Here is a 57,671-nt window from a genome sequence, read left to right as displayed (position 1 = left end):
TTCAATTGCTTATTCAACATAATGGCAGTGTAGTTTAAAAAGAAAACGATTTATTGGAATTAAATGGAATAAATAGTTAGTGTAACTACCATGGGAGTACGATATAAACTTCCATTCACTGTTGTGAATCTGAGGATTCATGGATGGCTAACGCTCTGCTCGCTTACATAAGGATTGAATTAGAATGAAAGAATGTAAAAAATTATTTAAGGGGAGTTAAACTTGAAAAAATCGATTTATATTATTTCTTTATCATTATCACTAACACTTGTTGGCTGTGGCTTACAAAACGTTTCTAAGGAAAACCAAATACCTGTGTCTGGAAAAATCATTGTTGATAATAATGAGTACGAAATGAAGGTAGGACGTTATAATTGGGAAGGAGAAAATACTAAAATAAAGCGAGTCGAAAATTTTTCGCCAATAAAAATAGCTAAGGGCTTTGAAACCTTAAAATTAGAAAAGAACGAGAAAATTAAACTCGTTATTGAAGATAATCCTGACTTAACTGTTTACCTATGGAGTGATGACGGGAAATCTAAAGGAGTTAATTTAAAGCAAAATTACATCACTGTTCCGTCAAAGAGTGGTTACTTCATTTACGAAGTGGTCGGAAAATGGTTGGATGGAGAAGCCTCTTATATTTTTGATGTAGAAATTAAATAAGATTCAAATAGTCTGGTTCTTGTGCAACTAACTAATGCTTTAGTTGCATAAGAAAAAGCAAAAACCACATTTTGTGGTCTTATTTTGTTAAAAAATCAACAACTACTATAACAGATCCTCGATTTATAGAACTTTATTAATACCCTTTTATTAGAAAACCAAAAAGGCTGTCGATTTTTCGACAGCCTGGAATCTGAATCAGTTTCGGTTCAGATTTTATTATTTATTAAAATGCTTGATGATCGCTTCAACAATTCGTCGAGATGCTTCTCCATCTCCGTATGGGTTTGAAGCTTTTGCCATTTTTGCGTGAGCTTCTTCATTTGATAGTAATTCGTCAGCTAGTGAGAAGATAACTTCTTCATCTGTACCTGCAAGTTTTAATGTACCTGCTTCAATGCCTTCTGGGCGTTCAGTTGTGTCGCGTAATACTAATACAGGTACCCCTAATGAAGGTGCTTCTTCTTGAACACCACCAGAATCAGTAAGGATTAAGTGAGATCTAGAAGCGAAGTTATGGAAGTCAATAACATCTAGTGGTTCGATTAAGTGAATACGTTTGTCATCGCCTAAAATTTCATTTGCAATCTCACGAACGACTGGATTCATGTGAACAGGGTAAACAACTTGAATATCATTATGTTTTTCTACTAGTCGTTTAATCGCTTTAAACATATTGCGCATTGGTTCACCTAAGTTTTCACGACGGTGAGCTGTCATTAATACTAATCTGTCATTTCCAACCGTTTCAAGTACTGGGTGTGTGTACTCATCTTTAACAGTTGTTTTTAATGCGTCAATCGCTGTATTTCCTGTAATGAAAATTGTTTCTTCTTTTTTATTTTCTGTTATTAAGTTTTGTGCAGATTTAGTAGTTGGTGCAAAATGTAAATCAGCCATTACACCAGTTAATTGACGATTCATTTCTTCTGGGTAAGGAGAGTACTTATCCCATGTACGTAAGCCAGCTTCAACATGGCCAATTGCAATTTGGTTATAAAAAGCTGCAAGGCTTGCAATAAACGTAGTCGTTGTGTCACCGTGTACTAAAACGATATCAGGCTTAACATCTTGCATAATTTTATTTAAACCTTCTAAGCCACGAGTTGTTACGTCAATTAATGTTTGACGGTCTTTCATTATATTTAAATCATAGTCAGGTGTAATTTCAAATATTTCTAATACTTGATCAAGCATTTGTCTATGTTGTGCAGTAACTGTAACAATTGATTCAATTTGCTCTGGGTATTTTGCTAATTCAAGAACAAGTGGAGCCATCTTAATAGCCTCTGGTCTTGTCCCAAAAATTGTCATTACTTTAACTGTCATTTTTAAAAAACTCCTTTGAATGTAATAATCTATTCCAATTATTAATAATATATTACTTTTATATGTTTACCTAGTATTTACTAAATTTAAATTTTAAGTATAAATGAGATAATCTTGTTCTAACATTTTTTCAACTGATAATCTAAGTGCCTCAACTAGATTTGTATCATGAATATTGATGCTAATGCAAGTACCATCAGCAATGGAATAATCATACCCTAATAACGTTTGTGTATCATCATTGTTTATAGATCGAAGTATTGCATAATCCATACCATGTATGTTGCTGAAATCTTCTATTACTTTTTCAATCGTTAAACTCGATTTAGTTTCTAGATCTTCTTCATTAGGAATTCCATCAGAAGTCGTATTTATAGTAAGAATAAACTTTTTCACACTAAATTCGACCATTGTTTCTAACAACGTATTGATTGCCGATACATTAGTTTGATCATTTTTAATAGTATGTTCAGGTGATTCCCCTACTAAACTAGTAGAAGCGACATGCAATACAGCATCAATCGATTTTTCTGAAAAAATTTCTTGTAATAATTCACGATCCTCAAAATTTCCTTCTATAAATCGAGCTCGAAAATCAACCGCTACCCGATTTCCCGTCGATAAATTATCCAAAACAAGTACTTCAAAACTTTGATCTAATAATTCCTTTACAATCTGGCTACCAATATAGCCTGCCCCACCCACTACTAGTATCATTTTTCTCCTCTTTTCTACATATGTCGATCATTTTCCAGGAAATATTCCAACTTTTTTCTTCATTATTATTGTTATCAAACAGTAGGATTCATTATTTCCTCTCTTGGACTTTCTTTCACCACGGGATGAATGGAGAGCTTCGCGGCATTTCAATGATCTTGTTAATGATTTTTTTACTTTATAAAAAAATACGTTCATACTTGAACGTATTCTGGTTAATTTTTCATATAATCGCGTTCTACTATTTCACTCATTAATTTTAATAAATCTATGCGGAGTTCTTCATTCTTTAAAGCTATTTCGATTGTCGTTTTAATAAATCCAAATTTGTCTCCAACATCATATCGCTTTCCTTCAAACTCATATGCAAATACACGTTGTATTTTATTTAAAGATTGAATCGCATCAGTTAATTGAATTTCATTATTCGCACCACGTTTTTGCTCATCTAGAAACATAAAAATTTCTGGCGTTAATATATAGCGACCCAATATCGCTAAATTAGAAGGAGCAGTACCAATTTCTGGTTTCTCTACAAAATCAGTTACTCCGTATCTTCTTCCTTCACTTGAGAATGGCGCAATGATCCCGTATCGATTCGTTTCATCTTCAGGCACCTTTTGTACACCGATTACAGAAGAATATGTCGCTTCATATTCATCCATTAATTGACGTAAACCTGGTTTTCCATTTTCGTTTTGAACGATATCGTCACCTAATAATACAGCAAAAGGCTCATCGCCAATGAACTTCCTTGCACACCAAACAGCGTGTCCAAGTCCTAATGGTTCTTTTTGTCTTATATAGTGAATAGCTACTTGAGAAGGCGCTTGCACTTCTTTTAAAATATCAAACTTATTCTTTTCGATTAAATTTTTTTCCAATTCATAAGCATGATCGAAATGATCTTCAATCGCTCGTTTTCCTTTTCCTGTTACAATAATAATATCCTCTATTCCTGATTCAATTGCCTCTTCAACTATGTATTGAATTGTAGGTTTATCAACAATAGGGAGCATTTCCTTTGGTAATGCTTTCGTAGCAGGTAAAAAACGCGTTCCTAAACCTGCAGCTGGAATAATTGCTTTTCTAACTTTTTTCATTGTTACCTCCTGGCATTTTTAAAATTAGAATTTTAATTATTAAGAGATAAAAAGAACGTTAAAATTGAGTATTTTAGGAAATTCAAATTCAATCTATTTTTCTAAAATAATATATAACATTATAACACCTTTTAATTCACAAGTTAATTCTTGATAAAGAATTTTATTACAAATGTTCTAAATTTAATATAATTTACATTTTGATAAACTTCTGTAAATAAGGCCTTATTACATAGATTTCATTTAACCAGTCAGTGACATTTGAAATAATTGCTTGAAGATACCTTTTAATAGAAAAAAAGACTCTCCTTTTAAAATTTTAAGGACAGTCTCCACCATTCTTGTATTGTAATAGATAATTTTTTAATAGTTTAACACTCACGATTTATTTTTTAGTATTAAAATCCAATCGATTATCAGTAATAATTTGTTCCCACCACCATTTATTATCTACATACCATTTTATCGTTTGACGAATACCCGTCTCAAAATTGTATTTTGGTTGCCATCCTAATTGCTCTAGTTTCGTTGCATCAATGGCGTATCGCTTGTCGTGGCCAAGACGATCTGTCACAAATTCAATTAATTCCTCGGATTTGCCTAATGTACTAATAATCGCTTTAACAACTTCTAAATTCGTTTTTTCATTATGCCCGCCGACATTGTATACTTCTCCATTAATCCCTTTGTGTAAAACTAAATCGATTGCTGCACAATGATCATATACATGTAACCAGTCACGAATATTCTCACCGGTTCCATAAACAGGAATCTTTTGATCCGTTAAAACACTCGAAATAGTTAAAGGAATTAACTTCTCCGGGAAGTGATATGGTCCGTAGTTATTTGAGCAGCGAGTGATATTCATTGGAAATCCGAACGTTTCATAATACGCCCGAACTAATAAATCAGAGGATGCTTTACTTGCTGAGTATGGACTATTCGGTTTTAATGGTGTTTCTTCTGTAAAGAATGTAGTAGGATCAAAATCTAGCTCGCCGTACACTTCATCTGTCGATACATGGACAAATTTCTTAATGTTTATCGCTTTTGACGCGTCTAGCAATACTTGAGTTCCTAATACATTTGTTTTGACGAATATTTCTGGTTCTGCTATTGAGCGATCCACATGACTTTCTGCTGCAAAATGAACGACATAGTCGAATTTTTCTTTCTTAAATAACGCCATGATGTCTTCACGATTTGAAATATCAACTTTTACAAAGTGATAATTTTCATTGCTTTCGATATGTTTATGCTTTGTTAAATCACCTGCATAAGTTAATAAGTCTAGATTGTAAATAATATAAGAAGGGTATTTATTTAGCATATATTGAACAAAGTTGCCACCAATAAATCCGGCACCGCCTGTAACCGCTACTTTCATTTTATTACTGTACCTCGTCTCTAGTTTGAATTGAACTCAAATTTAGTTGAACTAAATATCTAGCTAATGCGTCCTGCCACGTAGGTAGTGGGGTAAATCCATTTTCAACTAGCTTTTGTTTCGATAATCTCGAATTCTTTGGTCGGACTGCCCGAGTAGGATATTCTTCAGTTGAAATCGAATTGATTAAAATTTTACGATTGGTTTGATTAAAAATTTCGTACGCAAATTCTGCCCAACTAGTAAAGCCTTCATTCGTCGCATGATATATTCCATATTTGTTCGTTTTGATTATCTCTACTATTAATCTAGCTAAATCAACCGTATAAGTTGGTGAGCCAATTTGATCTCCTACTATATTTAACTCATTTCTAGATTCTGATAGTTTTAGCATTGTTTTAATAAAGTTATTTCCATTGATACCGAATACCCATGAAACTCGCACGATGAAATACTGTTCAATTAAAGATTGAACAACTTTTTCACCTTCATTCTTTGTTAAACCATAATAGCCGATTGGATCTGGTTGATCATCCTCATTAAACGGATTTTCACCATTCCCATTAAATACATAGTCCGTACTAACATAAACGAATTTTGCATTTTGCTTTTTGGCAGCTTCAACTAAATACCTCGTTCCTTCTACATTCACATTCCAGCAATTCTCTTTGTCATCTTCGGCCTTGTCTACCGCTGTGTAGGCAGCACAATGAATAATTGCATCTGGTTTATATGAATCTATTAAAGAAAACACAGAGTCTCTCTTAGTAATATCAAGCTCATTTCGACCGCAGCCTTTAACAGTTAAACCATGTCGCTCACATTCTTGAACAACATCGTAGCCTAGCTGCCCACCGTAACCAGTTACTAAAATCTTCATTTTATTACTCCTTATAAATAAAATTATTTTCAGCATCTTTTAATAGCGGTGCAGCTTCGTCTTTTGCTGATAATAATGGAGAAATATCGATTGGCCATTTCACCTTTATTTGTGGATCATTCCAATGAATCCCCCTATCACATTCAGGTGAATATAGCTCATCTACTTTATACTGGACTTCCACATCATCTGTTAACGTCATAAAACCATGAGCAAATCCTTTTGGAATGAATAACTGTTTTTTATTATCTGCACTTAGTTCAATCCCAAACCATTTTCCGTAAGTCGGACTCCCTTTCCGAATATCGACCGCTACATCAAAAATCGAACCCCTTGTACAACGCACTAATTTCGTTTGTGCTTTAGGAGATAATTGATAATGCAAGCCACGCAAAGTCCCCTTCATTGCAGAAAATGATTGATTATCTTGAACAAATGTCAAACCCATTCCAAAATCCTTCATTTTAGAATCATTATATGTTTCCATAAACCAACCGCGGTGATCACCAAAAACAGTCGGTTCAATCACTACAATTCCTTTTATAAAAGTTTCTGTTATGTTCATTAATAATGACCCCTCAAGCTTTACTTAATATTTGATCTCGCCATTAGCGACTTTACGTAAATATTTCCCATAACTTGTTTTAGTAAGCGATTCGCTTAAACGTAATAATTGCTCTTTATCGATCCAACCATTTATATATGCAACTTCTTCTGGAGCAGAAATTTTTATTCCTTGATGCTCTTCAATTGTTTTTACAAAATTCGTTGCCGAAACTAAGCTTTCATGTGTTCCAGTATCTAACCACGTATAACCACGACCTAATAGCTCCACTTCTAATTCACCTAAATTTAAATAAGCTTCATTTATAGAAGTAATCTCTAATTCTCCACGACTTGATGGCTTTACATTCTTAGCAATTTCAACGACACGATTATCATAAAAATACAATCCAGTAACAGCATAATTTGATTTTGGTGTTACTGGCTTTTCTTCAATACTTAAAACTTTACCAGTCTCATCAAATTCAACAACACCAAATCGCTCTGGATCCTGTACATGATAACCGAACACAGTTGCTCCGTTTTCTTTAACCGCTGCTTTCTTCAACATACTACGCAAACCGCTTCCGTAATAAATATTGTCACCTAATATCATCGCAACAGAATCGTTTCCAATAAATTCTTCACCAATCATAAATGCTTGAGCCAAACCATCTGGACTAGGCTGTACTTTATATTTCAAAGAAATGCCAAACTGAGAACCATCACCTAACAATGCCTCAAAGCGAGGTAAATCCTCTGGAGTCGATATAATTAAAATCTCTCTAATACCAGCAAGCATTAAAGTAGATAATGGATAGTAAATCATTGGTTTATCATACACAGGTAATAGCTGCTTACTAGTCACCATTGTTAATGGATAAAGTCGCGTACCGCTGCCACCTGCAAGTATAATGCCTTTTATTGTTAAGACCTCCTAAATATGTTTAATCTTGATTTTAGGAATATATATATTATTATGATGACAAGTAAGGGGATGTGTAGGTTAAATTCTTAAGTGGTTGGAATGTGTTGAGGATTGAGGCGAAGTATGAGTGGAAGCCTAGAGATGAATTAGGACATAAAAAAATAACCACCGTTTAAAAGTTTATCTTTTAACAGTGGTTATGAAATATAACTTATTTTGTTTCCAAAGGTAATTCTAAATGCTGACGAAGATCATTTGATATAGTATCTTGTTCTTCTTTCGATACAATTACATACCAGATTCCATCAATTTTCTTACTTTCACCTTTAACTTGGGTTTCAGTAATATTCTTCGCAGCCACACGATAATCTTTCTGAATTGAAATCATATCGCTTAAATTGATATTCGTCACAATATTTTTTTGAACGGCTTGTAACATGGATTGATAGTTAGTTAAAGAGGAGATCGATGCTCCTTTTTTCACAACCGCTTCAAGAACTTGTCTTTGTCGAAGCTGACGTCCGAAGTCACCTCGTGTGTCTAATTTACGCATACGAGAAAATACTAAAGCTTCGTCACCATCTAGATGGATATTTCCTTTTGCGAAGTGAATACCTCCATCAGTAAAGTCTAAGTCATTATTCACATCAACTCCACCTACTGCATCAACGATATCTTTAAAACCTTCCATATTCACTTCAAGATAATAATCAATTGGAATGTTCAAGAAATTTTCTACTGTATCAACGGACATTTGGATTCCACCAAACGCATATGCATGGTTAATTTTATCTACTTTCCCTTTACCAACGATTTCTGTTCTTGTATCACGCGGAATACTAACCATTTTTGTAGTATTTGTATTCGGATTAACTGTTAACACAATCATTGTATCCGAACGCCCTTTATCACCAGGTCGGTGGTCAACACCTAATAGTAAAATAGAAAAAGGTTCTTTCTTTTCAACACTTACTTCTTCTTTTCGTTTATCTGTTTTCTTTATGTCTTTATAGATTGCGTCAGATGTTTTATTTACGTTATGGTAAATTGAATATGCATAACCGCCTATGCCTAAGCCAATTACAACTAATAGACTAACTAGTATTAATAGTAATTTTTTTGTTGTGGACATTTTTTTAGTATTGCGTTTTTCTGATCTGGACAAGATTATTCTCCTTTAATTAGGAATTTAATTTGTAAAATTTAGCATTACTAATTTCTATCTTACTTGATTGAACAACTTTTTGCATTTTTTTTAAAAGTTGTTTCATAAAATTCTAATAATAAACAACAACAAGACTTCATATACTAAAGTCTTGTTAAGTTTCGTTCACAATTTATTATTTCTTAAATCCATTCGGATTATTTTGATGCCAATTCCAAGCCGTTTTAATTATTTGCTCTAAAGAAAATTTTGTCTCCCAGCCTAATTCATCATAGATTTTTTGCGATGAAGCAATTAGTTGAGCCGGATCACCTTCGCGACGGTCAGTAAAGATTATATTTGCATTTTTTTCTGCGATTCGTTCACATGTTTGTATAATCTCTTTTACAGAAAATCCTTTTCCATTCCCTAAATTGTATGTCTTATTAAGGTCCCCATTTTCTAGTAAGCTTGCTAGTGCTAAAATATGTGCTGATGCCAAGTCTGTAATATGAATGTAATCACGTATACATGTACCATCTGGAGTTGAATAGTCACTTCCAAATACGCTGATTGATTCACGTTGACCAAGTAAATGCTGTAGTACAAGTGGAATTAAGTGTGTTTCAGGTGTGTGATCCTCACCAATTAATCCCGTTTCATGTGCTCCAGCAGCATTAAAGTAACGTAGTACAACATAACCTAAACCATATGCTTTATGGAAATCAGCTAGTATTTTTTCAATCATTAATTTAGATTGCCCATATGGATTGATGGGATTTGTAACTGTTTCTTCTGTAATGATATCAACTTCAGGAATACCATATGTTGCTGCAGTAGAAGAAAAAATAAATTTCTTCACATTGTACTTCATCATATTTTCTAATAATGCTAGTGTTGCCCCAACATTGTTTTGATAATATTTTAATGGATTAGTGACTGATTCTCCTACTAAGCTATAAGCAGCAAAATGCATTACGGCATCAATTTTATAAGTAGAAAAAATATGCTCTAAAACAGTTGTATCACCTAAATCACCTTCAACAAAGATTGCTCGCTCATCTACTGCATCTCGGTGACCAGTTGTTAGATTATCTAATACAACTACTTCATAATTTTGCTCGACTAGTTCCTTAACTGTATGACTACCTATGTATCCCGCTCCACCAACAACTAGAATCATGATAACCTCTCCTTTTTTAGTTTCTTCTATTATATAATCTAATCATCTTCCCTAATTTCAAGTCAAAATAATAAAAAAGCACAGGATCTTCTTTTAAGATTCACCTGTGCATCAATTCTTTTATTTGTCAAAACGACTTAATAAATCTTTTTTAATAGTTTCTAATTTTTCACTGCTATTTTCTAAAGAATTTCCTTTTACGCCGAAATAGAATTTAATTTTCGGCTCAGTACCTGATGGTCGTAATGCGCACCATGATTCATCAGATAAAATGTATTTTAGAACATTTGATTTTGGCAGATTAATTTCAACTGTAGTACCATTTTCAAGATTTGTTTTAGTACTTTCCTTATAGTCTTCAATTACTGATACTCCAAGACCAGCAAATTCTTTCGGTGGGTTCATACGAAACTCATTCATCATTTGTTGAATTTGCTCAGCTCCATCTTTCCCCTTCAATGTCATAGAAACCAAGTCTTCTTTAAAGAAACCATACTTTTCAAAGATTTCTAGTAACCCATCATATAATGTTTTACCTTGAGACTTATAGTATGCAGATACTTCACAAGCTAAAATAACAGATTGAACTGCATCTTTATCACGTACAAAATCACGAATTAGATAACCATAGCTTTCTTCATAGCCAAATTGGAACTTGTACTCACCTGATTGTTCATATTCTTTAATTTTCTCACCAATAAACTTAAACCCTGTAAGTGTATCAATCGTCTCAATGCCATAGTTTTGTGCAATCACTCTTCCAATTTCAGATGTAACGATTGTTTTTAAAACTACACCATTTTCAGGTAAATTTCCAAGTGATTTCTTTTGAGATATTAAATACTCAAGCATTAACGCACCGGTTTGGTTACCTGTTAAAATAATAAACTCACCTTCAGAGTTGCGCACAGCAACACCTAAACGGTCTGCATCCGGATCAGTTGTAATTAATACATCTGCATTTACTTGCTCACCATATTGAATACTTAATTCAAACGCCACATGTTCTTCTGGATTCGGAGATTTTACAGTTGTAAAGTTTGTATCTGGAAGCTCCTGTTCTTTAACTACAGTAACATTCGAATAACCTAACATACTTAATCCATTACGTACAGGAATATTAGATGTCCCGTGTAATGGTGAGAAGACAATATTTAAATCCTTCGCATGCTTTTCTACAATTTCAGCATTTACAACTACTGTTTTTAACTCTTTTAAATAAGCTGAGTCTACTTTTTCACCGATTATTTCCAGTAAACCATTAGTTAGTAGATCTTCTTTTGAAGCTACTTCTACTGATAATTCATCTTCAACCTGATCTACGAAGCTAATTAATTCATCTGCTTCTGCAGGAGGTAATTGACCACCATCAGGACCATATACTTTGTATCCGTTGTATTCAGGTGGATTATGACTTGCAGTAAGGACGATTCCACTGAAAGCACCTAAATAACGAACCGCAAAAGATAAGACTGGAGTTGGACGTAAGCTTTCGAATACATATGTTTTGATACCATGTGCTCCAAGAGTTGTTGCAGCTTCCATTGCAAATTCAGGAGATTTGTGGCGAGAGTCGTAAGCAATTACTACACCTTGAATTTTTGCTTCTTCACCTTGGTTCTCGATGAAGCGTGCTAGTCCTTCTGATGCTTTTCGTACTGTGTAAATGTTAAGACGGTTTGTTCCTGCGCCAAGTTCTCCTCGCATTCCGCCTGTTCCGAATTCTAGGTTTTTGTAGAAGCTTTCTTCTATTAGTTTTTCGTTTGATTTCATTTGTTCTAGTTGTGCTTTTAATTCAACATCTAGTAGTGAATGATCATGCCATTTTTTGAATTGATTTTTATAATACATCTGTAATTACCCCTTAATTTTATAAAAAAAAAATCAATTGCCAATTTATTAATAAACCGACAATTGATTTTTTTATATTTTAGGTTTAATGATTCTACCTATTTATTGACAAGATAACAAATGAATATTGTATTTCTAATTATTTACTTCCGTATTGTTTTTCAAAATATTGCTTGTATTCGCCTGAGATAATCGTTTCCCACCATTCCTTGTTATCTAAATACCATTGAACAGTTTGTGCAACACCAGTATCAAAATTATATGTTGGTTTCCATCCTAGTTTTTCTAACTTAGTTGGATCGATAGCATATCGTTTATCATGACCTAAACGATCTTGTACAAACTCAATTAAGTCTTCAGATTTGCCTAATGTAGAAATGATTGTTTTAACAACCTCTAAGTTAGTACGTTCGTTATGTCCACCTACATTATATACTTCACCATTTTCACCTTCATGCAATACTAAATCAATCGCAGAGCAGTGATCAATTACATGTAACCAGTCACGAATATTTTCACCAGTACCATAAACAGGAACTTTTTGTTCATTTAAAACTCGTGAAATTGTTAATGGAATTAACTTTTCTGGGAAGTGATATGGTCCATAGTTATTTGAACAACGAGTGATATTCATTGGTAACTTGAACGTTTCATGATATGCACGAACTAATAAATCAGATGATGCTTTACTGGCTGAGTACGGACTATTTGGTTGTAATGGCGTATCTTCTGTGAAGAATGTCGTTGGATCAAAATCTAATTCACCATATACTTCATCAGTTGAAACGTGAACAAATTTCTTAACATTAATCGCTTTTGAAGCCTCTAATAAAACTTGAGTTCCTAAAACATTTGTTTTTACAAAAATTTCAGGCTCAGTGATTGAACGGTCAACATGGCTTTCTGCTGCAAAATGCACGACATAATCAAATTTTTCCTTATTAAATAATTCATCAATCTCTTCACGATTCGAAATATCAACTTTTACAAATTGATAGTTTTCATTGTTTTCGATTTCTTTATGTTTTGTTAAATCACCTGCATATGTTAAAACATCTAGATTGAAAATATCATATGAAGGATATTTATTTACCATAAACTGAACAAAGTTCCCACCGATGAACCCGGCACCACCTGTAACAGCTACTTTCATTTTACTCACCTGACTTCACCTCTTGGTTTAATTGTACTAAATATCTGCTTAATGCATCTTGCCATGAAGGTAATGGTTTAAATCCATTCTCCACTAGCTTTTGTTTTGATAGTCTAGAATTTTTTGGTCGAACTGCACGAGTTGGATAATCTTCAGTTGAGATTGAATGTACTAACACATCTTTTCCCGCCTGTTTGAATATTTCTTTCGCAAATTCTGACCAACTAGTGAACCCTTCATTTGTGGCATGATATATTCCGTATTTATCTGACTGTACTAAAACTACTAAAAGCTTGGCTAAATCAAATGTATATGTTGGTGAACCTATTTGGTCTCCTACTACATTTAATTCGTTTCTAGTTTCTGATAAACGTAGCATTGTTTTAATAAAGTTATTACCATTAATTCCGAACACCCAAGAAATACGAACAATAAAATATTTTTCAATTAACGATTGGACAGCTTTTTCACCTTCATACTTTGTTAGGCCGTAATAACCGATTGGATTTGCTTGATCATCTTCATTAAACGGCATTTCACCTTTGCCTTCAAATACATAATCCGTACTAATATAAACGAATTTTGCATTGCGTTTCTTTGCCGCTTCAACTAAATATTTAGTACCCTCAACATTTACATTCCAGCAATTCTCCCTGTCATCCTCAGCTTTATCAACAGCCGTGTAGGCAGCACAGTGAATAATTGCATCAGGTTTAAATGAATCTACTAAAGAAAAAACAGCTTCTTTCTCTGTAATATCAAGTTCATTACGTCCGACACCTTTTACATCCAAGCCATGAATTTCGCATTCACGGACAACATCATAGCCTAACTGTCCACTATAACCTGTTACTAAAATTTTCATTTAATTACTCCCCGTAAGTAAAGTTATTTTCAGCATCCTTTAATAATGGTGCAGCTTCGTCTTTTCCTGATAATACAGGCGTAACATCCATTGGCCATTCCACATTAATTTCAGGGTCATTCCATCGAATTCCTCTGTCACATTCTGGCGCATAAAGCTCGTCTACTTTATATTGCACTTCTACGTCATCTGTTAATGTCATAAAACCATGCGCAAACCCTTTTGGTACTAATAATTGCTTTTTATTTTCAGCAGTAAGTTCGATTCCAAACCATTTTCCAAAAGTAGGACTACCTTTACGAATATCAACAGCAACATCAAAAATAGAACCACGTGTACAGCGAACTAATTTAGTTTGTGCTTTTGGGGCTAATTGATAATGTAATCCACGTAAAGTATCTTTTGTTGCAGAAAAAGAATGATTATCTTGAACAAATTGTAATTTTTGTCCAAATTCTTTCATTTTTGATTCACTATATGTTTCCATAAACCAACCACGATGATCACCAAAAACAGCTGGTTCAATAACTAAGACACCTTCTAAAAAAGTTTCAGTAATTTTCATTATAAAATCACACCTCGAAACGTATTATTAATATTTAATCTCGCCATTTGCAACTTTTAGTAAATATTTACCGTAGCTCGTTTTGCTTAAAAGCTCACTTGATTCAATCAGCTTTGCTTTATTAATCCATCCATTAATATAAGCAATTTCTTCCGGAGCTGAGATTTTAATTCCTTGATGCTCTTCAACCGTTTTAACAAAGTTCGTAGCAGAAACTAAACTCTCATGAGTCCCAGTATCTAACCAAGTATAACCACGACCTAAAAGTTCAACATCTAATTCGCCCATATTTAAGTAAGCTTCATTAACTGTAGTAATTTCTAATTCTCCACGATGCGATGGTTTTACATTTTTCGCAATTTCCACAACTCGGTTATCATAAAAATACAATCCAGTAATCGCATAGTTTGATTTCGGAACAGCAGGCTTTTCTTCGACGCTTAATACTTTTCCGCTTTCGTCAAATTCTACAACACCAAATCGTTCAGGATCCTGAACATGATAGCCAAATACTGTCGCACCTTTTTCTTTAGACGCTGCATTTTTCAATATGTTACGCATTCCACTACCGTAATAAATATTGTCACCTAAAATCATTGCAACTGAATCGCTTCCAATGAACTCTTCACCAATAATAAATGCTTGTGCTAATCCATCTGGACTAGGCTGAACTTTATATTGTAAAGAAATTCCAAACTGAGAACCGTCACCTAATAAAGCCTCAAATCGAGGTAAATCCTCTGGAGTTGATATAATTAAAATCTCTCTAATACCAGCCAGCATTAAAGTAGATAATGGGTAATAAATCATTGGTTTATCATATACAGGCAAAAGCTGTTTACTTGTAACCATTGTTAATGGATAAAGGCGGGTACCACTACCTCCTGCAAGAATAATTCCCTTCATTTTTAAGTCCCCCTGAAACTTTTTGTAAGTTAATTTGTTATAAATTAAGTAAGTAAAAGGATTAGGTAAAATTTTTTTATCACGTAATCCAATACAATATTGTTCTTTATACCTTCTACCAATTTCATATAAAGTAATTATTAAAAACTATCGTTATTAAAAAGTTTAATTCCACGCGATTTATTCATAAAAAGATATAAGTAATCATATTACACTTATAATATTAAATGCGTCGTACTCTGGTCAGTTCACATTTTGAAATAAAAGAAACACTGTTAAGAAATTACATTAACAGTGTTTCTTCTAAATTTCATTTTAATGTACCTTATATAATACTTTGTTTCTATAGTTAATTCCAAATGCTGACGTAAGTCCTTAGAAATATAATTTTGTTCTTCTTCCGATACAATTACATACCAGATTCCATCAATTTTCTTACTTTCACCAGTAACTTGTGTCTCTGAAATACTTTTCGTAGCCTCACGATAGTCTTTTTGAATCGAAATCATATCTTCTAAACTTATATTCGTCACTACATTTTTTTGAATCGCTTGTAAAATGGATTGATAGTTTGTTAAAGATGAGAAAGTAGCTCCTTTTTTAATTACCTCTTCAATTATTTGCCTTTGTCGAAGCTCACGTCCAAAGTCACCTCGTGGGTCAATTTACGCATACGAGAATACTTTTATGCATCGACACCATTTAAATGATGTGATCCTTTCTTAAAATGTACTCCTTCATTAATAAAATCTAAGTCATTTACGACATCAACTTCACCAACAGCTTCTAAAATATCTTAAACCCTTCCATATTTACCTCAAGAAAATAGTCAATTGGAATATTCAAGAAGTTTTCGACTGTATCGACTGACATTTGGATCCCACCAAACCCATATGCATGGTTAATTTTATCTTGTTTACCTTTTCCAACAATTTCAGTTCTTGTATTGCGTGGAATACTTACCATTTTTGTTGTATTTGTATTCGGATTAACCGTCAACACAATCATTGAATCCGAACGACCTTTATCACCAGGTCGATGGTCAACACCTAATAGTAAAATTGAAAAAGGTTCTTTCTTTTCAACACTTACTTCTTCTTTTCGTTTTTCTGTTTTCTTTATGTCTTTATAAATTGCGCCTGATGTCTTATTTACATTATGGTAAATTGAATACGCATAACTATCTATTCCTAAACCAATGACAACTAATACACTAACAGGATTAATAGTACTTTTTTTGCTATGGACACTTTTTTAGTAGAGTGTTTTTCTTTTCTAGACAAAATAATTCTCCTTCAATTATGAACTTAATTTTCAAATATAAAAAATCAGAATTACTTACATTCTATCTTACTTGATAAAATATCCATTTGCATTTTTTTGTAAGATAATTATTTAATAACTTGAATAAAGAAATTAGCAGGACCTCTTCTTAATGAGGACCTGCTAATTTCCGTTCATAATTTATTATCTCTTAAATTCATTCGGATTATTTTGATGCCAATTCCAGGCTGTTTTATTATCTGATCTAAAGAATATTTCGTCTCCCAGCCTAACTCTTCATATATTTTTTGTGATGAAGCGATTAGTTGAGCTGGGTCACCATCACGACGATTAGTTATGATAACATTTGCATTTTTTTCTGTAATTCGTTCACATGTTTCAATAATCTCTTTTACAGAAAATTCTTTTCCATTACCTAAATTGTATGTTTTATGAAGATTTCCAGTTTCTAGTAAGCTTGCTAGAGCTAAAATATGCGCTGATGCTAGTTCCGTATTATGGATATAATCGCGAATACAAGTACCATCTGGAGTTGGGTAATCACTTCCAAATACACTAGTTGAGATACGTTGACCTTGTAAATGATGTAATACTAACGGAATTAAGTGTGTTTCAGGATTGTGATCATCTCCAATTAATCCCATTTCATGTGCTCCTGCTGCATTAAAGTAACGTAATACAACATAAGCTAAGCCATATACTTTGTAGAAGTCATCAAGTATTTTTTCAATCATTAACTTTGATTAGCCATATGGATTGATTGGATTTGTCACCGTTTCTTCTTTAATAATATCTACCTCAAGAATACCGTATGTTGTTGCAGTAGAAGAGAAAATAAATTTCTTACATCATACTTCATCATGTTTTCTAATAAAGTTAATGTCGCACCAACATTATTTTGGTAAGAACAGAAATTGATAAAAGTATAACGAGTAAATTTAATTTTCGAAGAATTTTTGTCTCCCTTACTGACTTCATTCAAATATATTTACAATTACTATACTACTGCAATAATAAGAACTAAAACAATGTAAAATTTGTGCCCTTCGTATTTTTTAATTTACTCAGTTATTCACTACCTACCGTTAAAGCTCGGTATCTAAACGAAGCATTATCTGAAAAAATATATTTTGAACATTTGATTTTGGTGAGTGTATTTCATTTTTAGAGCCATCCGCTAGAATTCAATCTCTACTAAACAAATCCCTTGTGTAAACCTTTTCTTCTACGTCTTGTAAATTTCCTGACAATCGATTAGCCACAATCACATCTGATAACATCTTAAATTCATCTAAGTCATTAATTATTTTAGAATTAAAGAATTTCTCCTCGTGAAGAGTTGGCTCATATACAACAACTTCAACACCTTTAGCTTTAATACGCTTCATAACACCTTGTATGGCTGACTGTCTAAAGTTATCTGATTCCATTTTCATGGTAAGTCTATAGATACCTACAACCTTAGGATTCCTTTTTATAATCATATCAGCAATATGATCTTTTCTTGTTCGATTTGCATCAACAATTGCTGTCATTATATTATTAGGAACATCATCATAATTAGCTAATAACTGTTTCGTATCTTTAGGTAAGCAGTAGCCTCCATACCCAAAGGAAGGATTATTATAGTGATTTCCTATTCTAGGATCGAGTCCAACACCATCAATAATTTGCTTAGTATCTAAGCCCCTTACCTCTGCATATGAGTCTAGTTCATTAAAAAAGGCAACTCTCATCGCAAGGTAAGTGTTAGCAAATAATTTAATTGCCTCAGCTTCTGTAGAATTCGTAAACAAAACATCTATATTTTCTTTTAAAGCACCTTCTACAAGTAACTCAGCAAATACTCTAGCTCTATCAGATTGTTCACCAACAACAATTCTTGTAGGATACAAGTTATCATATAGCGCTTTTCCTTCTCTTAAAAACTCCGGTGAGAATATAATATTATCTGTTTCAAACTTCTCCCTTATTTTCTCTGTATAACCTACAGGGATCGTTGATTTAATCACCATTATAGCTTCTGGATTAATAGATAATACATTGGCAATAACAGCTTCAACAGATCTGGTATTAAAATAGTTCTTTTCTGGATCATAGTTCGTTGGTGTCGAAATGATGACATAATCAGCATCTTTGTAAGCTAGATAATTATCGGTTGTCGCCGTTAAATTTAGCTCTTTTGTCGCTAAAAAATCTTCAATTTCATTATCAATTATAGGAGATCTTTTATTATTAATCATAGCTACTTTTTCTTGAATAATATCAACAGCTATTACTTCATGATGTTGGGCTAGTAGGATTGCATTTGATAATCCAACATAACCTGTTCCTGCGATTGTAATTTTCATGTTTTCTCCCCCAAACAATATTTAGGCATTATATAATTTGATTTCATATAGATGAGTAAAATTAATTCTGTTTTAAGAATATGTACACAGATTTCTACCCCACATACTCTTTCAGCCCCTAATAAAATAATTCAAAAGAACAGTCTTTTAAACTATTTTATTAAAGTTAAAATTTAGACTGAGATTGGATATTTTCCCATTGTCATTAGTGATATAATATACAAGCTATGAATGTATATTCTTCGCAATAATTACACTTGCAATATATTTTTAAACAGTACGAAACGTCCCATTTTTCGCCATGGGACGAGTGACTGTATTTTTACTTTCACACTACGCTACTTAGCCATTTTTTAAGTAGCTCTTGATTACTATAAAATAATTTACAATAACAATCTATGTCCACTTTTTAATCTAACTCATTAACTTCACATTTATATATATCATAAAGCTATATTAGCGTAAGGAAAATTATAAATCTTTATCAAAAAATACTTTTCCTAAAATTAAAAATTTCAGCCTATCAGACTAAATTTATGTGAATTGCATAATCATTTTATCAACTGATATGAAATATAGGGAACCATAGAAATTGACATCTACTTTGACAATATCTAATGAAAAAAAATTCAGATACAGTGTAATTATGAGTGTTTAATCTTGCCCACTTTTTTAAAAAGATACTTATTTATTTTTATTTATTAATAATGTATCATAACGGTTTTAATTTATATCTCCTATTTTATTAGTTACGCCATTCAATATTTTCCCTAATCTTTTTCGCTGGGTTTCCAGCAATAATAATTTTTTCGTCATTGAATTTTTTACTTACCAATGATGAAGCACCAACAATGGTGCCATGTGAAATTCTGCTGCCTTTTAATATTGTTGAGTTAGCTGATATCCATACCTTATCACCAATAACAATAGATTCATCAGAATTAATTCTAGTATTGTTGTTTGCATCAAATATTTTATGAAAATCTGTATCCATTATTAATACATTCCATGAAATCAAATTATCATTTCCAAAAGCTATTTCTTTTGAACAAATAATATTAGATTCTGCAGTCACAGTAAAGTTATCCCCTATTATTAAATTTCCATTTTTATTACAATTAATTTTTGTACCGTGTCCAATAAAAGCACGACCTTTAAATACTATTTTTCCATAGATTATTACTATTGATTTAGATTTCCTTTTATCAAAAATCCCTACATCTCCTACACCAATTTTTATCATAAAAGGTCTTAACCACTCACTATTTATTTTGAGACAGCCCTTTTTACATTTTATTCTTGTATTATAGGTAATAAAAATTGGTAGTTTGAGCGCTTCATTAAATGGTAAAATTCGAAAATTTATATATATTGATTTAATGATCGAAAAAAATAGAATTATTAATTTAGGCAAAACTTATTCTCCCCCAAAGTTACTAAATAACTATAAAATGCTGACTATCCCTTCAATATATAAAACATATCCTGTAATAATTAATAATAAGATTATATTTGAAACCAGAAAATATTTTTTAGAGATATTTATTTCCATACAAAGTTTGAAATCATTAATTAAAAATGTGACAAAATTAACAAATACATTGATTAGTATAATATATATTAATGAATTCATCTCTTTTATTAACAACATCAATATTAAACCAATAGAAATCCATATTGAATTAATCAAAATAATATTTTTTTGTTTACCGATCCTCTTAGAAAAATTTGAAATACATATTACAGAAAGTAAATTCATTGAAACTATTGGTACCATTGCTAAAAATATCGGGATTGATTCCCTATATTCAATAAAAAAATAATATAATATATACTTTGCTATTAATGCAGAAATAAATACTGGCAATGTTAATGAAATTATTAATAATTTCAATTTTTTATAATAAACGTTAAGCTCCTCTAACTTCTTTCTAGCCAATGTAGGATATAGTACAGAGCTTAATGAATTTATAACTATCGCATACATTGAAACTACCGTATATGCAAAAGAATAAATTCCAAAATCTTTTCTTGTAAAGTTGAGATTAATAAAAATTCTATCTAATCCTAATATACTTAAGGTAGTTAAATTACCTATCATTATAATTAAACCCTTCTTAGTGTAAAAATAAAAAGTTTTTAAAATCTCTTTATCTAAAAAAATTCTTCCGAGAAAAATTTTTTTAAACTTATATAAGTAATAAGATAAAATAATAAAGTTAATTATTGTATATAAATACATAAAATAAAAATAATATCTAGCATTTAGAACTAGTAATATAATTACACCCAACACATAAACTAATTTTTGGCCAAATAAAATTTTAGAATATAAAACAAAATTTTGATCTGCTTGTATTACAAACGATATAAATGTATTTAGATTTACTAATATAATATTAATTAACAAAAAAATACTTAATACTTTAATATTTTGATCGCCAATAATAAACATACAGCTAAATAGTATCAAACTTAGGGTACCTACTAAAATTAAAAGTAATACCATAAAAGATCGAATCTTAATATTATCGTGTTCATTAATTTTTTTATTTGCTATATTAATAAAAAAACCATCAGAAAAACCCAAATGAAAAAAACCTGCATAACTTAAATATAATTCAAATGTTTTCAATGAACTAAATTGTTCTGGTTTTAATAATAAAGGAATTATCAATACTGCTATAGTGGATAAGATAAAATTACCTAAGTTTGCACTTATTGTATAAAATAAACTTTTCAATCGAATTACCTCAAAGACAATATTTTCTTAATTAATAATTTTATAGGGCGAAATAAATTAACATATATTTTATAGGAAATTTTTGCAATAATTAGTTCAAATGTATTTGACTTAACATACTCTTTAAAATAATAATAATGTGAGTTAAAATTAATATTCTCAATTAGTATGCTTGATTGTTTTTTAGTCGTCCCCCCGTGTTCATGTAATATTTCTGAATATGGAAAATATACAACTTTTTGTTTAAATTTCCTAACTTTATCACAAATAATAGGTTCTTCAGCAAAAAGAAATGTATTTTGGTCAAACCCATTAACCATATTAAATACTTCTTTTCTAACAATAAAAAAAGCACCAGATACCCAATCAACCTCAATAGGCATAGTGTCTAAAGAATCTAAACTATATTTGTCATTAATAATTCTATTTGTTAGTCTTGCATTTAAAAATAAATTAAATAGATTTGGTATAATTAATTTTCTCCAAATATTTGTGTTTTTCCTTGGATTTTGGTTCACACCTTTTAAATCTAATTGTTTTATTCCAAGGATAGCAGTATGAATATTATTTTTAAAATATACTTTAATTTTAGTTAAATCTAGATTCTTAATTACAATATCATTATTAGAAAAAATATAATAATCAAATTCAAAGTGTTCTTCAGCAACTTTGGCACCATAATTATTCCCTTTGGCATAACCTAGATTTTCCTCTGGATCTACCATAATAACTTCAATATTTTTAGTTTTAATAAAATAATTATTAGTATTTAACTTTTTGGATTTCGCAAAATTATTTTCCAGTGCTCTAATAAGATTGATAAAATTTTTTTTGTTATTAGAATTATCTATTACAACTGCCTTTATTAAAAAATTATTATCAAAATAGTTATCTAAATGTTTTAAATATTCACAAGTTCGTTCAAAAGAATAATAGTCAATAATTATGAAACAGAATGCATTCATTATTAATACCTCTTAGAAAAATTTCATATTAAACTAATACTTATTTCAGATATAATCCAATATTATTAAATAAAATGTAGTGATTATCTTCAAAGAATTTTTAAAGTGTTTGTTTTTAGATCAAAAAATAAGATTGTTTAATTGTTTAAACTACTTTAGAGCCCATTTGTTATATTTTTTCTATTTAAATACCAAGCAATAAATTTTCTAATTCCTTCATTAAAACTTACAGTTGGATTATAGCCAATAAGTTCTTTTGCTTTTGTTATATCTGCAAAAGTTTTCTCTACATCACCTGGTTGTAAAGGTAATCTATTTAATTTCGCTTCAATGCCTAGCTCTTTTTCAATAGTATTAACCATTTGCAATAAAGAAATTGTTTGTGACTCACCTAAATTTAAAATCTCATAAATATCATTATGATTTATTATAAAGTCAATAGATTTTATAATCCCTTCAATAATATCATCTATATAAGTATAATCTCTTTGAGTTTCTCCATTTCCATAGAACGGTATTTCTTTACCATTTTTTATTAAATTAGTAAATTTGTGAATAGCCAAATCTGGTCTTTGTCTTGGCCCATACACTGTGAAAAATCTTAACATCATAATATCTATTTTATATAAATGATGGTATACATGCCCCATTATTTCACATGATTTTTTTGTTGCTGCATAAGGGGAAATTGAATTGTCAACAGTATCTGTTTCTCTAAAAGGAACGGTTTTATTATTACCATAAACTGATGATGAAGAAGCACAAATAAACTTTTTCACTCCATATTTTTTGCACAATTCTAGTAAATGAGTGGTCCCCTTTACATTTACTTCCTCATATAATAATGGATTATCAATTGAAGGTCGAACTCCCGCCATAGCTGCTAGATGAATCACTATATCTATTTTATGATCTTTAAAAATACTATCCATTGTATTTAAATTTAAAATATCTGTTTCAATAAGTTTATAGTTAGGCTTATCTAAGTTATGCAATACATTATTTTTCTTAATTTTAACATCATAATAGTTATTAAAATTATCTATATTAAGTACTTTATCACCTCGTTCTACTAAAAAATCGCATAAATGTGAACCTATAAACCCTGCGCCGCCTGTTACTAAAATATTCAAACATTCTCACCCAATCTTTATTTTGATAGCAAATTAAGCCATTTCTTTTGAAAATTATCTTTATTAAATCTTAAAGAAGATTTAATTATTTCATCTATATCTACTTTTTTTCTACTTTCATAATAGGTAATAAAATCACTCAATAATTTATAATTTTCTCTATAATAACTATTTACATTATCAATTCTGAAATGTTTTATACCTTCTATATCTTTCGCTAGGAATGGGATTCCACATGCATTTGCCTCTAAAAAAGTTAATCCAAATGATTCAAATTGACTATAAGACCAGTAAATAGAAGCTTTTGAGTAATAGTTTATCAACTTCTCATTAGGTACATTTCCTAAAAAAATAATATCATCTGATAAATTAAATTCCTTAATCTTTTTTTGCAATTCTTGCTTATAAGGCCCATCACCAATTATCCACCATTTATAATTAAATTTCTTATCACGTAGCTCTTTAAAATCATCCAACATTAGTGAGTAACCTTTTTCTTTAATAATTCTTCCGACCGAAAGTAATATTTTATCTTCATAACCTGTTTGATACTTTTTATAAAATTTTTTATGGTCTATAAAATTAGGTATACATATAAAATTGCCGTATATATTTTTTTTTGTAAATTTATTCATTAAAAACTCACTACAAAAAACAACATACTTGCTTTTTCTTAATATTGAAAAATAATTTTTATAAAAACTTCGTTTTATTAGCTCATTTTTACTGTTAAAGTTTTCTAATTCAGTTCCATGTATATAAACAATACATTTAGCCCATAGAGATCGAGGTATACATAACGAACCAATTATTGTTGATGGAAAACCATTTAAAATAATGTAGTTGTATTTATCTAAATCTATTTTTTTCAAGTGAAAATAATATGGTAAAAAAAATAACTTTGGAATATAACTAATTCTTGTAATATTGGTTAACTCTGTAATACTTTTATGTTTTCTAGTAATTAGATTAACATTAATATTCTTTTGATTTATCAATATTTCAAATAAATACTTCGCCATTGAACCAACACCTCCAATTTGGGGTGGAAATTCATGGCTAATTATTAAAACATCTAATTTTTTCATTTTTCAACATCACTTTCATGTAGAAATTTTGATATTTTTCACTCATAGATTCGGAACTAAAATTTTTAATTATATATTCTCTAATATTTTCTTTCTCAATTATTTCTAAAGATATAGAAGATAATTTTTCAGATAAATCATCCGTATCATACAATTTATGAAATTTACCAAACTTACCCTCACCAAAAGTCTCTCTATGCTGAGGAATGTCAGAAAGAATACATGGTAACCCTGTTGACATTGCCTCTAATACCGCATTAGGTAAGCCCTCAGATGAACTACTTGAAACGAATACATCTGAAATTTGTAAATACTCATGAATATTACTCTTTTTTCCAAGGAAAAGTACATTATTTTTCTCTTTATACTCATCTTTCAAATTTATTAATTGACCCTCACCTAAAAGTAACAATTTATAATTATTATTGTTTGAAAATTTTTTCAGAAAAGCTTCGATAGTAGTTTTTGGATCCTTTCTAAGCAGCAGTCCGCCAGTATTAATAAAAATAAAATCTTGATTATTAAATCCCAATTTAGTTCTTAGATTCTTCTTATCTTCATCATTAATCAAGTAATATCTTTTCGTACTAACTGAATTTTGTATTGATGTAGTAATAATATTTTCTCTTTCTAGGTATATTTCCTTTAAACTATTTGAACATGTAATTCTATGTTCAATTCTATTTATTAAATTTAGATAGATTTTTGCAATTACCCATCCTTTTATTCCATAATTCCCAACAAAATCTTCATATGGATAATTTCTTAAAGTTGTAATATGGAAAAGATTTTTATTCTTAAGAGCACAAATATATCCCAACAAATCTGCTCTCTCTCCTGAAGAATGAATAATATGAGGATTAAATTTATTTAATATTTTTTTGAAGCTTGGATATGAATGGGTAAGAAATTTTTTTCTTGATAAATTTAAACTCTCAATTTTCAATCCTTGTTCCAAAAATAAACTATATAAAGTATCTTCTGGTTCAGGACTTAAAGTTACGATTACTGGATTAAACTTTGTTTTGTCTAGATTTGAAACTATATTTAACAACTGATTTGTTGGACCTGTTCTTCTAAGAGTTGAAACTAAATACAATATATTTATCATTTAAATTCACCAGTTTTATTTATTTTTTATTTCTATCTGCATTAATGACGCACTTAAGAAAAAGAAGTACAATATTATATCCCAGCCTAATACTGAATAAAAAAACATTGCCACATATATCGAAAGGAAAATCAGATAATTACAAATAAAAAAAGTACTTGGTTTGTTGCTAAAAAAGTACTTTGTAAAACGTATTAGAGTATAAATAGTAAAACATATACCCACTAAACCTAGATCATATAATATATCAAGGTAAGTATTATCAGTAGTTACAAATCCAGAAATATAAGAATTTAATTGAGCTGAAATAAATACCCCACTTGATCCGATTCCATGACCAAATATCATTTGAGGAAATTCTGTGTTATTTACAAAATTATCTAATATAAAAGATATAGCAAATGTTCTTTGTAAATAAGAAATTGAACCGTAAGAAGTTTGTAAGTCATAAATTCTATCTATAATAAATTGATAAATTTCAATAATTTTTTGTATATATACCCACAAAAATAATGTAATAATTACAGATAAAAGGACATATAAACCAACTAATAAATATTTATTTATATTTAATTTATTTCTTATTATTTCATTTTTGAATACTCTATTTCTAATTTTATAAGCTAAAAGAACAACAATAAGAGCAATCCAGGAACTTCTAGATTGTGTCATAACAATATTTACACATAATAAAATATTTAAAAATATAAAAGAAAGTCTATGTTTATTCATGAGTAAATTTATACACATAGTAATAACTAAAAAATTACCATATATAATTGGATGATAAAAAAAACTCCTAATTCTATAAGATTCGTAAGCTTTTTCAGATAGAAACATCGTATAACCTGATTTAATAAATTCTTTAAAAATTAAATCATTTAAAACATACTCATATAAACCTAAAATAGATAGTATAAATCCAAGATATAAAAAAGGTTTATATAATGATTCATTTTTAGTCCTAACTTTAAAGGAATAAAAATAATAAGCTGAGAAATAACCAGAAACCATTATCATAATCTTTATATAATAATCAGCATCTAAACTCCCTGTTACGAAACTCGAAAAAAATATAACAAACGAGAAATAGATCATAAAAAAATCTATATTTTTAATCCTTTTTAAAAAAAATAGTATACCAATTAACCCTAAAATTATTAGGAAAAAATAGAAATATTTGCTTGAAAAAAAAAAGTATCCCCTTAATATCCCAAATAGAATTGTTATTAGTAAAATTAACGATTTCATATTGTATCTTGTCAGATTCATTCGAAACTCCTACTTACTAAAAATAATTGATTTATTTATTTCTTTAGAATAAATATGATTCACGATGTCCTGTGGAATTATCCACCACAATGATGCAAAAATTAACCCTTTTAATGATTGAAAAGGTTCATCTTTCTTAAAAAATTTCCATTTTGCTTTAAGAACACTCTTTCTACATATACTTGATCTTTTATTAGCATCTAAAATAGTAAATTTATACTCTCCAAGTACTTCCTGTATATTATCTAATTCATAACCCAGTACTCTTAATTTTAAGAAAAGCGCATAATCTTCTGCTAATGGATACTCATATTCATATCCACCATTACTAATTATTACACCTTTTCGTACCATCAAAAACGAGTGTTGTATAGGACATCGAATAGGAATGATTTTTGGTATATCTTTTAATACTGGATATCTTCTTATAGTATTACTTTCGTTATTATTATTAACTATTTTGACCCAGGTTCCAACTGCAGCAATCTTTGGATTTCTTTCTAAGTATTCTACCTGTTTTGCTAATCTTTCACGATAAGAAAAATCATCATCATCAGCCCTTGCAATAAACTCACCTTCACATAATTTTAATCCTTTGTTCAAAGAATAAATAAGACCACTATTTATTTCATTTTCTAGTATCCTTAATTTGAAATTAACATTTTCAGATTTTTTCTTAAGATATTCCTTTAATTTTTTATTTTGAGGATCATCATTAACTAGTACAACTTCAAAATCTTTAAATGTTTGCCTTTCAATTCCAAGTAGGGCTCTATCTAGAAGGTTAATATTTGAATTATATACACTCATTAGAACACTTACTTTAGGCATAATATCCCCCTTTTTATACGTTCTTAATTTTTTTGAATTTCTTTTGAATTTTAATAAGCTCCCACTCCACGGATAACTTTTATGACTGTTAAAATTAATATTTGAATATCAAATTTTAAGGATTGATTATATACATAGTAAAGTTCTAAGTCTACTCTCTCAGGATATCCCACATCGCTTCTACCACTTATCTGCCAAAAACCTGTTGCACCTGGCTTTACGGATAAAAATTCACTAGTCTTTATTCCATACTCTCTTAATTCCTCTTGAACTACTGGTCTTGGACCAACTAGACTCATTTCACCTTTGAGTATATTAATAAACTGAGGAATTTCATCTAAGCTAGTTTTTCTCAGAAACCCTCCAATCTTAGTAATACGAGGATCCTCATGTGGTTCTAGCTTGTAGTTATTTAATAAATATTTCTTATACAACTCTTTATTGGATTTCAATTTATTTTCTGCACCAGTTACCATAGAGCGAAACTTATATATATGAAAAACTTTACCATTTTGACCTACTCTTTTTTGTTTAAAAATTGCAGGTCCTTTTCTATCTTCTAATTTAATAATAACAGCAATTACTAAAAAAACTGGTAAAAACAAAATGATTCCACATAAAGCACCGAAAAAATCCATTAACCTTTTCACAATTAGGTATTTCTTATTATTAGACCTTTCTGTATTTTGAATTACAGAGAAATCTTGATTTAGATTAACCTTTGAAACTTCTCTATTCAATTGCAAACGAATAACCCCGCTTCTCTTATTGTTTTATTTTTTGATTATTCAGAATGACTTCCATAAATTCCAATAGGTCATACTTTAAGTCTTCATGTTTTAAAGCAAACTCAACCGTCGTTTTAATAAACCCTAATTTCTCACCAACATCATGACGTTTCCCTTCAAAGTCATATGCAAACACACGTTGGATTGAATTTAATTTTTGAATCGCATCCGTAAGTTGAATTTCTCCACCTGCACCAATTGACTGCTCTTCTAGGTACATAAAGATTTCAGGTGTAAATACATAGCGACCCATGATTGCTAAATTAGAAGGCGCTGTACCAGGCGCTGGCTTTTCAACAAAGTTTTTTACTTCGTATCTTTTACCCTCTTGCATAAGCGGTTCAACAATTCCATAACGGTGTGTTTCTTCCTCTGGCACAGTTTGTACACCAATTACTGAAGAATATGTATTGTCATATTGTTCAATCAATTGCTTTAAGCCAGGTTTTTCTGCTTCGACAATGTCATCACCAAGTAATACTGCAAATGGTTCGTTGCCGATAAAATTACGTGCACACCATACTGCATGGCCTAATCCCTTTGGTTCTTTTTGTCGTATATAATGAATGTCAATATTAGATGGCGCTTTTACTTGTTCTAAAAGTGCATATTTTTCTTTTTCTAATAAATTGTGTTCTAGCTCAAATGAATAATCAAAATGATCTTCAATTGCACGTTTTCCTTTACCTGTTACGATAATGATATCTTCAATTCCTGATTCAATTGCTTCTTCAACGATGTATTGAATTGTTGGTTTGTCTACGATTGGTAGCATTTCTTTTGGCATTGCTTTTGTTGCAGGTAAAAAACGTGTTCCTAACCCTGCAGCTGGTATAATTGCTTTTTTTACTTTTTTCATTATAAAAGTCCCTCCATTTTTTCTCCCATATAAAATAATAAAGTTTCTATTTCTATATTCATGTGAACAAATACACAAAAAGCAACTCTATTTTCTTTAAAATCAAATATAATTTAGGGCATCTAACCCCTCCTCACACTATACCTCTGACGACTAGCGTCTAAGCAGACAATTGTAAAAATAATGCTTTCCTTACGTAATATGCATGGCCTAATAAATTTGAGTTCTTTCTTGAGGTCCATTAACATACTGCTGAATGGAGAAAACATTGACTTAATCATCTACCACAGTATAGCCGAGTACCTCCATTGATAACGGTAAGGAGATATCACCTATCTTTTATTAGATACCTAGTAAACGACTCAAAATATTTTGTTTTAATTTAAGAGGTTGTTCTGGATAAAGAATATTTCCGTTTACAATCGATTGAGCATTTTCTCTTAAAAGGAATTCAGTTTCTACTCCAAATTTTTCTCGAACGATCTCATACGCATCTATTAACTCAAAATTTCGATTTTTCGTATTGTGAGCATCTGATGCAATTGTATGTACCCAATTCGCTTCAATACATTTAAAGGTAAACTTCTGAATTTTTTTACCGAATTTACCTGTTATAGATGAAGCAGTAATTTGAGTTAATATACCTTTTTGGACATAGTCGAAAAGGATGTCTGGTTCGTTAATAAGAACTTTGTTTCTTTCAGGATGTACAAGAATCGGCGTAATTCGATTTGCTTGCATTTCATAAAATAACCTATTTGTGAAATTTGGAATACGAGATGACGGAAGCTCGCATAGTAAATAGCGTCTTCCATCATTAATTGAAACAATTTGATTCAGCTCATAATCTTGAATTAAATCCCCATATAGCCTTACTTCTTGTCCGGGTAGAATTGTTAAAGGTAGTTCAAGGTGTTTTATTACATGATTTAGCTCTTCAACTTTTTCTAATATCTTTTTTCTGTCCGTATTGTAACGTCCATTCTGATGATGAGGTGATGCAACTATTGTATGAATACCATTGTCCACGGCAGCTCGAGCCATATTAATACTATCTTCCATTGTAATTGGACCGTCATCTAGGCCAGGTAAAATATGACAGTGAAGATCAATCATTTTTCAATACCATAATAATCGTAATAACCGTCTTTATCCTGTTCCGCTCGATTTAATACGACACCTAGAATATTTGCGTTTACTAGTGTTAATAATTCTTTTGCTTTTTTAATTTTTTCTTTTGCCGTGTATCCTCTACGTACAACTAAAATCGTCCCATCACAGACTTGTGAAATTATTTGAGCATCAGTAACTGCTAATAATGGAGGAGCATCTATAAGAATCACATCATATTGTTCATACATCTGTTCGATCAAACTCTTCATCTTTTCTGAAGATAGTAGTTCAGATGGATTCGGCGGAATAGGACCTGATGTTAGAACTGTAAGATTGTCAGTTGGAGTTTTTTGTATTACATCCTTTAATGACTTTTCTTGTGCAACTGCGGTTGTTAAACCTTTGAAATTCTCTAATTTAAAATCTGCATGTAATTGCGGTTTTCGTAAATCTGCATCTACTAAAAGCACTTTTTTCCCTTGCTGAGCATAAGTCACCGCTAAATTCGCAATCGTCGTTGTTTTACCTTCAGATGGTTCAGAAGATGTCACTAAAATTGACTTTATTTTTTTATCAATTGAAGAAAATTGTATGTTCGTACGGACTGTTCGATATTGTTCCGCAAATGGTGATTTAGGGTTTGTTAATGTAATAAGAAATCTTTGTAATTTTTCTTTAGCAGTCCTTTTAGACATTTTACGCACCCTTTCCCAGTTTAAATTTTTTAAGTTTCGGAGTCACATTTCCTTTTGATACTTCAGAAATAACACCTAAAATCGGTAATTCTAATAATTCTTCCAGTTGCTTTTCTGTTTTAATAGTGTTATCTAAAAATTCAAGTAAGAACGCAATACCAACAGAAAGCATTAATCCTACAACAAGTCCAATCGCAATATTTAGTTTTGGATTTGGTTTAATCGGACTTGGATTTTCACTTAACTCTGCTTTTGTAAGTATTGTCACATTATCTATACTCATAATTGTTTTAATTTTTTTCTGGAAAACAACTGCAATCGTATTTGCAATCGCTTGCGCTTGCTCAGGATTAGGATTTTGAACTGAAACAGTGAATACTTGCGAATTCGTTTCACTACCAACTGTAATATTTTTAGTCAACTCTGCAACAGAATCATTTAAATTTAATCGATTAATAACTTCATCTAAAATAGCTGGACTCTTAATAATGACATTGTACGTATTTATCAATTGAACATTTGTTTGCACCTGATTATTCTGATAGATCGAAGAATCCTTTGTTTCCTTTTGATTGACTAATAGCTGAGTTGATGATTGATAAATAGGTGTTAAAACTAAATAACTAATGACACCAGCAACTACTGCCGCTAAAACTGTAATACTTATAATCATCTTAAGACGCTTTTTAATAACGCCGAATAATTCCTGTAAACTAATTGTTTCTTCCATTTTTTAACCTCCATTAAGAATGCATTTACATTAATATTACTTTTCTATTATTACGATATTTTTTCGTTCATGAAATTCAATCATGTTTGATATTATAACACTACTAACCTATTAATATAACAAAAACATTCATATTTTATACATCTTTCAGGTAAATCACAACTAGAAACCTAAAATTCCATAGTACAAGGGACCCATAAATACTACTTTTTTCTTTTGTACTTTTCATAATTCGACAAAAGATGTCCAAATGTGTAAGACTAATTCCTTTACAATTCAATTGATATCATTGTCATAAAATAAATTTATTCCTTATTTTTCCTATAATAACAATTAATCCAATTAAAGTAACGTTTGTAACGTTATTGTAATGAAAAAACCATAAATCCCCCCATTTTTTTCATAAATGGAGAGTAGCATCGAAATTTCCCCTATTTCCTAGATCACTTTTAATACCACAATTTTTATTAAACCATATAAGTTGCAGAGCCACTACTTACGATTTAATGATTATTTTCTGACAAGATTGTAAGAATCAAGCTACAGCAGTGAGTTCTTCATATCTTTTGCCAACAAATACATAATCTGGATTTTACTTCTGCCAATGAAAATAATAATTTTATATGACAAAAGCACATTCTTAAACAAACTAGTAAAAAAATGTAGCACATTTTATAATATCTGTTATATAATAACTAATAACAAAATATACTGTATTAATACAGAATCAAAAAATTATTTTAAGGAGTGTTCGTTGATGAGTAGAGAAGAAAGAAAAAACATGATTCATTTTTTAGAATTAATAAAAGGTCTTTCTAAGGCTGAGCTTGTTTTTATGACAGACGCTGATCTTGAGCATATTTATAATTCAACATACACATATTTAATACATCATTCTGAATAAACTTTCATTATACAATTAATATCAACACAAAAAGACCTAAATTTACTATAGTCTAATTTAGGTCTTTTGATTATTGGGAAAATAAAATCCGCATATGGAAAATAATTGTAAAAACATAGTACAAATGACATATTCATTCATACACAACCATACTTTTATACTGATTTCACTAAGAAATCTTAACACAAAAAACTTGTTTTACCCGATTAAGAACGAAAAATTTTGTTCTATTTCTTGATTTTTTAAAATAACTTATGAGGTTGGGAAAATTTTTTTTAGTAGTAAATAGCTGTAAAAAGACTGGTACATAAGGATTTTTATTAATATTTGATGAATGTATAATAAATAACACATTTTTATTAGGTGTTTTTCCTCTTAAAATCTTTCAAATATTCATTTATTCACCCATTTTATTTAATTTCATAGTTCTTGTGGAGTATGGGCAAATTTACTTTTAATGTAATTTGTGATTACATACTGCACTAAAAAGTAGTTCATTTTTAATATTCAGATTTGTTGTAGTACATACTAATTGTGACATTTCAAATGCATCTGTACTATTTTCTGTATTACTAATTATCAATAAAATTAGTACTTATTGAGTTTATTTACTCTACCCGTTACAAGATGATAAATATGAGAGCAACATTAATATAATAGAAGAAGCTGTACACAAATAATCTGCCCACCCCAAATTTAAATATAAAAAAAGGTACGATTCGTATTTGAATCATACCTTTTTATTGTTAAATGATGATATTAATTAGGGATTTTACTGTTTTAAGCACACTCTTACGGTTATTTAATCCGCTTTTGCCGCTAATTAAGCCACTTTGACTATTATTTGAGCCACTTTTGCCATTAATTAAGCCACTCATAGTCTTTGAAGGCATCTCACAAACAAAAAAATGCCGACGAATAAATCGCGGCATTCTAAAGTTCAATAATCGTCCTCTTATTCACAATTCTCTCTTTCAACTCTTCACAAAGCTCAATAACCCTCTGAGTTTTCTCCTCATACTTCATATTCAATACATGATAAAGCGTAATATCACGACATTTTAAAAACGCAGGAATTCGGCTATACCATACTTCGTCTAATACATACTCGGTTTCATAACCTTTTCTAAAGATTTCTAGCTGTCTTTTTGCGAAGTTAGATTTTTCTTCAAGTGATGCTTTGCTACCCCAAGCCGTATAATATAAGACGATTGCGATATCTGAAATGAAGTAATTATATTGTAGATCATCGAAATCAAAGGCCGTGATTTCACCTTTTTCATTTACGAAGAAATTATGAAGATGTAGATCACTATGGATTAATCCGTATGAATCTTTTTTTCTTTCATAGCTTTGTATTTCTTCAATTAATTCTTTCGTATTTGGGCCAAGCTCTTTGTCAGCTAGCATTTCATTTAAATAAGCTTCTTCGTCCCAATGCTCACGATTCGTTATAGGATAATTAACTGTTAGCGCATGAAGCTTGCCGATTGTTTTACCCCATGTGTACATTAGATCATCATTCCACACGGCTGGGTTTGTACGGTCTACTAATTGCCCGTCTGCCCATTCAAACATTGATGCGTAAAAGCTTGTTCCATCGCTCGCGTTTTGGACTTCGACTAAATTACCATTTAATGAAGTTAAAGAACCTGCTGCATTTGCTCCGTTTTCTCTAGCATATTGTAAAAACTGAAGCTCTGCCTCAATTTCTTCTTTTGAACGATGAGATGAGTGGGTTAATCGTAAAATTCGATCCGTCCCGTCTGCCAGTTTGCCTTTAAAAAGATAATTCTCGAATTCTCCAACTGGTTTTTCTTCTACTGTGATGCCAAATTGTGATGCTGCATGATTTAATATTTCTTTCGTAAAAACTCTTTCAACAGCTTGTTCCATATGTTAATCCCCCGAAAACATAGAATGAGTAACTAATTACTTATTCCCCAGTCTCACGGGAATTCCTGCAACTTTTTTACTAAATCATTTTACTCATTCAAATTACGGTATTCGTTTGGAGTCATGCCTACGATCTTTTTAAACACTTTTCGGAAGTATTTGTCATCCTGATAGCCGATTTTTCCAGCTATTTCATAGATTTTCAAATTAGGAAATTTTAGTAATTCTTTCGCTTTTTCGATTCGAATGGAAACGATATAATCTGATATATTAACTCCATAAATTTGTTTAAATTTACGTGAAATATATTCACGGCTTAAGTAAAATTTCTCTGAGAACTCTTGAAGTGAGATTTCTTCAGCGTAGTTTAACTGAATATAATTTGCGATTGCTTCAATGCTATTAAGCTCTTGGTTCGTTTGATTTTTTTCTTTTATGATTGCTTGTACTCGTTCCCTTTGTGTAGCGATATAATCACCTATTTTGAAATGCCCTTTCGCATTCCAGAACTGTTCTATGTTCACTTCCTGAATTGTTTGAAGTGAAAGCTTATTAATCCAGTGATTAAAGAAAATTAGAAATTCCTGATGCAATGAAAGTAATTGTGCATAAGGAAGATACTTTTGCTGTGTAATTCGTTTACTAAAACGTTGAATGACTTCATCGTAAATATATATATCCTGCTTCTCAACCATTTGTTCAAATAGGTTAATGATTTCTACAAGATTAATCGGATTATACTCTTTTATATCTTTATAAGAATAGACAGGTAAATCTCGCTTTTCTAAAATATTTACATGCTGTAGCACATTTACAGCTTCTTCGTATCCGGATGGGATTGATTCAACTGTTACCTTTCGACTGTTTGCAAAATGAAACGGGAATGGCACAACTGTTGATAAAATTTTAGTAATCTGTTGGGTACAATCAGTCACTTGATCTCCCCAATAAAGCAAACAAATCTCTTTCGTACCTTGTAGATTTCGAAATGCAATTCCTTCATTTTGCTTTTGAAGAACTTCATTTACGATATTTAGTAGCGCAAAAAAGCATAAATCTTCCGGCCAAATGTCTTGGAAAGTCTCTAAATTTCTTAATTTTAGTAAAGATACATGTAAAGTTTGTCCTTCTTCATAACCTAATTGTGTTAAAAAGTTCGGAGTAAATTCTTTACCGTAAATGGCACTTGTTAATTGTTTGTCTCTATACACAGGTAAAACTTCTTGAAGCAAACGGAAATCATTTAATGCATCTAATCTCTCTTTTTCTTTTTCATTCCAATCTGACACTACTTTTCGTAAAGTTTCATTTAAAATATCCGGATCGATTGGCTTCAATAAATAATCCGATGCGCCGAACTGGATGGCTTCTCTCATATAGTGGTAGTCATCATAGCCCGTTACAACGATTACTTTACAATTAATATTTTCAGAATGGAGCCACTTCAATAATCCTCTTCCATCTAACTCTGGCATCATTAAATCGGTAAATACGATCGTCGGTCTTTCCTTTCTAATGATTTCTTGAGCGATTGCACCATTTTCTGCTTCTAATATTTCAGTAACACCAATTGCATCCCAATCTGCGAGAAGTTTTACCCCTTCTCTAACATGTTTTTCGTCATCTATTAGTAGAACCTTCATGATTTATTTCCCCTCTTGTCGTTCAATCGGTATGATAATCGTTACAACAAAGTTTTCATACTTCACACTTTCAATTTTCACTTGCGCTTTTTTCCCATAATAGAATTGAATGCGGTCAGAAATATTTTTTAAACCGATACTCTCATTCGTATTTAGTCCACCTTCTGATAGAGATGAATTGATGGATTCTAATTCCTCTTCCGTTACACCTTCACCATTATCAGCTATGACTATTTTTAGTCGATGATCTAGTTGTCTATGAATCGAAATATTTAATTCACCTAGTATCTGCTTCTTTTCAAAACCGTGTTTAAAGAAATTTTCTACGATTGGTTGTAAAATCATTTTCGGCATTTTTACTTTGTTTAACTCTTCATCCACTTCTAGGTTATATACAAATTTACCATCATACCGCTCGTTTTGGAGCGATAAATAATCTTTTATATGGTTTAATTCATCCTTCAGCGTTACAAAATCCTCATTATTTTTCATGCTATATCGCATGATTTTTGAAAGCGACATAATTAATCGATACACTTTAATGCCATCATTTTTTAATGAAAGAGTTCCGATTGACTGCAAGGCATTATATAAAAAATGCGGATTAACTTGAGACTGAAGTACTTTTAATTGATTCGTTTTATTTTCGATTTGAAGCTTGTACTCTTTAATATATAAATCATTTAACGTATCGACCATTGAAGTAAAATGCTTCCCTAATTGACCAAATTCATCATTTCCTAACGTATCAAACGAAACAGCAAGCTCACCTTGCTCGATTCGTTGCATGTCCCGAATTAAGATTCGAATTGGCCGCGTAAATCTAAAGGAAACAATAATCGTTAAAATGATGACTAATAGCACTGAAATTGCGCCTAAAGTAACCGTAATTTTCACTAATTGAGTAGAATTATAATAGAGATTCTTATAAGGAATACTTTTAATAATTGTCCATTGTTGATGCTTGCTTTTTACTTTGTCGTACACATACACACCACTAAAGTCCTTGTCCTTCCATTCAAAGCTCGTTTCACCTGATTTGTCTGTGCTAATTTTTTTATACCACTTTGTTTCTAGCTTTTTACCAATCAGATTTTTTTCAGATGAATACAGAACAACATTGCCATCTCCAACAACAAAAAGATGTTCCTCACCTTTTTTATAAATACGATCGAAAATCTCTTTTATTCTACTTAATTCAATATCAATCGATAAAAAACCTAACCACTGGTCAGTAGTGACATTATTTAAAAAATAATGAAATGATACTACCTGCTTAACTGGCTCGATTCGAAAATCAGATAAATCATTATAATTTTGAATCGGATGCGTAGGTTGTACATAATACGAATCCCTCGAATAACTTAAATTTCGATACGTGGGAATCTGATTGAAATTGTACAACTTCCCTCGGCTACTTACCTTTGCATTGTAAACGGTGTAATCATCCCTACCCTTCGCTAAAAATAAATGCAGCTGCTCAATCTCTCTCCTCGAAAAATAAAGCCCTAATAAACTACGCTGAATTTCAGCAGAATTTTGTTCAATATACTCAGTGGCACCATTCTCTAACACAGACAAAAACGGTCGATTACTATAAATGGACAATGGAATACCGTAAATCTCATTATAATAATTCAACAAATCATTCCCACTACGTTTTAATAAATCGTAATTTGTATTAACAAATTCCTTCGTAACCGTGTTCTTCGTATAAAAATAATTTGCGATAATCGATAATCCAAATGGAATAATCGTAGCGATTAATAATAAGGTAATCAACTTACTTCTAATACTATTTTTCATCATAACATCCTTTGCGGAAACGTTTGCACTTTCTATTATCTAGTTTATCAGAAAGTTAAAAATTTACATATAGGAATCTGGGGAAGGCTCTCGGAAAGGTATAAAACTAAAGTGATTAGGTGCCCATAGAGGGGCGAACGGTTTGTGAACTTTATTGGTGGGTTTGTGAACTTTGTGCATAAAGTAGGGGTTATTGTTCATATTGTTGGAAATTTTGTGCATAAAGTGAGGAGATTTGTTCATAAAGCTGGTGGTTTTGTGCATAAGTTGTCTGCTCTTATTTGGGGAGCGCTCTGTCTGGTGGAAAACTACTGAGTTTGAGTCTGAAAATACGAACACTATGTGTACTATGTTGATAAAGTTGTGAACTTCGTTGATATATTGCTTATTTTGGTTGATATATGCCCTGTTCTCGTTGATAAATGTCCTATTCTCGTTGATATATTGCTACACTACACTGATTGTCGGCTCAATTACTACTCAAACTGGCTTAATTTTCGCCAAATCGGCTCAATTATCGCTAAAACCAGCTCTGATCAAGCTAATCCCCCTCATATACCCCAATAAACACAAAAAACCCACAAGGAATTCCTTGTGGGCTATGGAGGTATTTTAGGGAAGCCTCAATTTAAAGAATTTACTTCTTTAATTTCATCCAAGTTTCTTCAAGAGATTTTAACATTTCTTGAGAAGATTTTTGTTTTCCAACGTAAGCTTGCATTGCTGCACCGAACTCATTTGTAGCTCCGTCTGGGTATTTGAACCAGTTCCAAGATAATGTTTTACCTTCAGCAGAGTACTTTAATAAGTCGTCAGCGATTGGTCCTAAGTTTTTACCTTCGATTGTTTTTAAAGCAGGGATGAACTTGAATTTTTCAACGATATATTTTTTACCTGTGTCAGATGTAACCATCCACTCTAGGAATTTTTTAGCTTCTTCTTTGTTTTTAGCGTTTTTGTTAACTACCCAGTTATTTGGTACACCCATTGGTAATTTATCCATTGCTTCTTTGTCGTCATTGATTGGAATTGGTAATACACCTAAGTTCATGTTCGGAGTAATTCCATCAACCATACCTTGAATCCAGTTACCTTGTTGGATCATAGCAGTTTTACCTTGAGCAAAGTTTGTAACTTGAGTGTTGTAATCAGTTGTTAAAGGATTTTTGTTACCGAATTTAACTGTTAAATCAAACAGTTTCATAAAGTCTTTGAATTTTTCGTTGTCTTGAATTTTCACTTTACCAGAATTCACATCAGCCATGAATTGATCTGGATCTTGTTGTTGAGCGAAAGGAATATTTAATAAGTGAATTCCTAAAATCCACCACTCACCGTAACCGATTGAGAAAGGAGTGATGCCTGCTTTTTTAAGTTTTTCAGCTGCTGCAGTTAATTCGCTTAATGTTTTTGGTGTTTCAGTAATGCCAGCTTTTGCGAATAAATCTTTATTGTAAATAAATCCATAACCTTCAGTATTCATAGGCATACCATATAGTTTGCCGTCGATTGTCATTGGTTTTTCAGTTCCTGGATATAAATCTTTTACCCATGATTCATCAGAAAGATCTTCTAATTTATCTTTCCAAGTAACTGCTTCTTGGAATCCACCATTGTTGAAGATATCAGGCTCGTTACCTGAAGCAAATTGAGCTTTTAATGCCGCACCGTAGTCAGCACCGCCACCTACAGTTTGAATTTTAACTGTAACGTTTGGATTTTCCTTATGGTAATCCTTCGCCATTTGTTCTAAATCTTTCGCAATCTCAGCTTTAAACTGGAATACGTTTAAAGTTACTTTTTTATCCTTTGAATCATTTGAAGCTTTGTCTGCAGATCCTCCAGAACATGCAGAGAATAACATCACTGAAGTTGTTAATGCAGCTGCAACCTTTAGCATCTTTTTCATTGTAGAAACCCCCGTCTCAATATTCTTTATTTTGAATACGCTTTCATTATACATTTAAAAATTCTTAACTAAGGATAGCCTATATTGACATGATGGGTGGAATATATTGATAAACTTCCACCCAATCACACTATTTAATTGAACCGCTAGTAATTCCTTTAATAATATGTTTCTGTGCTGCAAAGTAGAAAAGTAACAGTGGAGTAATCCCTAAAACAAGACCAGATAACGCTAGATTCCATTGTTTTGTATATGCTCCAAAGAAATAGAATGTAGCAAGCGGAATCGTTCTTAACTCCATATCTCTTAACACAAGTGATGGTAATAAGAAGTCATTCCAAATCCATAACGTATTTAAGATCACAATTGTAACCGTAATTGGTTTTAATAATGGGAAAACGACTTTCCAGAAAACCATCGTCGGTGAACATCCATCAATAATTGCTGCTTCTTCTAACTCAATCGGAATCGTTTTAATGAAACCGTGATATAAGAAGATCGATAATGCTGAACCGAAACCTAGATACATTACTACTAATCCCCAATGGCTATTCATTAAATGAAGCGTACTTCCAACTTTCACTAATGGAATCATGATTGATTGGAATGGGATGACCATTGTTGCTACAAAGATAAAGAAAATGATATTTGAAATTTTACTTTTTGAACGAACTAATTTATAAGCTGTCATCGAGCAGAAAAAGACGATGACAACATTACTAACAATTGTCACGATTAAGGAATTCACTAGTGCCTTCCAAAAATTCATAACTTCAATTGCTTGTTGATAATTTGTAAAATCTAAGCTTTTTGGAAGCGAAGATGTATTTTGTAAAATATCAGCAAATGATTTAAACGAGTTGCCTAATACATAATAAAAAGGAACTAAGAAGATGAGCGCAAGTATGATTGCCGCTATTTCTAATATAAAAGTAAGGCCAGTATATCGTTCTTTTAGCATTATGCCTCAACCTCCCTCTTCTTCGTAATGTAAACTTGAATGACCGAAATCAACGCAACGACTACGAAGAAAACAATCGCTTTCGCTTCACCTAAACCATAACGGTTATTAACAAAAGCCTCAGTATAAATATTTAAAGCCAACATCTCAGTAGACTTAAACGGTCCACCATTCGTTAATGAAAGGTTTGTATCAAACACTTTAAATGACCATGAAATGGTTAAGAATAAACAAACTGTTACAGCTGGTGCTACCATCGGAATAACGATTTTGCGTAACACTTGGAATTTATTCGCACCATCAATTTGAGCTGCTTCAATTAATTCCTGTGGCACACCTTGCAGAGCCGCTACATAAATAACCATTATGTAACCTGCACCTTGCCAAACCGCCACGATAACAATTGCCCAAAATGCACCTTTTTCTTCTCCTAAAAGTGCTCTTTGTAAAAAGTCTGAATGCAATAACTGTCCAATCGAAATTAAACCTTTATTAAAAATGAACTGCCAAATGAAACCTAATAATAAACCACCGATTAAATTCGGAAGGAAAAAGATCGTTCTTAAAATATTACTTGTTTTTAATGCCTGAGTCACGATCAACGCTAAACCAAAACCAATCACATTGGTCAAGATCACCGCGAATAATGTATATTTACCAGTTAAAAGAAATGAATGAATAAAATCTTTATCCTGTGTAAAAATGTATTTATAATTTTCAAGTCCGACCCACTTAGCAGAATCCGCTACACCATCCCACTCAGTAAATGAATAGAAAAACCCTATTAAAAATGGCGTTAACACGATCGCTGCAAATACTAAAGTTGCTGGTCCTACAAACGTAAGATAATTTAAAAAATCTCTTAATTTTTTAGAAGACCTCATTGTCTTGGCATCTGTTAAATTTGAATCAATCACTTTTTTCGTTTCAATCATCTGTAACACCTCCACTATCATCATAAAATACCTCCCCAGTTGTGAAAACGTATTCATTTGAACAGTAGGGTGGAATATATTGACTAGATTAAATTGCATCGTTATTAATTTAGGCTTCTTTTAAATTCGGAACTTCTGATCCTTTGTTTACTTTTACGTTTTTTTATTAATCTCTAGAAAAAATTTTTTCTCGTCTATTTCTGCTCAAAAACCTTGATATGACAACGTTTTCTAGACATGGACAATAAGCGTCCATAGGGTAGGTAAAGTCCCTGGAGAAATAGTGAATCGAACGTGATATAGTGGGCTTAGGGGGTGTTTCTAATGCAAATTTTAATCTGTAAAGAATGCGCAGAAACAATTGAATACGCGGAATATAAAAAAATTGTGAAAATCTATTCAACTTGCGAAACATGCAAAAAAGGAACAGCTAATACAACTGCAAAATAATATAGATCAAGACTTTAATATAAAAAAACTTAAATGAATATCTAGAAAAAAGGATCTTGCTTAAAGATCCTTTTTCATTTTTCTTCTTGGTAGTTGGAGGCTCTGTCGACACTACATAATTAATTGAACAATACGCTACCTACTCATCTATTTTTTTTGAACTAAATGGTATAATTATTGAATAAATTCTAATAATTTCTTATTGGAGAAATAGATCAAAGGATAATAGAAACGATACATTTACATCACCCGTTTAGTGATTCCATTCGTTTTCGCTTTCTGTTTGCACGCTTATTATACGGAGGTATTATGTTGAAAAAAATTGTTCTCTCTTTACTGTTGCTATTGTTTATATTGCTTAGTGCATGTGAGCGTCATGCAGCGGAAGAAAAAATGTATGGAAAATGGACTTATCACACCGAAACGACCAAATCGAATAACTCAGTTGATTATTTAATTGAAGTGAAAGAAGATAAAAAAACGCATCTAATTACTTTAAAGACGACCACCAAAATGGGATCATACGAGCAAACCATCGATCGTCACTATACAATTCAATCGTCGACAAACAAACAGGTAAAAATGAACCCAAAAGGGTCTACAAACACATTAACGATTACAGTAACAGACACAACACTGGTATTTGCAAATCAAAAAGATGTTGTCTTCAAACGTGTTACTAAGAACAATTAAAGGACTATCTAAACAGCATCACCTTGTTATTGATAATTAACAAGGTGATGCTGTTTTAGATTGCCAAATAGTAAAACAATCCTATGAACGCAAAAAAAAAAACCGCCTTACATAAGGCGGCTTACCTCGTTACCTTTAACCCGATTACTTAGGACTAGCACCAAATCGATTATCTCCCTCATCACTATCCAAACAGAAGAAAACGATAAGAATAATCGTACCAATAAACGGAATCAAACCAATTAACAGCCACCAACCACTTCTACCGGAATCATGTAATCTACGTGCGCCAACTGCTAAACTCGGCAACAAAGTCAAAAGTCCATAAATTCCAGTTAAAACCGTACCTAAATCGGCAAAACTTTGTAAAAATGAAAGTATAATAGTGATAATGGCATTAAACAGGAAAAACATCCAATACTCTGTTCTTCGAGCTCTTCCATTGAATACAGCATAGTTTTTTAATACTTTTAAATACCATTCCACGATGGATCCCTCCTAAGTAGTAAATATGGTACATTTAAGTCTATTCTGAATACCCAATGAACATTATTAATTTTTAATTTTTAGAGAATCTATTTTGAATTAACACAAAAAAAAACGCCTAAATATAGGCATGAAGTAGTATGAAAATTTTGTTGAGGAATTACAAAAAAATTACTGTATAATAACCTCGTAACAAAACATTTTCTTAGGAGCTATATTTTGAAGCCGATTTTCATAAAATTTTTACTGTTAATTTTTTCACTTTTATTTATTATTAGGTTTACTTTTTTTCCGGTCGCTTCTTTAGGAATAGGCGTTGCTGAAGGTGGATTAAATTTAATCCCATTCATCAACATGTTTAATGGGTTTGACATTAAAACATTTATTGTTAATATTTTTGGTAATATCGTGCTATTTGTACCATTTGGGATTATTTTAACGTCAATAATGAAATCAAAAAAAGTTATTAGTATTGGCTTATTTTTATCGGTAAGTATAGAAGTTTTCCAATTTATGATGTCTTTTAGAGTGTCAGATATAGATGATGTTATATTAAATACTTTAGGAACTTACATTGGATATAAGATTACAATGCACATATGGCTAAGCAACGATAGTAATACATAATTAAAGCAATAATCAAACCTGTGTCCTTTATTGGATACAGGTTTTTTCATTTCAAAGCGTTTCCATAGTCCAGCTTTTAAGTCAGTCAAATCAAAAAAGGAGTCCAAAATCACGGACTCCCCATCAAAGAACTTATCTATTACTTGGAACTGGTCCAAAACGATTCTCATGATCTTCACTTCTAAAACATGCCCATACGATCAGAATGATTGATCCGATAATCGGAATTAACCCAATTAAATACCACCAACCACTTTTACCAATATCATGTAACCTGCGAACACCGACTGCTATTAAAGGCAGCAATGTTAATAAGCCATAGATTCCCGAAAGAATATCATCAAGGTTAACAAGCTTCTCAACTATTGAAAGTAAAATAGTAATAATAGCATTAATCAACATGAACATCCAATATTCTGTACGACTCGCTCTACCATGAAATCCGACATAATTCTTTAATCCTTTTAAATACCACTGCACGATAGATCTCTCCTAAGAAGTAAATTTAGCTAAAAGCTAAGTATAGTAAGATTAACATATTTTAATGGATAATATTCCTTATTATTAAAATTTATTAAGAGAAATATGCGTATTACCTCGTCTGCTGTTAATTAAGCCAAGTTCACAAATTAATCAATACCGTTCAAAAAGTGTTCGCAAACAAAAAAAAGAAGTCCAAAATCTAGGACTCCATCATCAAGTAACTTATTTATTCACATGCGTCAACGTAGCACCATAAGGAGTTACATCAAAAAAGTCTCCGTATCCAACAACAGTTCCACTACCGTTAGCAATAACTGATTTTCTAGACTTCCATGTTTCTCTCCATTGTGGATTTACATCTGCAGCACGACGGTTAACGATGATATTCATTTTTTTCGTTTCGATTTGTTCTCTTGTTAAATTTTTTGTATCGATCTTTTTAAAGTCATCTAGTATTAAATTTTTCGTTTTGTCTGAGATTGCACCACTTTGTACGAAGATATCAAACATTAGTGCATATCCTCGTTTTGTCCATAATCCGAATGTTTGGTAGTACTTTTCGGCTTGGTCAAAATACCACTTTGAAGCATTAATTTGTTCATCAATGCATTCTTGGCTTGTACCTAATTTTTTAAAATATGTCTTCCAAGGTTCTACCACTTGGTATTTATCCTTAGGATCGCTAATTGAATCTCCCCAAGCTACCTGTTCTTTTGTTGATTTGTTTAAAATGACATCTTTGAATGTGTTATAAGAATCCATATCTCCATTGAAAGCTTTTAAAACTACATCATTATGATTTTTAAACATATTTTTCATAATTGGTTGTAAAGTCTCTGTCCCGAAATTTTCTTGAAGTGCTCCAAATGATAATCCTGCTCCGTCGAAGTTTCCACTAGTTGTACCAAATGCATCCGCTTCAGATGATGACGTTTCATACCAGGATGTAATTTCTAGTGCCATCTTTTTAACTGGTTCACTTGCTGGAAGCTTTACTGGACTAATTGTTTGTGTAGCTGGTTTCTTTGTAGCAACTTTCATTTTTGTAGGAATAGTTAATTTTTGTCCAATTAGAATTGTGTTCGATTTTAATTTATTTAGCTTTTTAATTTCTGCAACAGTTGTTTTATATGTTTTTGAAAGTTTGTAAAGCGTGTCCCCTTTTTTAACTTTATACGTAACAGATGCCGCATTAGCTGGTCCGACTACTGTTCCTAAAGAAAAGACAATCGCTGTAGATAGAATAACGTTTTTTATCGATTTTTTCATGTTAGATTACTCTCCCTTACTATTAATCTATTTATCTAGGTTAACCTCAGGATTTCACTTTTACAGGTTGATAATTACTATATCAAAATAACTGCATGTATACATCGTACAAAATCTTCCATAAAAAAAGACAAATCCTATTTCAAAATAAGATTTGTCTTCAACCTTTACTTATTGATTCTTCAACTTGTCCCAAGTATCTTGAAGCGATTGTAGTAATTGTTGTGGATTTTTTTGTCCACCGACATAAGCTTGCATTGAGGCACCAAATTCGTTTGTTGCACCATTCGGATACTTGAACCAGTTCCATGAAAGTACTTTTCCTTCTGCTGAGTACTTTTGAATATCGTCAGCAATTGGCCCTAATCCTTTTCCTTCAATTGTTTTAACAGCTGGGATGAATTTAAACTTTTCTACAATATAATTTTTACCTGTGTCAGAAGAAACCATCCAATTTAAAAACTTCTTCGCTTCTTCTTTGTTTTTTGAATTTTTGTTAACTACCCAGTTATTCGGTACTCCGACTGGAATTTTATCCATTGCGTCTTTATCATCATTAATTGGTATTGGTAAAAGGCCGAGCTTCATATCTTTTGTAATTCCATCAATCATACCTTGCGTCCAGTTTCCTTGTTGCATCATTGCAGTTTTTCCAGATGCAAAGTTTGTAACTTGTGTATTGTAATCAGTTGTTAATGGATTTTTATTTCCATATTGAATCGTTAGATCAAATAATTTGATAAACTCCTTAAATTTTTCATTATCAGGAATTTTTGCTTTTCCTGCATTTAAGTCGGCGATAAATTTGTCTGGATCTGGTTGTTGTGCGAATGGAATATTTAATAAATGAATTCCTAAAATCCACCACTCACCATATCCTACTGAAAAAGGCGTAATGCCAGCAGCTTTTAATTTTTTAGCTGCTTCTTCTAATTCAGTTAATGTTTTTGGTAATTCTGTAATTCCCGCTTTATCAAATAAATCTTTATTATAAATGAATCCATATCCTTCAGTGTTCATAGGCATTCCTAGTAATTTGCCATCAACCGTCATCGGTTTTTCTGTTTCTGGATATAAATCCTTCACCCACGCTTGATCAGACAAGTCTTCTAGTTTGTCCTTCCAAGTTACGGCCTCTTGGTATCCGCCATTATTGAAAATATCTGGTTCATTTCCCGATGCAAATTGGGCTTTTAAAGCTGCTCCATAATCTGCTCCCCCACCTACTGTTTGAACCTTAACCGTTACATTTTCATTTTCCTTTTGGTATTCTTTCGCTAAAGCCTCGAGGTCTTTAGCAATTTCAGCTTTAAACTGAAAAATATTTAATGTAACTTTCTCACCAGAAGCTGGCGTTTTCTCTTCTTCTTTTTTATTACATCCAGTAAACAACAACATACTAGTTGATAAAACGGCTATCGACTTAAATAATTTTTTATTCATATGATCCTCCTTACTTTATTGAACCGCTAGTAATACCGCGAATAATTTGTTTTTGTGCTGCAAAGAAAAAGATTAATAATGGCATAATGCCTAAAACCAATCCGGCTAGTGCTAAATTCCATTGTTTCGTGTATGCCCCAAAGAAATAAAAAGTAGCCAGTGGGATCGTGCGTAATTCTTGATCGCGTAAAACTAAAGATGGTAATAAGAAATCATTCCAAATCCATAAAGTATTTAAAATCACAATTGTTACGGTGATTGGCTTTAATAAAGGGAAAACCACTTTCCAAAAAACCATGAACGGTGAACATCCATCAATAATTGCTGCTTCTTCTAGTTCAATTGGAATTCCTTTTATAAAACCGTGATATAGAAAAATCGATAATGCTGATCCAAATGCTAAATACATCACGACAAGCCCATAATGACTATTCATTAAATGAAATATACTTCCAACACGGACAAGTGGTATCATAATTGATTGAAATGGAATGACCATTGTCGCAACAAAAATAAAAAAAATAATCGTCGAGATTTTATGCTTTGTGCGAACAAGTTTATAGGCTGCCATTGAGCAAAATAATACGATCACAACATTACTAGCAACCGTTACGATTAAAGAATTCAACAGAGCTCTCCAAAAATCCATTATGACGATTGCTTGTGAGTAATTTGTAAAATCAAAAGTTTTGGGTAATGACGATGTATTTTGCAAAATATCTGAAAAGGATTTAAACGAGTTTCCTAATACATAGTAAAAAGGAACTAGAAATACGATTGCTAATATAATCCCAAACAGTTCAAGTAAAAAGGACAGTCCGGTATAGCGCTCATTTTCCACTATGCTTCAACCTCCCTCTTCTTCGTTATATACACTTGGAGAATTGAAATAGCTGCGACAACAATGAAGAAGACAATAGCTTTTGCTTCTCCTAATCCATACCGATTATTTACGAATGCTTCTGTGTAAATATTTAACGCAAGCATTTCCGTCGATTTAAACGGTCCACCACCAGTAAGCGACAGATTTTGATCAAACACCTTGAAAGACCATGAAATAGTTAAGAATAAACATACAGTTACAGCTGGTGCCACCATCGGAATGATGATTTTCCTTAAAGTTGTAAATCGATCTGCGCCGTCTACTTGAGCTGCTTCAATCAATTCCTGTGGTACACCTTGGAGTGCTGCTACATAAATGATCATAATATAACCCGCACCCTGCCAAATCGCTACAATAATAATCGCCCAGAAAGCCCCTTTTGCAGTACCTAACAATGATTGCATTAACGAATCGATTCCTAACGCCGCTCCTAATGACGTTAACCCTTTATTAAAAATAAATTGCCAAATAAAACCGAGTAATAATCCACCTATTAAATTAGGTAAAAAGAAAATCGTCCTTAGGATATTTCTTGATTTAAGCCCCTTTGTAACTAATAAAGCCAAGCCAAAACCAATCAAATTCGTTAAAATAACCGCAAAAAATGTATACTTAGTCGTAATGATAAAAGACTGTTTAAAGTCTGCATCTTGTGTGAATATGTATTTGTAATTATCAAAACCCACATATTGGATATTCCCGACTACCCCATTCCAATTCGTAAAGGAATAATACAAACCCATCAAAAAAGGAACAAGCACTAATGCTGCAAAAACTAGAAAAGCCGGACCTACAAACACAATAAAGCTCCCACTATTACGGCGTTTCTTTCGACTGGAGACCTTAAAGTCAGTAGCATCATCAACAACAGTTTCAATTTCTTTCTTCATTGTTTTATCAAACTTTGACAACTATGTACCTCCCTTCAACTAAAAAAAGCAACTCCACCTTATTATTTAAAAGTGGAGTTGCTTTTATTCTAAATTAAGACGCACTCTTCATATGAGTGCTACGTTGATCCTTCTGATAATTAACAATAATAATACCTGACGTAACCATCATTAAACCGATGAAAACAAGATATGATAACACTTCATTCAGCATAAGTGATGATAAAATCACCCCAAAAACTGGCACTAAAAATAAGTACATTGACACTTTTCCAACTTGATTATACTTCATGACATTGTTCCAAAGTATAAAGCCCACAGACGAAAGCAACGATAAATAAACGAGCATTCCAAACGTCTTAACATCAAAGTGAAACGGGAAAAACCCTGCCGTTAGCCCACCAATTAATAACAACCCAATCGAGCCAATCATCATTTGATATGCCGTTAAATAAGCAACATCCACTTTCTTCGCAGCCTCTTTAGCAAGAACATTACCATAACCACCAAACGCCATCGCAATCAATAACAAAATCTCACCAATTCCCAAATGCAAAGAAAGAGTCCCCTTCGTTATATTCACGATGATTACACCAACGAACCCAACCGTCACACCAACAATCTTACGCAAAGTTAAACGATCATTCTTATACATAAAATGCGCTGCCAAAAGCTGAAAAAACGAAGTAGTCCCAGCAATAATCGAACCCTGAACTCCAGTCGAAAAACTCAAACCTATATAAAACAACACATATTGTAAAAACGTCTGAAACAAACCAACTTTCCCCACAACAAAAAAAGTATCCCGCTTAAAAGTTAACTTTCTTCCTATCAAAGTAAAAAATACCAAAATCAATAATGAGGCCAAAAAGAAACGATAACCCGCAAAAATCATCTGCTTCCAAATCTCATTCTTCCCAATATGCAAATGCTCATAACTCAACTTAATAAACGGAAACGCACTCCCCCATAAAAAAGTCGTAACAACCGCTGACCCAATCACTCCCAAAGGATGCGTAAAAAACCTTTTCGCAGACATTCTTTCCCTCCATATGCCTTTTCTCTGTAGAATACAGTTTATTCTATCATTTGTTGGGGGATTCTTTCTATTTGTTTTGACTTTTGGGGTGTTTCTCTAGCTTGATCTGGTCGCTTATGAACAAAAATCTGTGATTTATGAACAAAACTACACGATTTATGCACGAAATACCGTGGTTTATGAACAAATCTTCATGATTTGTGCACAAATCAAAAAAAGGCCAAGAATTAATGCCTCGGCCACGATTCATATATTAATCATCAAATTCAAACAAATACTTAGTGCTTTTATAGCATCCAATTTGTTTTAAATTAAGTGACTTTAACAAATTTGTTGAGCTCGATCTCGAGGATAATTGTAAAAAATCTCTACACTCAATATTCGAAATTGAGGGACCCATTAAATATCCATAATCATAAATAGCCTGAATATGTGCATCCTTTGATTGATAAGTACAAACACAACACCAACTTCCATGTGTACGCTTCATCATATTAGTAGTGCAATTCGGACAGATTACACCCTTAATAATGTCAGTTTTATCAATATTGTATTTCTCTAATACATTAGTATTTTGGGTAGTATGATATTTTAATATTGCTTTCGATATTTTTCTTATTTGATTTGATGAAAATATTTGATTGGTTTTGATTTCATTTAGCTTTTGTATTTTTAAAGGTAGTTGTTCTGCATGAAATATATTATCAAGTACTTGAGAATTACGAATTGTAGTTTTTATTACCGAGGAAGAATTGCTGATGATGATAAATGAGTAGATAGAAGGTATTTCTAATTTATATTTTTCAAGAAAAGCTCGTAGCTGTTTTTGATGACGATTAACTTGTAAAATGGGATTAGGAAAGCTTTCTTCATTCTCCCCTAGTACCCGAATAAATTGATTAAAGTCTCTTTCAAACCTAAGATTTCCTAACATATTTTTAATTTCCAAAATAAGAATATACTTGTTTGTAATAATCACTGTATCAATTTGAAAGAACTGCTTCTCCTCATTTTCCAGTCTAATATTATGGAGAATATTGTATTCTTTCATTGATAGTACGTCTAAATAATAATCAATTTTTTTCTCTCCATTATAACCTGTTTTGATTTTCATAAAATCACTCTCAATAATTGAACGCATTGAATGTTTTTTTGGTATTCTCCTAAGTAGTGCCTCTAATTTTAATAACATCATAGGTGTTTTTCTTTCTTTAACAATCAATAATAGTCCCTCCTTTTGTTTATTTACTCTATTATCTAACTAAAATAAATTCATATCGTATTGATTTGTGACTCTTTTGCGAAATAAAAGAAAATAAAATTTGTAATCTATAGCTTTATGAACAAAAACCTGTGTTTTATGAACAAATCTACGGACTTTATACACAAATACCCGCACTTTATGAACCAAGTTCACAACATTATGCACATAGTTCACAATCTGTTCGGCCCCCAGCCACAAAAAAAAAAAAAAATTCAATCCACAAGCAAATTTTTTCATCACACTTAATAGAATGTGGTAATATATAGTTAATAAGAATTATTTTAATTAAGAAATCTGTGAACTAAAAACAACTTAGAGATTAAATAAATAGTAATGCCTTATAAAATGTACGCTGCTGTCCTAGGACGGCAGCTTTCGTCGTTTTATAAGGGTAATGAAGTTGATTATTTTTCTCAATTGAAAGTATGAAAGGGGAAATTATTATGGAAGCAAGTCCAAAAGTATCAACGATTCATGCTACATATGAAGCTGACCATGTGGAATCTACGTCATTTCTATCAAAACATGGAGAGTTAATTGCCGCTTTAGTTTCTGGGGCGTTAATTCTAATTGCTTCATTTGTTAAAAGTGATAATTCAATGATGTCGATTATTTTATATGTTTTAGCATTTTGTATCGGAGGTTACGCAAAGGCAAAGGAAGGGATCGAGGATACGATTGCTGAAAAAGAGTTAAATGTTGAGATGCTAATGATTATTGCGGCTGTTGGTTCGGCTGCTATTGGGTATTGGACTGAAGGTGCCGTATTGATTTTTATCTTTGCTTTAAGTGGTGCACTTGAAACGTATACGTTAAATAAAACAAATAAAGAGATCTCTTCTCTGCTGTCTCTTCAACCGCAAACGGCAATTCGTTTAGTTGATGAAGTTGAGGAAGTTGTAAGCATTAAGCATTTAAACATTGGTGATTATATTTTAATTAAAGCTGGTGAGCGTATTCCTGCTGATGGTCAGATTATTAAAGGTGAGACATTAGTAGATGAATCAGCACTTACTGGTGAATCAATACCAGTTGTTAAGAATTTAAAGGATGAAGTTTTTGCAGGTACGATCAATATGAAAGGGACACTTGTTGTTGAAATCACGAAGCATAGTGATGAGACGCTTTTCCAAAAAATCATTAATCTTGTTCAAACAGCTCAAAGTGAACAAACTCCTTCTCAACAATTCATTGAGAAGTTTGAAGGTGTATATGTAAAGGGCGTATTAACTGCAGTAGCGATTATGATGTTTTTACCGCATTTTGCATTAGATTGGTCATGGACGACAACATTTTATCGCGCAATGATTTTACTTGTAGTAGCTTCACCTTGTGCTCTAGTCGCATCGATTACACCCGCTGTTTTATCAGCAATTTCAAATGGCGCAAAATCAGGAATTCTTGTTAAAGGCGGTATTCATTTAGAGCGACTAGCTGTCTTAAAAGCAATCGCATTTGATAAAACTGGTACGTTAACAATTGGTAAGCCAGAAGTAACAGGCTTTGAGAAAGTAGAAGATTTCGATCGTACAGAATTATTATCAATTGTTGCTTCAATTGAAAAATACTCTACTCACCCGTTAGCTGCGGCAATTGTTGATTACACAACTAAGGAAGGCATTACAGTATCTTCGTCATTTGAACAAATTGATGACCACCCTGGTTTCGGTGTATCGGCAATTTTAAATGGTACTGAATACCGTGTTGGTAAAAAAGAGTTCGTGACAATGAAGCAAAATCCACTTATTCATTTTGAACAACAGTGGGAACAAGAAGGAAAGACAATCGTTTATGTAGGTACACAAGATCAAGTCGTTGCCATTTTCTCATTAAAGGATTTAGTTCGTAACGAATCAAAGCAAGCATTATCTACGTTAAATAAATTAGGTGTTCAAACAGTCATGATTACAGGTGACTCTGAACAAACAGCTAAAGTAATTGCTGCTGAAAGTGAAATCAATGAATACTTTGCATCATGTCTACCAGATGAAAAAGTATCGATCGTTAAAAAGCTGAAAGACAATTATGGTCAAGTGGCAATGGTTGGTGATGGTATAAATGACGCCCCTGCCCTAGCAACTGCAAATGTAGGAATTGCTATGGGTGGCGGAACTGGCGTTGCTTTAGAAACGGCCGATGTCGTATTAATGAAAAATGACTTAACGAAAATTTCAAAAGCAATCACATTGTCTAAACGTATGAACAAAATTGTTAAACAAAATATTATCTTTTCTCTTAGCATAATTGCATTCCTTATCTGCTCAAATTTCCTACAAATTATTGATTTACCGTATGGAGTAATCGGTCATGAAGGAAGCACAATTTTAGTTATTCTTAACTCTTTAAGATTATTAAGAGATTAAAAAAACGCATCGTACAACAAAAGTACGATGCGTTTTTTATTAGACTGACTTTACAGTAATAAGCATTGCAAGCAGGCAAAGTATTCACGTCAGCCTATTAATTAATGGTAATCATTACTTCCGTTTGCAGATCCACTAGTTTTGCCCTTTGGATGTGAGCTACTTTTTTGCTTTTTATTTGATTTATCATTATGGTTTTTCTTATTATTACTCATTTAAGTTTCCTCCCTTATTGAAGTCCCTTTTAGTTTACCTCTCAAAAACAGGACTACTCATGGAAGAAAACTCCATTAGATTAAGTCGGATTCGGCTTATTAGGATCAATTAATTTTGGTTTCGGTTTGTGCTTACCATATATGCGTTGCTTTATTAGGGCATTTAATTCTCCACCAATAATCACAACCATTGCTGAAATGAAAAACCAAATCATTAATACGATAATTCCACCTAAACTGCCGTAATGACTTGTGTAATTCCCAAAATTGTCTACATAATAAGCAAAACCAAATGAGGAAATAATCCATCCAATCGTTGCAAATAGTGATCCAAAGAAAACCTTTTTAATATGGACAACTTTACTTGGTCCAATTGAATAAAGAACAGTAAAAACAATCATTAAAATTACAAAACTAAGTGACCAGCGAATTAGACTCCATGTATACAAGAACTTATTCGATATTCCTAAAGAACGAAATACAAATTCAGCAATAACCTTTCCAAACACCGGTATTAATAGCGCGAACACGATCACAAAAATCATAATAATCGTTAACAAAATCGAAACGCCTCTTGTGACAAAGTAATTTCGTTTATCCTCTACATCATACGCATCATTTAATGCCCTAATGATTGCATTAATACCATTAGACGCTGCCCAAAGTGTTGCAATTACCCCTACTGATAATACGCCACCATGTGATTGACCGATTATTAATCGTAAATTACTTTGGATAATAGCCATTGCATCGGGTGGGGCGTATTGACTTAAGAAAGACATAATTTCATCAGTAGAGAGCGGTAAAAAGGTTATGACCTGTGTAAGAACAAGTAGAAATGGAAAAAGAGATAGCATTAAATAATATGCTAGCTCTGCTGAACGAGATGCTATTTCGTCTTCCATACACTTCTTCATTAAATCCCAAACAAATGCTACAATAGAATTCTTTTTGTTAATCAAATTGACACCTTCAATTGTTATTCTTTAGATGTATTACCTGCCAATAAAATTGATTCAACTTTCTCTTGTACTTCATCTGCATTTTCATCAGTTAAATCTTCAATACCTTCAAGAGTAGCTTCTAACTGCTCGTCAGTATGTAAAGAATTTTCTGATGTTTCGTCGTTTACCTCTAGTGAAGTCGCTGAAACTTGCGATTTCCCTTCTTCTAGATCAACTGAATCCACAATTTTCGCTTCAACAGCTTCAACTGCTTTTTCAGTTACTTTAGAAGATCCTTTATCAAACTTATTTAATGTAGAATCTTTAATTTCAATCCACTTATCTTTAACAAGCTGAACGTTACCTTCTAATTTCTCAACTGAGTTTTGTACTACTCTCAATTGGTTGCGAACTGCCCCTTTTACGATTTCTGGATCGTCTTTAATTTGATTTAATTTGTTCGATACACTTCTTCCCTTACGTGAGATCTTCTCACGATTTTCTTTGTTAAGTAGCGTAACCCCTGCACCAATTGCGACTCCGACAAGAATATTGCGTAAAGCTTTGTTACGTTTTGACATTCTACATCCTCCTCTAAACTGTTAATTGGTGTTGCTTTAAAATATGCTGAAGTAAATGTGAACATCCTTCTGTAACGATGTCATATACTTCATCAAAATTACCTGTATAATATGGATCAGGCACTTCCTTCCACATTGATGCGGGAACATAATCTGAAAGTAGTGAAATTTCCCCTATACAATTATTTCTTGCTAAATTCACTAAATCCTCTTTATTCTGTGCATCCATAGCAACAATATAACTAAAATATTTAAAGTCATTATCTGTCACTTTTCGAGCTTTCATACCATCACAACTAATACCCTTTTCACTTAATAAACCTTGTGTTCCCTTATGCGGAGCATGACCTAAATGCCAATCTCCAGTACCAGCTGAGTCTATCACAAATTGTTTATCTAACCCTTTTTCTGTCACTAAATGACGAAAAACAGCCTCAGCCATTGGCGAACGACAAATGTTACCTAAACAGACAAATAATACATGAATCATCTCGATGTCTCCTTCAAATTATTTACACTTTCTGCCAAAAATTAGCTGCTTCTTTTGTATTTATTCTACACGGTAAACTTTAATATGAAAAGCAAGCCACTGTGAATAATTCTTGGACAATATAAATAAGATAAGAGTTATAATGCTTATTTTTTACATAATAGCTACGATTACACTCATTTTTTAAAAATAGTTTTAATTTCCATCGAAAAACAAAAATTTTTTTAATTTTTATGGATAAATTAATTGTATTTTTAAATCACCTTGACTATATTTAGTAAAGACAACTAAATGTAACTGAACCACAAGGGGAGCCACAAAAGGCTGAGAGTGAATAGATTTTAGCTATTCTTACCCTTCGAACCTGTTAGTTAGTACTAACGTAGGGATGTGGCACGATGAAAAGCAACACTGGGATCATCATGCTACCAGTGTTGCTTTTTTATTTATTCCAATACTGTATCCTCCGTAAAATGTGTTTCACTACATACGTTGTCCACGAGATAAAGGGGGAAATAGAAATGAAAACATCAAAGATTCAATTAATGGCAGAAATAGCGATGTGTGCAGCATTAGCTATCGTATTTGACTTCTTACCATTATTCACTGCACCTCAAGGTGGCTCAGTATCATTAGCAATGCTTCCAGTTTTTCTAATCGCTTTTAGATGGGGATTAAAACAAGGATTAATTACCGGTCTATTACTAGCGTTATTACAACTAGTAACAAAACCATATTATGTTCACCCAATACAAATACTTTTAGACTATATCGTAGCATTTACAAGCCTTGGTTTGGCAGGACTTGTCTTTAATCAAGTAAAAAACAGACTAGCAAACGGCAATAAATCAAGCGCAGCAGCCTTTATTATTTTTGGAACTTTCATCGGCTCACTAGCTCGTTTCATCTGCCACTTCATTGCCGGAATTGTATTCTACGGCTCATACGCTCCAAAAGGAACTCCAGTTTCAATTTATTCATTAGTATATAACGCTTGGTACATGGTTCCTTCATTTATTATTAGCGCAGTTGTACTGATCATCTTACTTTCATCGGCACCGATTCTTGTTAATGTTAAGAAAAATCGAAATCAGGCAGCTTAAGACAGTTTATATATAGGAAGAAAAGCCACTTCAATTTGCTTGTGGCTTTTTTGAATTCCGGACGATTTCAGCTTGTTTATGCAGTATATCAACGAAGATCACAACTTTGAACCCATACCATCTTTCCACACACAGAAGCACCCCGACCTCATTTATGCAGCAAAACCACCACTTTATGAACAAACCCCAATGATTTACGCACCAAAACCAA

Annotated in this window: 53 protein-coding genes, 2 pseudogenes and 1 riboswitch; of the genes and pseudogenes, 8 read left to right on the top strand and 47 right to left on the bottom strand. The window is 31.8% G+C overall.

Features of this window, described 5'->3' with window-relative positions; translation table 11 throughout:
• The first annotated feature begins 222 nt into the window (after window positions 1-222).
• A complete protein-coding gene (locus COC46_RS02070; protein WP_098808115.1) occupies window positions 223-666 on the top strand; it encodes a hypothetical protein in 444 nt (147 codons plus the stop codon).
• 219 nt (window positions 667-885) lie between these two features.
• On the opposite strand, the gene wecB is transcribed toward COC46_RS02070, so the two are convergent.
• The 30 genes and pseudogenes from wecB to COC46_RS01920 form a co-directional block, all read right to left on the bottom strand.
• Window positions 886-1,995: a non-hydrolyzing UDP-N-acetylglucosamine 2-epimerase gene (gene wecB, locus COC46_RS02065; RefSeq protein WP_098808114.1), complete on the bottom strand. Its 1,110-nt coding sequence runs from the start codon at window positions 1,993-1,995 to the stop codon at window positions 886-888.
• 93 nt (window positions 1,996-2,088) lie between these two features.
• Complete coding sequence (locus COC46_RS02060; RefSeq protein ID WP_098808113.1) at window positions 2,089-2,712, bottom strand: NAD-dependent epimerase/dehydratase family protein; 624 nt, start codon at window positions 2,710-2,712, stop codon at window positions 2,089-2,091.
• Between the two features lie 215 nt (window positions 2,713-2,927).
• Window positions 2,928-3,815, bottom strand: coding sequence for a UTP--glucose-1-phosphate uridylyltransferase GalU (galU, locus tag COC46_RS02055; protein WP_098808112.1), 888 nt, complete (start codon window positions 3,813-3,815; stop codon window positions 2,928-2,930).
• Between the two features lie 385 nt (window positions 3,816-4,200).
• Window positions 4,201-5,202, bottom strand: a complete 1,002-nt coding sequence (gene rfbB / locus COC46_RS02050; RefSeq protein WP_098808111.1) for a dTDP-glucose 4,6-dehydratase — start codon at window positions 5,200-5,202, stop codon at window positions 4,201-4,203.
• Between the two features lie 4 nt (window positions 5,203-5,206).
• Window positions 5,207-6,082 carry a dTDP-4-dehydrorhamnose reductase gene (gene rfbD, locus COC46_RS02045; protein ID WP_098808110.1) on the bottom strand — a complete coding sequence of 292 codons (876 nt, stop codon included), beginning with the start codon at window positions 6,080-6,082 and terminating at the stop codon, window positions 5,207-5,209.
• A 4-nt stretch (window positions 6,083-6,086) separates the two neighbouring features.
• Window positions 6,087-6,647, bottom strand: coding sequence for a dTDP-4-dehydrorhamnose 3,5-epimerase (rfbC, locus tag COC46_RS02040; RefSeq protein ID WP_098808109.1), 561 nt, complete (start codon window positions 6,645-6,647; stop codon window positions 6,087-6,089).
• Between the two features lie 24 nt (window positions 6,648-6,671).
• Entirely contained in the window at window positions 6,672-7,550 is an 879-nt protein-coding gene (rfbA, locus tag COC46_RS02035; RefSeq protein ID WP_098808108.1) for a glucose-1-phosphate thymidylyltransferase RfbA, read from the bottom strand.
• Window positions 7,551-7,764: 214 nt separating this feature from the next.
• A complete protein-coding gene (gene tagU, locus COC46_RS02030; RefSeq protein ID WP_098808122.1) occupies window positions 7,765-8,685 on the bottom strand; it encodes a polyisoprenyl-teichoic acid--peptidoglycan teichoic acid transferase TagU in 921 nt (306 codons plus the stop codon).
• A gap of 208 nt (window positions 8,686-8,893) precedes the next feature.
• Window positions 8,894-9,880 carry a UDP-glucose 4-epimerase GalE gene (gene galE, locus COC46_RS02025; RefSeq protein ID WP_098808107.1) on the bottom strand — a complete coding sequence of 329 codons (987 nt, stop codon included), beginning with the start codon at window positions 9,878-9,880 and terminating at the stop codon, window positions 8,894-8,896.
• A gap of 120 nt (window positions 9,881-10,000) precedes the next feature.
• Window positions 10,001-11,731, bottom strand: coding sequence for a phospho-sugar mutase (locus COC46_RS02020; protein WP_098808106.1), 1,731 nt, complete (start codon window positions 11,729-11,731; stop codon window positions 10,001-10,003).
• 139 nt (window positions 11,732-11,870) lie between these two features.
• Window positions 11,871-12,893, bottom strand: a complete 1,023-nt coding sequence (gene rfbB, locus COC46_RS02015) for a dTDP-glucose 4,6-dehydratase (RefSeq protein ID WP_098808105.1) — start codon at window positions 12,891-12,893, stop codon at window positions 11,871-11,873.
• Window positions 12,886-13,749 carry a dTDP-4-dehydrorhamnose reductase gene (rfbD, locus tag COC46_RS02010; protein ID WP_098808104.1) on the bottom strand — a complete coding sequence of 288 codons (864 nt, stop codon included), beginning with the start codon at window positions 13,747-13,749 and terminating at the stop codon, window positions 12,886-12,888. The genes rfbB (COC46_RS02015) and rfbD (COC46_RS02010) overlap by 8 nt, the downstream gene beginning before the upstream one ends.
• A gap of 4 nt (window positions 13,750-13,753) precedes the next feature.
• Complete coding sequence (gene rfbC, locus COC46_RS02005) at window positions 13,754-14,314, bottom strand: dTDP-4-dehydrorhamnose 3,5-epimerase (RefSeq protein WP_098808103.1); 561 nt, start codon at window positions 14,312-14,314, stop codon at window positions 13,754-13,756.
• A 27-nt stretch (window positions 14,315-14,341) separates the two neighbouring features.
• On the bottom strand, window positions 14,342-15,220 hold the full coding sequence (rfbA, locus tag COC46_RS02000) for a glucose-1-phosphate thymidylyltransferase RfbA (protein ID WP_098808102.1): 879 nt from the start codon (window positions 15,218-15,220) through the stop codon (window positions 14,342-14,344).
• 275 nt (window positions 15,221-15,495) lie between these two features.
• A pseudogene (locus tag COC46_RS01995) lies at window positions 15,496-16,447 on the bottom strand (LCP family glycopolymer transferase).
• A 240-nt stretch (window positions 16,448-16,687) separates the two neighbouring features.
• Window positions 16,688-17,408 (bottom strand): annotated as a pseudogene (gene galE, locus COC46_RS01990) (UDP-glucose 4-epimerase GalE); the annotation flags it as partial.
• Between the two features lie 280 nt (window positions 17,409-17,688).
• Window positions 17,689-18,855 carry a nucleotide sugar dehydrogenase gene (locus tag COC46_RS01985; RefSeq protein ID WP_098808101.1) on the bottom strand — a complete coding sequence of 389 codons (1,167 nt, stop codon included), beginning with the start codon at window positions 18,853-18,855 and terminating at the stop codon, window positions 17,689-17,691.
• A 745-nt stretch (window positions 18,856-19,600) separates the two neighbouring features.
• Window positions 19,601-20,269 (bottom strand): acyltransferase, encoded by a 669-nt coding sequence (locus COC46_RS01980; RefSeq protein ID WP_098808100.1) that lies wholly within the window; start codon window positions 20,267-20,269, stop codon window positions 19,601-19,603.
• A gap of 30 nt (window positions 20,270-20,299) precedes the next feature.
• Window positions 20,300-21,598, bottom strand: coding sequence for an oligosaccharide flippase family protein (locus tag COC46_RS01975; protein ID WP_176545028.1), 1,299 nt, complete (start codon window positions 21,596-21,598; stop codon window positions 20,300-20,302).
• Between the two features lie 5 nt (window positions 21,599-21,603).
• On the bottom strand, window positions 21,604-22,563 hold the full coding sequence (locus tag COC46_RS01970; protein ID WP_098808098.1) for a glycosyltransferase family protein: 960 nt from the start codon (window positions 22,561-22,563) through the stop codon (window positions 21,604-21,606).
• Window positions 22,564-22,718: 155 nt separating this feature from the next.
• The gene (locus COC46_RS01965) at window positions 22,719-23,696 is read right to left on the bottom strand and encodes a GDP-mannose 4,6-dehydratase (protein WP_098808097.1); all 978 of its coding nucleotides are present in this window, start codon (window positions 23,694-23,696) and stop codon (window positions 22,719-22,721) included.
• Between the two features lie 17 nt (window positions 23,697-23,713).
• Window positions 23,714-24,784: a glycosyltransferase family 4 protein gene (locus COC46_RS01960; protein ID WP_098808096.1), complete on the bottom strand. Its 1,071-nt coding sequence runs from the start codon at window positions 24,782-24,784 to the stop codon at window positions 23,714-23,716.
• Complete coding sequence (locus tag COC46_RS01955) at window positions 24,756-25,895, bottom strand: glycosyltransferase (protein WP_098808095.1); 1,140 nt, start codon at window positions 25,893-25,895, stop codon at window positions 24,756-24,758. The genes COC46_RS01960 and COC46_RS01955 overlap by 29 nt, the downstream gene beginning before the upstream one ends.
• Window positions 25,896-25,910: 15 nt before the next feature.
• Window positions 25,911-27,167: an O-antigen ligase family protein gene (locus tag COC46_RS01950; protein ID WP_098808094.1), complete on the bottom strand. Its 1,257-nt coding sequence runs from the start codon at window positions 27,165-27,167 to the stop codon at window positions 25,911-25,913.
• A 9-nt stretch (window positions 27,168-27,176) separates the two neighbouring features.
• Complete coding sequence (locus COC46_RS01945; RefSeq protein WP_098808093.1) at window positions 27,177-27,998, bottom strand: glycosyltransferase; 822 nt, start codon at window positions 27,996-27,998, stop codon at window positions 27,177-27,179.
• A gap of 50 nt (window positions 27,999-28,048) precedes the next feature.
• A complete protein-coding gene (locus COC46_RS01940; protein ID WP_369700005.1) occupies window positions 28,049-28,738 on the bottom strand; it encodes a sugar transferase in 690 nt (229 codons plus the stop codon).
• Window positions 28,739-28,763: 25 nt separating this feature from the next.
• Window positions 28,764-29,645: a UTP--glucose-1-phosphate uridylyltransferase GalU gene (gene galU, locus COC46_RS01935; RefSeq protein ID WP_098808092.1), complete on the bottom strand. Its 882-nt coding sequence runs from the start codon at window positions 29,643-29,645 to the stop codon at window positions 28,764-28,766.
• A 342-nt stretch (window positions 29,646-29,987) separates the two neighbouring features.
• The gene (locus COC46_RS01930) at window positions 29,988-30,761 is read right to left on the bottom strand and encodes a tyrosine-protein phosphatase (RefSeq protein ID WP_098808091.1); all 774 of its coding nucleotides are present in this window, start codon (window positions 30,759-30,761) and stop codon (window positions 29,988-29,990) included.
• Window positions 30,758-31,453, bottom strand: a complete 696-nt coding sequence (locus tag COC46_RS01925; RefSeq protein ID WP_098808090.1) for a CpsD/CapB family tyrosine-protein kinase — start codon at window positions 31,451-31,453, stop codon at window positions 30,758-30,760. Before COC46_RS01925 ends, COC46_RS01930 begins: the two co-directional genes overlap by 4 nt.
• A 1-nt stretch (window position 31,454) precedes the next feature.
• A complete protein-coding gene (locus COC46_RS01920; protein WP_098808089.1) occupies window positions 31,455-32,183 on the bottom strand; it encodes a YveK family protein in 729 nt (242 codons plus the stop codon).
• 757 nt (window positions 32,184-32,940) lie between these two features.
• Between COC46_RS01920 and COC46_RS01915 the strand changes: the two genes are divergently transcribed.
• The gene (locus tag COC46_RS01915; RefSeq protein WP_098808088.1) at window positions 32,941-33,087 is read left to right on the top strand and encodes a BH0509 family protein; all 147 of its coding nucleotides are present in this window, start codon (window positions 32,941-32,943) and stop codon (window positions 33,085-33,087) included.
• Window positions 33,088-34,020: 933 nt separating this feature from the next.
• On the opposite strand, the gene COC46_RS01905 is transcribed toward COC46_RS01915, so the two are convergent.
• From COC46_RS01905 to COC46_RS01895, 3 genes are all read right to left on the bottom strand, one after another.
• Window positions 34,021-34,983, bottom strand: a complete 963-nt coding sequence (locus COC46_RS01905; protein WP_098808086.1) for a phosphotransferase enzyme family protein — start codon at window positions 34,981-34,983, stop codon at window positions 34,021-34,023.
• Between the two features lie 89 nt (window positions 34,984-35,072).
• Window positions 35,073-36,626: a response regulator transcription factor gene (locus COC46_RS01900; protein WP_098808085.1), complete on the bottom strand. Its 1,554-nt coding sequence runs from the start codon at window positions 36,624-36,626 to the stop codon at window positions 35,073-35,075.
• Window positions 36,627-36,629: 3 nt separating this feature from the next.
• Window positions 36,630-38,432 carry a sensor histidine kinase gene (locus COC46_RS01895; RefSeq protein ID WP_176545027.1) on the bottom strand — a complete coding sequence of 601 codons (1,803 nt, stop codon included), beginning with the start codon at window positions 38,430-38,432 and terminating at the stop codon, window positions 36,630-36,632.
• A 144-nt stretch (window positions 38,433-38,576) separates the two neighbouring features.
• Here COC46_RS01895 and COC46_RS22055 point away from each other — a divergent pair, with 144 nt between their 5' ends.
• Entirely contained in the window at window positions 38,577-38,747 is a 171-nt protein-coding gene (locus tag COC46_RS22055; RefSeq protein WP_176545026.1) for a hypothetical protein, read from the top strand.
• A 322-nt stretch (window positions 38,748-39,069) separates the two neighbouring features.
• On the opposite strand, the gene COC46_RS01890 is transcribed toward COC46_RS22055, so the two are convergent.
• The 3 genes from COC46_RS01890 to COC46_RS01880 form a co-directional block, all read right to left on the bottom strand.
• A complete protein-coding gene (locus tag COC46_RS01890; protein WP_098808083.1) occupies window positions 39,070-40,341 on the bottom strand; it encodes an ABC transporter substrate-binding protein in 1,272 nt (423 codons plus the stop codon).
• Window positions 40,342-40,471: 130 nt separating this feature from the next.
• Window positions 40,472-41,302 (bottom strand): carbohydrate ABC transporter permease, encoded by an 831-nt coding sequence (locus COC46_RS01885; protein ID WP_098808082.1) that lies wholly within the window; start codon window positions 41,300-41,302, stop codon window positions 40,472-40,474.
• The gene (locus COC46_RS01880; RefSeq protein ID WP_098808120.1) at window positions 41,302-42,186 is read right to left on the bottom strand and encodes a carbohydrate ABC transporter permease; all 885 of its coding nucleotides are present in this window, start codon (window positions 42,184-42,186) and stop codon (window positions 41,302-41,304) included. The genes COC46_RS01885 and COC46_RS01880 overlap by 1 nt, the downstream gene beginning before the upstream one ends.
• A 375-nt stretch (window positions 42,187-42,561) precedes the next feature.
• On the opposite strand from COC46_RS01880, the gene COC46_RS01875 reads away from it, so the two are divergent.
• Window positions 42,562-42,687, top strand: coding sequence for a GapA-binding peptide SR1P (locus tag COC46_RS01875; protein WP_098808081.1), 126 nt, complete (start codon window positions 42,562-42,564; stop codon window positions 42,685-42,687).
• A gap of 312 nt (window positions 42,688-42,999) precedes the next feature.
• A complete protein-coding gene (locus COC46_RS01870) occupies window positions 43,000-43,380 on the top strand; it encodes a hypothetical protein (protein ID WP_098808080.1) in 381 nt (126 codons plus the stop codon).
• Window positions 43,381-43,524: 144 nt separating this feature from the next.
• Here COC46_RS01870 and COC46_RS01865 read toward each other — a convergent pair whose 3' ends face one another.
• Window positions 43,525-43,866 carry a DUF805 domain-containing protein gene (locus COC46_RS01865; protein WP_098808079.1) on the bottom strand — a complete coding sequence of 114 codons (342 nt, stop codon included), beginning with the start codon at window positions 43,864-43,866 and terminating at the stop codon, window positions 43,525-43,527.
• A 219-nt stretch (window positions 43,867-44,085) separates the two neighbouring features.
• Between COC46_RS01865 and COC46_RS01860 the strand changes: the two genes are divergently transcribed.
• Window positions 44,086-44,493 (top strand): VanZ family protein, encoded by a 408-nt coding sequence (locus tag COC46_RS01860; RefSeq protein ID WP_176545025.1) that lies wholly within the window; start codon window positions 44,086-44,088, stop codon window positions 44,491-44,493.
• Between the two features lie 132 nt (window positions 44,494-44,625).
• On the opposite strand, the gene COC46_RS01855 is transcribed toward COC46_RS01860, so the two are convergent.
• The 7 genes from COC46_RS01855 to COC46_RS01825 form a co-directional block, all read right to left on the bottom strand.
• On the bottom strand, window positions 44,626-44,973 hold the full coding sequence (locus COC46_RS01855) for a DUF805 domain-containing protein (protein ID WP_098808077.1): 348 nt from the start codon (window positions 44,971-44,973) through the stop codon (window positions 44,626-44,628).
• Between the two features lie 225 nt (window positions 44,974-45,198).
• Window positions 45,199-46,245: a LysM peptidoglycan-binding domain-containing protein gene (locus COC46_RS01850; protein ID WP_098808076.1), complete on the bottom strand. Its 1,047-nt coding sequence runs from the start codon at window positions 46,243-46,245 to the stop codon at window positions 45,199-45,201.
• Window positions 46,246-46,416: 171 nt separating this feature from the next.
• Window positions 46,417-47,688, bottom strand: coding sequence for an ABC transporter substrate-binding protein (locus tag COC46_RS01845; protein ID WP_098808075.1), 1,272 nt, complete (start codon window positions 47,686-47,688; stop codon window positions 46,417-46,419).
• A gap of 10 nt (window positions 47,689-47,698) precedes the next feature.
• Window positions 47,699-48,529, bottom strand: coding sequence for a carbohydrate ABC transporter permease (locus COC46_RS01840; RefSeq protein ID WP_098808074.1), 831 nt, complete (start codon window positions 48,527-48,529; stop codon window positions 47,699-47,701).
• Window positions 48,529-49,461 (bottom strand): carbohydrate ABC transporter permease, encoded by a 933-nt coding sequence (locus COC46_RS01835; RefSeq protein WP_098808119.1) that lies wholly within the window; start codon window positions 49,459-49,461, stop codon window positions 48,529-48,531. Before COC46_RS01835 ends, COC46_RS01840 begins: the two co-directional genes overlap by 1 nt.
• A 94-nt stretch (window positions 49,462-49,555) precedes the next feature.
• Complete coding sequence (locus tag COC46_RS01830) at window positions 49,556-50,500, bottom strand: DMT family transporter (RefSeq protein WP_098808073.1); 945 nt, start codon at window positions 50,498-50,500, stop codon at window positions 49,556-49,558.
• Window positions 50,501-50,753: 253 nt separating this feature from the next.
• Window positions 50,754-51,722, bottom strand: coding sequence for a nuclease-related domain-containing protein (locus COC46_RS01825; protein ID WP_098808072.1), 969 nt, complete (start codon window positions 51,720-51,722; stop codon window positions 50,754-50,756).
• Between the two features lie 485 nt (window positions 51,723-52,207).
• Between COC46_RS01825 and COC46_RS01820 the strand changes: the two genes are divergently transcribed.
• Entirely contained in the window at window positions 52,208-54,127 is a 1,920-nt protein-coding gene (locus tag COC46_RS01820) for a heavy metal translocating P-type ATPase (RefSeq protein ID WP_255294786.1), read from the top strand.
• 295 nt (window positions 54,128-54,422) lie between these two features.
• On the opposite strand, the gene COC46_RS01815 is transcribed toward COC46_RS01820, so the two are convergent.
• From COC46_RS01815 to COC46_RS01805, 3 genes are read right to left on the bottom strand one after another with little or no spacing between them, the layout of a single operon-like run.
• A complete protein-coding gene (locus COC46_RS01815) occupies window positions 54,423-55,304 on the bottom strand; it encodes a YihY/virulence factor BrkB family protein (protein ID WP_369700004.1) in 882 nt (293 codons plus the stop codon).
• Between the two features lie 17 nt (window positions 55,305-55,321).
• On the bottom strand, window positions 55,322-55,867 hold the full coding sequence (locus tag COC46_RS01810) for a hypothetical protein (RefSeq protein ID WP_098808070.1): 546 nt from the start codon (window positions 55,865-55,867) through the stop codon (window positions 55,322-55,324).
• Window positions 55,868-55,880: 13 nt separating this feature from the next.
• Window positions 55,881-56,357, bottom strand: coding sequence for a low molecular weight protein-tyrosine-phosphatase (locus COC46_RS01805; RefSeq protein ID WP_098808069.1), 477 nt, complete (start codon window positions 56,355-56,357; stop codon window positions 55,881-55,883).
• A gap of 297 nt (window positions 56,358-56,654) precedes the next feature.
• A riboswitch (TPP riboswitch) is annotated at window positions 56,655-56,763 on the top strand.
• 115 nt (window positions 56,764-56,878) lie between these two features.
• Here COC46_RS01805 and thiT point away from each other — a divergent pair.
• Window positions 56,879-57,460: an energy-coupled thiamine transporter ThiT gene (gene thiT / locus COC46_RS01800; protein WP_098808068.1), complete on the top strand. Its 582-nt coding sequence runs from the start codon at window positions 56,879-56,881 to the stop codon at window positions 57,458-57,460.
• Window positions 57,461-57,671 lie beyond the last annotated feature (211 nt).

The sequence above is a fragment of the Bacillus sp. AFS041924 genome (assembly GCF_002577195.1).
Lineage (GTDB): Bacteria > Bacillota > Bacilli > Bacillales > Bacillaceae_G > Gottfriedia.
The sequence above is the reverse complement of the archived record's forward strand: the minus strand, read 5'-3'. Positions and strand labels throughout refer to the sequence as shown.

Coding starts and splice junctions, on each gene's coding strand:
- wecB (WP_098808114.1), bottom strand. CDS start 1,995: ATGACAGTTAAAGTAATGACAATTTTTGGGACAAGACCAGAGGCTATT.
- rfbD (WP_098808110.1), bottom strand. CDS start 6,082: ATGAAGATTTTAGTAACTGGTTACGGTGGGCAGCTAGGCTACGATGTT.
- COC46_RS01900 (WP_098808085.1), bottom strand. CDS start 36,626: ATGAAGGTTCTACTAATAGATGACGAAAAACATGTTAGAGAAGGGGTA.
- galE (WP_098808107.1), bottom strand. CDS start 9,880: ATGATTCTAGTTGTTGGTGGAGCGGGATACATAGGTAGTCATACAGTT.
- COC46_RS01930 (WP_098808091.1), bottom strand. CDS start 30,761: ATGATTGATCTTCACTGTCATATTTTACCTGGCCTAGATGACGGTCCA.
- COC46_RS01850 (WP_098808076.1), bottom strand. CDS start 46,245: ATGAAAAAATCGATAAAAAACGTTATTCTATCTACAGCGATTGTCTTT.
- COC46_RS01925 (WP_098808090.1), bottom strand. CDS start 31,453: ATGTCTAAAAGGACTGCTAAAGAAAAATTACAAAGATTTCTTATTACA.
- rfbC (WP_098808103.1), bottom strand. CDS start 14,314: ATGAAAATTACTGAAACTTTTTTAGAAGGTGTCTTAGTTATTGAACCA.
- COC46_RS01885 (WP_098808082.1), bottom strand. CDS start 41,302: ATGCTAAAAGAACGATATACTGGCCTTACTTTTATATTAGAAATAGCG.
- COC46_RS01950 (WP_098808094.1), bottom strand. CDS start 27,167: ATGAATCTGACAAGATACAATATGAAATCGTTAATTTTACTAATAACA.
- COC46_RS01970 (WP_098808098.1), bottom strand. CDS start 22,563: ATGAATGCATTCTGTTTCATAATTATTGACTATTATTCTTTTGAACGA.
- COC46_RS01960 (WP_098808096.1), bottom strand. CDS start 24,784: ATGAAAAAATTAGATGTTTTAATAATTAGCCATGAATTTCCACCCCAA.
- COC46_RS02020 (WP_098808106.1), bottom strand. CDS start 11,731: ATGTATTATAAAAATCAATTCAAAAAATGGCATGATCATTCACTACTA.
- COC46_RS01895 (WP_176545027.1), bottom strand. CDS start 38,432: ATGAAAAATAGTATTAGAAGTAAGTTGATTACCTTATTATTAATCGCT.
- rfbC (WP_098808109.1), bottom strand. CDS start 6,647: ATGAACATAACAGAAACTTTTATAAAAGGAATTGTAGTGATTGAACCG.
- COC46_RS01810 (WP_098808070.1), bottom strand. CDS start 55,867: ATGTCAAAACGTAACAAAGCTTTACGCAATATTCTTGTCGGAGTCGCA.
- COC46_RS01820 (WP_255294786.1), top strand. CDS start 52,208: ATGGAAGCAAGTCCAAAAGTATCAACGATTCATGCTACATATGAAGCT.
- COC46_RS01880 (WP_098808120.1), bottom strand. CDS start 42,186: ATGAGGTCTTCTAAAAAATTAAGAGATTTTTTAAATTATCTTACGTTT.
- COC46_RS01915 (WP_098808088.1), top strand. CDS start 32,941: ATGAGTAGAGAAGAAAGAAAAAACATGATTCATTTTTTAGAATTAATA.
- COC46_RS02060 (WP_098808113.1), bottom strand. CDS start 2,712: ATGATACTAGTAGTGGGTGGGGCAGGCTATATTGGTAGCCAGATTGTA.
- COC46_RS01805 (WP_098808069.1), bottom strand. CDS start 56,357: ATGATTCATGTATTATTTGTCTGTTTAGGTAACATTTGTCGTTCGCCA.
- COC46_RS01905 (WP_098808086.1), bottom strand. CDS start 34,983: ATGGAACAAGCTGTTGAAAGAGTTTTTACGAAAGAAATATTAAATCAT.
- galU (WP_098808092.1), bottom strand. CDS start 29,645: ATGAAAAAAGTAAAAAAAGCAATTATACCAGCTGCAGGGTTAGGAACA.
- COC46_RS01945 (WP_098808093.1), bottom strand. CDS start 27,998: ATGCCTAAAGTAAGTGTTCTAATGAGTGTATATAATTCAAATATTAAC.
- rfbA (WP_098808102.1), bottom strand. CDS start 15,220: ATGAAGGGAATTATTCTTGCAGGAGGTAGTGGTACCCGCCTTTATCCA.
- COC46_RS01985 (WP_098808101.1), bottom strand. CDS start 18,855: ATGAAAATTACAATCGCAGGAACAGGTTATGTTGGATTATCAAATGCA.
- COC46_RS01830 (WP_098808073.1), bottom strand. CDS start 50,500: ATGTCTGCGAAAAGGTTTTTTACGCATCCTTTGGGAGTGATTGGGTCA.
- COC46_RS01875 (WP_098808081.1), top strand. CDS start 42,562: ATGCAAATTTTAATCTGTAAAGAATGCGCAGAAACAATTGAATACGCG.
- COC46_RS01955 (WP_098808095.1), bottom strand. CDS start 25,895: ATGATAAATATATTGTATTTAGTTTCAACTCTTAGAAGAACAGGTCCA.
- rfbB (WP_098808111.1), bottom strand. CDS start 5,202: ATGAAAGTAGCGGTTACAGGCGGTGCCGGATTTATTGGTGGCAACTTT.
- COC46_RS01890 (WP_098808083.1), bottom strand. CDS start 40,341: ATGAAAAAGATGCTAAAGGTTGCAGCTGCATTAACAACTTCAGTGATG.
- COC46_RS01845 (WP_098808075.1), bottom strand. CDS start 47,688: ATGAATAAAAAATTATTTAAGTCGATAGCCGTTTTATCAACTAGTATG.
- galU (WP_098808112.1), bottom strand. CDS start 3,815: ATGAAAAAAGTTAGAAAAGCAATTATTCCAGCTGCAGGTTTAGGAACG.
- rfbD (WP_098808104.1), bottom strand. CDS start 13,749: ATGAAAATTTTAGTAACAGGTTATAGTGGACAGTTAGGCTATGATGTT.
- COC46_RS01920 (WP_098808089.1), bottom strand. CDS start 32,183: ATGGAAGAAACAATTAGTTTACAGGAATTATTCGGCGTTATTAAAAAG.
- COC46_RS01835 (WP_098808119.1), bottom strand. CDS start 49,461: ATGAAGAAAGAAATTGAAACTGTTGTTGATGATGCTACTGACTTTAAG.
- tagU (WP_098808122.1), bottom strand. CDS start 8,685: ATGTCCACAACAAAAAAATTACTATTAATACTAGTTAGTCTATTAGTT.
- thiT (WP_098808068.1), top strand. CDS start 56,879: ATGAAAACATCAAAGATTCAATTAATGGCAGAAATAGCGATGTGTGCA.